The following is a 56,946-nucleotide window of genomic DNA, read 5'->3' on the forward strand; positions in this document are numbered from 1 at the left end:
CGTCTCGTCCAACCCCCGCGGTTCGCCCTTGCGCGGCGCCTACCGGAGTTGCGTCGAATTCGACGCAACCGTACGATCGACCCCGTTGCCCAGATGCGTCGAATTCGACGCACTTCGCGTCGCGCCGTCGACGCGCCCACCTGACGAAAGGGCCGCTCATGAAGATCAGCATCATCGGCAAGGGGAACGTCGGCTCCGCGCTGGAGCGCCGTCTCACCGCGGCCGGGCACACCGTCACCACGGCGAACTCCTCCACCGCCCCGGACCGGGTCGCGGCGCAGGTCGCCGAGGCCGACGCCACCGCGCTGGCCGTGCCGTTCCCCGCCGTCGCGCAGTTCGACGCCGAGATCAAGACCGCCCTGCGGAACAGGGTCGTCATCGACGCCACCAACCCGCTGGCCGCCGACTTCATGTCGCTGACCATCGGGCACACCACCTCGGGGGGCGAGCAGGTCGCCGCCGCACTTCCCGGCGCACGGGTGGTCAAGGCCTTCAACACCGTGCTCGCCGCCACGCTGGAGGTTCCCGGCCTGTTCTTGCCGGTGGCCTCCGACGATAAGACCGCCAAGAAGACCGTGCTGGAGCTGGGCACGCAGCTCGGCTTCGACGCCGTGGACATCGGCCCGCTGGCCAACGCCCGCTACATGGAGCCGGCCGTGGAACTGTTGGTCCAGCTCGCGTACGGGCAAGGGATGGGCGAAGGCATCGGCTTCACCCTGGCACGGGCATGACGATCCCCAGGTGGACGGCGGGATTCCGCCCGGCGGTCGTCAGGCCGCACGGGCGGATCCCGTCCCATGCCTTCGGCGTGCAGGCCTCCGGGCCGAGGTTTGAAGCGCAGACCATTCGCGCGACCGGCACCGGAAGGAGCGGGAAATGACCGATCAGGATCTGTCCGGCAGGGTGGCCCTGCTCACCGGGGCGTCAGGGGGCATCGGCCTGGCGCTGGGCCGGCTCCTCATCGCCTCCGGCGTGAAGACCGCCTTCGTCTACGGGTCGCACTCCGGCCCCGCTCACGAGTTGGTCGCCCAGGCCCAGAACGCGGGGATCGGCGCGGTCGCGCTCGCCGGCGACCTCGCCGACCCTCATGTCCCGGCCAGGCTGCTGGACGACGCCGCCGACGCGCTCGGCGGCCCCGTGGACATCCTGATCCCCAACGCGGGCCACGCGCTCCAGCAGGACTACACCACGCTCGACCTCCAGGCGTGGGACCGCACGCTCGCGGTCAACCTGCGCGCCCCCTTCCTGCTGGCCCAGCACGCCCTGCCGGGCATGGCCGCACGCGGCTACGGGCGCGTGCTGTTCATGTCCTCGGCCGCCGCCTTCACCGGCGGCGTCATCGGCGCGGACTACGCCGCGTCCAAGGCCGGACTGCACGGCCTGACCCACTTCCTGGCCGCCCGCGTCGCCTCCAGCGGCGTGACGGTCAACGCCCTGGCGCCCGCTCTGATCGCCGACACGCGCATGCTGCCCGGCAACGCCGATCCCCGCGCCCTGCCCGTCGGCCGGTTCGGCCGGCCCGAGGAGGTCGCCGACCTGGCGATGGCCGTCCTGCGCAACGGATACCTCACCAACCAGGTGCTGAGCCTGGACGGCGGCGCCTACCCGCGCTGACCCCTCCCCCTTCGCTGACAGGAGCCCCCCATGCCCGTGGCCCTGCTCGCCCTCGCGATCAGCGCGTTCGGCATCGGAACCACCGAATTCATCATCAACGGCCTGCTGCCCGACCTGGCCGCCGACCTCGGCGTCGGCATCCCGGCCGCCGGGCTGCTGGTCTCGGGATACGCGGCCGGCGTGGTCATCGGCGCGCCGCTTCTCACCATGGCGGGGGCGCGCCTGCCCCGCAAGGCCATGCTGCTCGCCCTGATGACCCTCTTCCTTGCAGGGAACCTGCTTTCAGCGCTGGCCCCCTCCTACGGGGTGCTGATGGCCGGACGGATCGTCGCGGCCTTCTCCCACGGCGCCTTCTTCGGCGTCGGCGCCGTCGTCGCGGCGGACCTGGTGCGACCGGCCAAGCGCGCCAGCGCGCTGTCGGTGATGTTCTCCGGACTGAGCCTGGCGAACGTCCTCGGCGTGCCCGCCGGCACCGCGATCGGGCAGGCGCTCGGCTGGCGCGCCGCCTTCTGGGCCGTCGTCGCCGTCGCGGTGGTCGGCCTCGCCGGGGTGGCGGCGCTGGTCCCCTCCCGCCCGCGCCCCCGAGAGCAGAGCCTCGTGCGCGAGCTGAGCGTCTTCCGGCAGGGCGGCGTGTGGCTGGCACTGGCCATGACCGTGTTCGGATTCGCACCCGTGTTCACCGTGATCACCTTCATCGCGCCGATGATGACCGAGATGGGCGACTTCTCCCCCGGTGCGGTACCCGTGGTCATGGGGCTGCTGGGGATCGGCCTGGTCGCGGGCAACCTTCTCGGCGGCCGCATGGCCGACCGGGCCGTGCTGCCCGCTGTCTACATCTCCGTCGGCGCCCTCACCGCCCTGTCGGCGATCGTCGCCGTGACGGCGGGCAGCAAGCAGGCCTTCATCGTCGCGATCGTCCTGTTCGGGGTGGCCGCCTTCGCCACGATCCCGCCGCTGCAGACATGGGTGCTGGACAGCGCCTCGCAAGGGCCCGCTTTGGCGTCGGCGGCCAACATCGGCGCGTTCAACCTGGCCAACGCCCTCGGCTCACTGCTCGCAGGACTCACCATCCAGGCCGGGCACGGATACGCGGCACCAGCCTGGATCGGCATGGCCCTGGGGCTGGTCGGCCTGGCGGTGACCGGGCTGGTGAGCCTACGCGTCCGCCGCCAAGCCGTGCAGACGGATGCAGACCGGAAAGTGGCCGCCGAGGATGCGAGCGGTGACGTCCTTGAGATCAGCCAGTGACGCGGGACACCGAATCCTAAGGAATGCCTTCAAAGGCCAGCAGCACGACCATGGACCAGCCCGCGAACACGACCGCGAGATGGGTGACGAGGTCATCGGCGATGAAGTCGCCAGGGCGAGAACCGTTCCTTTGATCAGGGCGTCCGCGACTCCCCGTGACCCCTCTCGGGCGCCCCTAAGATCGTCGCCTCATCCATCGCGGGCCCCGTCACCCGGAAGCCGGTCTCAAGCGGGGGACAGCGGATTACGCTCCCTCCAGCCTTCCGGCTGGTCCGGTTCACGTCCGGCCCCGGACAGGGCCGTCTCACCGGAGCCGCAGTTAGCGGAGCGGGATTTCGATGCCGTATTCGTCCTTGGGCCGGGGGCCGTGGATGCGCCTGTCGGCTTCGGTGATGGCGACGTCGTTGATGCTCGCCTCGCGGCGTCGCATGAGTCCGCGCTCGTCGAACTCCCAGAGTTCGTTGCCGTAACTGCGCCACCACTGGCCTTCCGCATCGTGCCACTCGTACTGAAAGCGGACGGCGATGCGGTTCTCGCGGAATCCCCAGAGGCTCTTGCGGAGGGCGTAGTCCAGTTCGCGTTCCCATTTGCGCGTCAGGAACGCGACGATCTCGTCGCGGCCGCTGATGAAGGTGTCGCGGTTCCGCCACACCGAGTCCGGCGTGTAGGCCGACGCCACGCGTTCGGGATCGCGGGTGTTCCATGCGTCCTCGGCCGCCTGGACCTTCTGCAGGGCCGTCTCCCGGGTGAACGGGGGGTAGGGCGGACGATCTTCTGGCATGGCGGCCTCCTCGCATTGAGAACGGTCGTTCTCTACCGATGGGCGCTACGCTAGAGAACGCTCGTTCTCAATGTCAAGGAGGCGCGGATGCCCGCCCCGATCACCGAGGAGCAGACGCGGTCCGACCGGGAAGCACTGCTCGACGCCGCGGAAGGGCTCTTCTACGCGCGCGGGATCCAGGCCGTCGGGATGGACGACGTCCGCAGGGCCTCCGGCCTGCCGCTCAAGCGGATCTACCGGATCTTCGCCGCCAAGGAGGACCTCGTCGTCGCGATGCTCAGACGGCGCGACGCGCGCTGGCGGAACAGCCTGACCGTCCACGTGGAACGGGTCCCCGATCCCCGCGACCGGGTCCTCGCGGTCTTCGACTGGCTCGCCGAGTGGTTCGCCGAGCCGGGCTTCCGCGGTTGCGCCTGGGTCAACGCCCACGGCGAACTCGGCCCGTCGTCCCCGGCGGTGCTCGCCGAGGTCCGCGCGCACAAGCGGGCGTTCCACGAGCAGATCACCGCATGGGTCCGGGACGCCGGATCATCGGCGGCCGAAGCGGTCTTCCTGCTCGCCGAGGGAGCCATCGTGACCGCCGGCATCACCGGCGACCCCGCCCCCGCCCGCCACGCACGCGCTGCCGCCGCGACCCTGCTCGATACGAACGCGCCGTCCAGCGCTTCCTGACCGACGTGGAGACCGGCGGGTACCGCACCGGCTACACAATCAAGCCCAGCCGACCACTCGAGGACCTGTTGAGTCCCGTCGCCGAGGCAAGGCTGCACGATGCTGCGGCACCGGTCACGCAGGGCTGCGTTGCGATTTCGCGAAAGAGAACGCCCCCGTCGTGTGACGGGGGCGTGGGCGGGTGAGGGCGCTGTGCAGGGGTCACCGCTTGAGCGCCTTGGCGAGGCGGGCGCGGCGGGCGTTGCGCGCCTCGGCCTGCCGCTCGCGTACGCGGTCGGCGATGATGACCCGGCTGATGTCCGTGCTGTACATGCCCTGCTCCTTGTCTCCGCCGGGCCCTCTTGGCCCGACATGTACAAGGTTCGTCCTAAGGCCCCAGGGCCCACATCGGGACAACGCCCTATTCGCGCGCCTCAGGACGCCTTAGGACGCCTTAGGCCCCGCGGCCTGCGGACCTGCCACGACGAGAGCGCCGCCGGCATCGCCGCTCAGCCCGCCGGCCTCCGACGCACCGCCGGCCTGCGCTGGTTCCTTGGTGTCGGTGTATCGCGGGCGTATCGAAAATCCCATACGTCACCGCAACGGTCTTCCGTCTTCAGTGGGGCCCGGGCATTCGTCGATCAGGAAAGGTCCGTGATCATGGACTCGAATTCCGTACGTGGGATCAACCGGCGGCGGCTGCTCGGGTGGAGCGGGTTGACGGCCGCCGGGGCGGTGGCGGCCAGCGCGCCGCTGATGGGCTTTCGATCCGAGGACGCCGCGGCCGCGGGACGGCGACTTCCGATCCGAACCGGCCCCGGCATCCCGCCGGCCACCCGCCCCGGCGGCGCCTACGACCGCTATGTGGCGAAGCTGGCCGCCGAGGGGAAGTTCTCCGGCGTGGTGCTGTTGTCGCACAAGGGCCGGACGGTTCTGTCGCGCAGCTATGGCATGGCCGACAAGGAGAAAAGGATCCGCAATCACGAGGGCACCGCGTTCAGCCTCAGCTCGGCGGGCAAGCCGTTCCACGCGGTGGCCGTCTTGCAGCTGGCGCAGCAGGGGAAGCTGAAGCTGTCGGACACGGTGGGCACCCACCTGAAGGGCTTCGCCAAGAACATCGCCGAGCAGGTGACCGTCCACCACCTGTTGTCCGGCACGTCCGGGCTCGAAAGTCCGGATGAGAACGTGCAGCGCGTCTTCCAGAGCCGCGAAGAGGTACACGAGTATTACGAGCAGCGGGCCCGGCAGGCGAAACTCGTGGGCGTCCCGGGCGTGCCCGACACCTCCCACGCGGAGGCGGAGGTCACCATTTCCGCGCTGATCGTGGAAGCCGTCGCCGGCACGACGTACTGGGACTACGTCCAGGAACACATCTTCCGGCGCTGCGGCATGACCGGCTCGGCGTTCTACACCCGGCCGCAATGGCTCACCGACGAGCACATCGCGCACCCTTATATGACGCTGGCCGACGGCAGCCAGGTGGACGCCGTGCGCAACCTGGACAAGAGCAGCTCGGACCCGAACGTACCCGGCAAGAATCCGGGCCGCGCCTTCATCGATGCCCCCGGGGACGGCGGCTTCGCGACTGCGCCGGATCTGGTCCGGTTCGCGCACGGGCTGGGCGACGGCACGCTGCTCGACCGGCCGTGGGCCGACGTGCTCACCGGGGCCAAGATCCCCCACGGACCGGCGTCGTTCGGGGCGTACGGGATCCCGATCTCCATCGTCAACGGCCAGTGGATGTACCAGCGCGCCGGCGGCAACCCCGGCGTCGGCGCCAACTGGGACATCTACCCGTACACCGGCTGGGTCGGCGTCATCCTCGGCAACTGCGACGGCATGCCGCTGCAGGAGATGATCGGCCAGGAGATGCAGGCGATCACCGGAGCCTCGCCCGGCGACGGGGCCGGCGGCTGAAACAGCGCCTATCACTTACCCGGCAGCGCCAGATTCGGCTTCAAAATGAGGGCCTCGCGTCCCTGGAGGGAAACCACAGGAAGCCATCGGCGAACGGGACCAGGGAAGGCATCGGAACGCCGAGCTGAACGGTTTCGGCGACGACCAGGCCGTACAACGTTCCCGCCTGGAGCCGGTCGGCGTATTCCCGCTGGAGCTCGACCGGATCGACGAGCCACTCCGGATCCCAGCCGACCTTGGCGAGCTGGTATCCGCGGAGCTCGGCCAGAAGCCCGTACAGGCCGGCGCCCAGCTCGTCCAGTTCCTCGGGCGTCAGCCGCACCCGGGAGTGCCGGTCGATCGCCACATTGTGGCCGACACCGACCGGGATGATCGACATCTCGAGAAAGGGCCGGTCGGCGGCATCGAGCACGGTGTCGACCAATGGCTCGTGCAGCGCCACCCGGTGCGGGCCGGCGGGCAGCGGAGGATGCGCGGCGACGATACGGCGCGCCTCCTCGATGGCCGCATGGTTCTGCCCGTAGTTCAGCACGAGTTCGAACACGATCGCCATATTCACTCCAGACGTGACGGTCCCAGGTTCCATCCGTGCCGCCCTTGCGGCATTCCCTGCGATATCGGGTCGCGTGAGTTGGACGCCCGCTGGCACGCTGCCTCCATGGATAATGCAAAAGTACTGCTCATCGGAGGACGAGCCGGTGCCGGCAAGACGACGGTGGGGTGGGAGGTTTCGGCGCTGCTGCGCTCCGAGGGCGTCGCTCACGCGATCATCGATGGCGACTTCATGGGGCAGGTGCATCCGGCACCAGCGGGAGACCCTCACCGCGCGGGAATCACCGAGAGCAACCTGACCGCCGTGTGGGCGAACTTCGCCCAGCGCGGCTACCGATGCCTGGTCTATACGAACACCGCCAGCGTGCTGCCAGAGGCGACGGGCATGTTCGAGCGTGCCATGGGGGCCGGAGTGGGGATCACCCGGGTCCTGCTCACCGCCTCCGATGCCACCGCCCGCGAGCGGCTGGTGGGCCGGGAGCTCGGCTCGGAGCTGGAGCAGGAGTTGGAAGGAAGTGTCCGCAAGGCACGGCTCCTGGACCAGCGGGCCCCCGCAGAGACCGTGCGCGTGGCGACGGACGGACGGCTCGTTGTGGACATCGCGCGGGAGGTGGTCGCCGCCACCGGTTGGGCCGGGCCTCACTTCGCCGCCCCCAGATCGTGATCGTGTTGATGGGCTGGTCCGGGAACCGGCACGGCTCCCGGTGACCGGGAAGCACCCTGTCACCGCCTGAGGGTGGGCGGCTGTGATGGCCGTCACCGAAAAGGGTGACCCTGTGGACGGGAGTGCGCATGATCAAGCTGGGGATGATGGCACCGTTCGCCGACGGCCTGATCACCTCGGGCGGGTTCCTGCGGGACTACGCGGGCACGCTCGAGGAGTGCGGCGTCGAGTCGGTGTGGACGGTGGAACACGTGGTCGTCGCCGCGGAGTACGAACCGCTGTACCCCTACTCCGAAAGCGGCCGGATCCCCGGCCCACCGCAAGGCGTGCCGATGCCCGACCCGCTGGACACCATCGCCTACATGGTCGGCGGGTCCGACGCCCTGCGGTTCGGCACCGCCATGGTGGTCGCGCCGCTGCACAGCCCGGTCGTCCTGGCCAAACGCGCCGCGACCATCGATCTCCTGTCCGGCGGACGGCTGATGCTCGGCCTGGGGATCGGCTGGCAGAAGGAGGAGTACGCCGCGGTCGGCGTGCCCTACCAGCGGCGCGGCGCCCGTCTCGACGAGTGCATCGACGCGATGCGGGCACTGTGGTCGCAGTCCCCTGCTAGCTATCGGGGCGACTTCGTCGCGTTCGACCGCGTGCACTGCCTGCCGCGCCCCGCGTCCGGCGCGGTGCCCATCGTGCTGGGCGGCAACAGCGAACCCGCCGTCCGGCGAGCGGGCCGCGTCGCCGACGGCTGGTTCCCCTACACGATCGCGCCTGATGAGTTCGCGCAGCGGGCCGACCTGTTGCGCGCCACCTCCGCCGGCCGCACCGTCGAAGTCACCGCATGGCCCGGGAGTTGCGATCCGGGACGTGAAGGAGATCCGGACTTCGTCCGCCGGTACGTCGAGGCGGGCGCCACCCGCATCGTGATCGCGCCTCGCCTCGGAGGCCCCCTCCCGGACAGTCTGCTCGGGCCGCGCGGGCTGGACGCCCTGCGCGACCAGATCGACCGTTACCGCGACACCGTGCTGGACAAGCTGTGACCGGGGTGCTCGACACCGTCGTCCTGCCTGAGCCGACGGTCGAAATGTGGCTGCGCCGCTGGCGCGGCGAGTACCTGCCGGGCGCCCGGGAGCGCGGGCTACGGTTCGAGCGGATGTGGCGCTGCTACACCGGCCCCGAGCAGGTCACCGTCTACCTGTTGTGGTCCCTGCAAACGGCCTACGACTTCTACGCGATGCGCGCGGCGGCTGCGGCCGATCCGTCCGTGACGGAATTCTGGGCCGCCACCGACGCGCTTGCCCACGACCGCGAAAGGCGCGTGCTGGAGGAGGTTCCATGTCCCGCTGGGTGATCCTCACTCCTCCGGAGACGATGGTGCCCGGCGCCGACGGCGGCCCCGATCTGCCGGGCAGCGTCGGCGGTCGCGGCGCGCACTGGGACCTGACCGGCGACGCCGCCCCCGACATACAGGGAGCCGAAGCCGTCGAGCTGTCGCAGATCGCCAGCGCGCATGTCGAATTGACCGGACGGCGCATCAAACGCACTCTGCTGCTGACCGTCCGCCCCGGGACCCCGCCCGACACGATCGCGTCTTTCGAGGCCGACCTCATGGCGATGCCCCGCCATATCCCCGCCATCCGCTCGTGGGCGCTGAGCCGGGCAACCGGCCGCTGGACGCACGCGTGGGAACAAGAGTTCGCCGACGAAGACGGGCTCAACGGGCAGTACCTGCTCCACCCCTACCACTGGACATACGTGGACCGCTGGTTCGACACCGAACTGCCAACGGCGATAGTCGCCCCGCGCCTGGCCCACCTGTACCGCACGGCGTCCGGCCCCGTCCTCACCGCATCCCACTGCGGAGAGGCAGAGCACCCAGGAGCGATTGGACGATCCAAGGGCGAGCGTCCCGACCACTCGCGATGGAGTTTGGTCAGGGCGCCGCGGGCCGAGGGGTGATAATCTTATATCCCCTACCGTCCGGAATATCATGGTTCGGGGCGAACGGATCGGCAGGCATCCGGTCGGCTCTGCGGGTTCGTGTCCCAGAGCGCGAATGGCGGGCTCAATTCGATGTACAGGGCAGAACCAGCCCGAAGGTGCGCGCCTCACGTTGGCCGACGATGAGCAGAGGCGCGAGTTCTACCGGCTACGGCGCCGCGAGAACAACGAAACGGACTTCGCCTATCCCCTGCTGACGTACACCGTTAGCGAAAGCGACCTGATGCCGCCCGTCTGATCCGTGGCTAACCGAGTGCCGGTGCGTGCTCGGCTGGGCGGCGTCCCCAGGCGGAGATCAGCGGCGCGAGTGTCAGGTCGAGTTCGCCCGCGTGGATAGCGGCCAGATGGGCGTCGATCTCGGCGTCGTCGGCCAGGCCGGCGGCGAGCAGCTCGCCGCGCACGTGCCGCATGGTCGCCGCCTCCAGCCGATCGCAGGCCAGCCCGCCGACCGGGAAGAAGCCCGCCGCGGCGACATCCACCAAGCCGGCCTCGCGCAATGCCCGCGGCAACGTCCGGCCGTAGCGCAGGTCCGCGCCGCGGCGCGTCAGCAGTTCCCGGACCGCGTCGCGCAACCGGTTGGCCCGCCGCTGCGCAGGGCCGCTGTCGTCCAAGCAGGCCAGTGGCTGCAGAGCGGTATCGGCGTCCTCGACCAGCAGCCAGCCGCCGGGCCGTAGTGCCGCAGCCATCGTGGCCAGCGCCCGGGCCCGGTCGGGTACATGCACCAGCACGAGCCGGGCGTGCACCAGATCGAACGTCCCCGGCTCCGGGGGCGGATCGGCGGCGACGTCGTGCCGGCGCACCTCGTACCCGCCGCCTGCCTTCAGCCACGACGGGTCGATGTCCGTGGCCAGCACGTACCCGCTCGGACCGACAGCCGCCGCGAGCGCCTCCGGGATACTGCGGCCACCGGCCCCCACCTCCCAGCAGCGCGAGCCTGCCCTGACGCCCAGTCGTTCGAAGTGCCCCCGCGTCACACCGTCGAACAGCTCGGCCAGCCAAACGAATCTCTCACCCGCCTCGGCGCGCGCGTTGTCGAGCAGGTACCCGCGGGCGGAAGCCGCTTCTCCAGTCATCGCTATATGGTCACCTCCCCAAACCACGAGCGCCACGATTTCGAACCGACGGTCGCGGGTTCGGAGCCCTGGCGGGTGCGTACCGGAGCCCTGGCGGGTGCGTGCCGGACCTGCACAAGGGCATCCTCGAGATGCCCCGCGCGTCAGTTCGTCGTCGTGGCCGGTCAGGTGTGGTCCTTGCCGGGTCCGGGCGTCGGCCGGTCGCGGTGGCCGCCGGAGACCTGGGTGTAGCCGGCCACGATGGCCTCGAGTTCGGCGGGGGTGATCACGTCCTCGATGCGGTCGAAGCCTTGCGGGGCTCGGCGTTCGACCTCGTCGATGACCTGTTCCGGGCCGCCGAGCCGGTTGCGGAGGACGATCTGGGTGGTGGCTGGGAGGCGGTCGCGCTCGTAGGCGAGCAGGGCTTCGGCGGGGTCGGTCTCGGTCGCGAGGTGGGCGCTCAGGTTCACCGCGTCGAGGATGGCCTGGCCGGCGCCGTTGGAGCCCATCGGGTACATGGGATGGGCGGCGTCGCCCAGCAGGGTGACCCGGCCGTGCGTCCAGCGGGGCAGGGGGTCGCGGTCGCACATGGGGAACTCGAACCGGTCCCGGGTGGACGCGATCATGGCGGCGTGGTCGAACAGGTCGCAGGTGAAGCGCTTGACGTGCGCGGCCAGGACCGCCGGGTCGGCTGGACGCGTCCAGTCCTGCTCGTCGGGCGGCGGGTCCCCGGGACGGCCCGTCAGGACGCCCATGGCCCAGTTGGTCAGCCTGGTGCCCGGCGCGCCGCCCGCCGCTATCGGGTAGACGACCAGTTTGGCGGCGTTGCCACCGGCGATCACCATGGTGCGGCCGGTGCCGAACTCGGGCCAGTCGGTGGCGCCGCGCCAGGTCATCATGCCGCTCCAGCGCGGTGGGCCCTCATCGGGGAACAGGGTCGAACGGGTGGTCGAGTGGATGCCGTCGGCGCCCACGAGGATGTCCGCGCGCGCGTGCGAGCCGTCGGCGAACCGGGCGGTCACTCCCTCGGCGTCCTGCTCGAAACCGACCAGGCGGTGACCGGTGCGCACCGCGTCCGCGCCCAGCCGTTCGATCACCGCGCGGTGGAGCAGGCCCTGCAGCCGGCCGCGATGCACGCTGATCTGCGGGTGCGCGAATCCGGCGGCCAGACCGCAGGGCCTGCGCATGATCTCCTGCCCCAGCCGGTGGGCGTAGATCAGCTCACCGGTGCGCACCCCGATGCCGTCGAGCCGGTCCAGCAGCCCCACCGCACCCAGTTCCCGGACCGCGAACGGCAGCGCGTTGATCCCCACGCCGAGCTCCCGGATCCGCTCACCGCGCTCATAGACCACGCAGCCGATGCCCTCGGCGTGCAGGCGCAACGCGGTGAACAACCCGCCGATCCCGGCTCCCACGATCATCACCTTCACGGCATCTCCTTGTCCTCACCGAGACTGTCGCGGCCGCCGCTCGGCGTTCCATCGGCTGGGCGGTCCGCGCTTCTCGAGCGAAGCGAACCGGTCATGATCAACCGTGCGGTGATGCGGACGATGGCCAGAGCGACCACGCCGACCAGGCCGAAAAGCACGAGGCGCAGGGTGGGCGTCCACGGCCAGCTGGAACCGGACGTGCCGAGATCGGCGGCGGGATACTCCAGGATCTTGCGAGTCCACCGGGCCGTGGGCCTGTCGAACGTGCGGGCCATGGAACTCAGCACCGGGTCGAACGCGAAGCCCGGCCGCCTGTGCGGATATTCCAGCGGGACGCCGGCGCGGCGGGCGGCGGCTGCGATGGCGGGGTCGGGGCTCGCCGCGGCGGTGGTGCCCGGGACCATCAGCCGGTCGACGTCGTCTCCGACGTCGGCGAGACGTCTCCGCGGAACGAAGGTCAGCCCGTGCCGTGACCGCACGGTGGCCGTGGACGCGATCGCGACCGTCCGGGCGGCCTTGACCTCGGCGTACGGGCTGAAGATCGAGGCGAGTTCCAGTTCCCCGACGCCGCCGGTGAGCACCACCCCCAGCGTGCTGTTGTTCGAGCGGAATCCGAGGTTGAGCAGGTGCACGATCGCGTTGGACGGGGACAGCCGCGATTCCGGCATGCGCGCGGGCGCGCCCGGAGAGTAGTGGCGCCAGCCGACGGTCCGGGCGGCCGCGGCGGCGGTGTCCGTGCCGGCCAGCCGCTCGATCACCCGCAGCGTCCCGTCCACCGAGGACAGCAGCCCACCCGTGGTGATCACGTTTCCGTCGTCGATGTAGCGGACGCCGCGCCGCCAGTGCACCGCGGGATGCGCGTCCTGCAGGCCGGAGAGCCGGTACCAGTGCGTGGTGGCCTCGCGGCCGTCGAGGAGACCGGCGTCGGCGGCCAGCCGCGCCCCGGTGCACACGCTCAGCACCAGCCCGCGGCTCGCGGTGCTCCGCAGCCATCCGATGACGCGGCGATCGCTGTCCTCGTCGGACGGCATCTCCGGCACCACGGTGACGTCCGGCGCTCTGCCGCCCAGCCGCGTGCTCAGTTGCGCGAAGTCCAGGTCCGGGACCAGGTCCAGCCCTCCGAGCAGCGGCACGGGCCGGCGTTCGGGTGCGACCGTGTAGACGTTGAACCTCCCCGTGCTCGCCAGAACGTCGTACGGGACGAGGGTGTCGGCCACGTTGGAACCCGCATTGCCGACCACGACGGCCACGGTGGGCTTGCCCGGAGCATGCGCAGGCGGAGCCACTGCGGGGAGTTGCCTGGCCGGCGGCGGCGCGTACCTGTAGGAGGCAAAGCCTCGGGAGCTGATGAGGAACTCCACGCCCGGGACGAGGAACAAGGCCACAAGGACTACCAGCCCACGGCCGAGGATCCGCAAGACCCGCGCGCCCTGTTTCTTTCTCACCGCGGACAGCCGGGTGGCCTCAGGACCGGGACCTGCACCACATGCATGTGATCGACCAAACCCTCGGCGAGGAACTCGCGCACCACCGACGGCCCGCCGCCCAGGCGCACGTCCTGGCCACCGGCCGCCTCGCGGGCCCGCTCGAGCGCCTCGGCGGGCGAGGCGTCCAGGAAATGGAACGCGGTGCCGCCCTTCATCCCGATCGACGGCCGCGGCCGGCGGGTGAGCACGAAGACCGGGGTGCGGAACGGCGGGTCGGGGGCCTGGCCGGCGCCGGTGGCGAAGCCGCCGAGCGAGATCGAGAAGTTGTGCCCGCGAACATCGGACATACGGTGCTCCTTCGGTGATCAAAGCCCCGGCCGGCATCCGCGAATGACCGATGTCTTTCCGGGTGTGACCTCACCCTCGAAGACCGATTCGCGAGCGGCAACGAATCGTGGCGGCAATGTCCGAAAACTTGGTACTCCTGTCGCGGCGGCATAGGGTCCTGAGAGTGGACGAACGGCTGATGGTGGTCGTCGGATACGACCGGGCGCAGTTGCTCGACATCGCCTGCGTGACATCGACGTTGAACGAGGCGAACTGGGGCGCCACCCCGCCCTACGAGGTGCTCCTCGCGACCCCGGGCGGCCGGGCGATCACCTGCACCGACGGGATGACGCTGCACGGGCAGGAAGCGCTCGAACGGCTCAAAGGCCCGCTGGACACGCTGATCGTGTCGGGCGGGCTGGGCTACCGCGAGGCCGCCGCCGACCCCCGTTTCGTCGGACACGTGCGCCGGCTGGCCAAGGAGAGCCGGCGGGTCGCGTCCGTGTGCACCGGCTCCGCCGTGCTGGCCGCGGCCGGCCTGCTCGACGGCAGGCGCGCCGCCACGCACTGGATGTGGGCCGATGAGATCGCCGCACGGTACCCCAAGGTCGTCTTCGACCCCGGCCCGATCTACATCCGCGAAGGCAACATCACCACGTCGGCCGGCGTCACCAGCGCGCTCGACCTGACGCTCTCCTTCATCCAGGACGACCACGGGCCGGAACTGGCACGCGGCGTGGCGCAACTGGTCGTGACCTACCTGCAGCGGCCGGGCGACCAAGCGCAGATGAGCATGTTCGTCGCCGCCGCACCGCAGCCCGAGCACAGCCTCGTCCAGCAGATCACCGACCACGTCGCCGGCAACCTCGACGGCGATCTGAGCACCGCCGCCCTGGCCCGGCTGGCGGGGGTGAGCGAGCGCCATCTCACCCGGTTGTTCCTCCAGCACCTCGCCCACACCCCGGGCCGCTACGTACGCCAGGCCCGCACCGAAGCGGCCGCGCACCTGCTGGCGACGACGACGCACCCGATCGCGAGCGTGGCCCGGCGCTGCGGATTCGGGACGGCCGAGACGCTCCGCCAAGCCTTCATCGACCAGTACGGAACCGCGCCCTCGCGCTACCGCGCGAACCATTCGACGCGGCAGACGGCAGGGAACCGAGCCAGAACACCTTGATCCCTCAGCCCCACCCGTCGGACGGCACACGAAATCGCTCAGCCTCGCGGACCCTTACCAGTAGCCTTTCTCGAAGAGGCTGGAGGGAGCCAGATGGGCGCGCTGCTCTACTACCCGTTCGTGGTCCCGCCCCCAGAGATCATTTACCAGTCGCTGCTGTACTGGGACGGCTTTGCGTCCGTCGTACCGCAGGAAAAGCGCTTTTACGACCGCGCCGTTCCCGCGCCGCTGAAAGAACTCGGCGACCGGGGTCTCTACCGGCCGCTCACCGTACGCGCACCCCTTTACGGAGCAGACTGGCGCTCGACCTGGGCGAAGGCGCTCAGCTCCCAGTTGCGGCGGATGGCCGTCCAGCCGGGTGTCCGCACGGAGCCCGCGTTCCACGTGTGGCCCACCAAGCTCCCCAACCGGATCGAACGGGAACTCCTCCGGCTCCGCCTCGCCACCTGGCCTGACGACAGCGGCCCGCTCGTGGTGCCGAGACCGGTCGGGGAACTGATCATCGCGACGCTCGCGCGGGAGATCGCCGTCGATCTCGAAGAGCGAGCGGACGGCGCCCTCTACCCGTACACCGATAGCCCGACCGCACGTCGGCAGACCATGCACATGACGGTGCGCGGCGATCGCGAGGCGGCTTGGGAGGTGGAACTCGGACGCGTCCTGCCGACGCCGGCGCCCACCACCTCGCTTTCCGACGTCCTGGCCTTCCGCGAACGCCATGCGGACGAGCGCGCACGCCTGATGCGGGCCGTGCATCGGCTCCTCGGAGACCTGCGCCGGGACTACGAGCACCCTTCCGACGTCATCACCGAACTCCGCAGGGAGCTTGACGAAGCGGCCGAGGAGCACCGGTCCGCGGGCCGGGCCGCCGGAATCGCCTGGGCGAGCCGGTCCGTCGCGGCCACCGTGGGCGTCGCCGCAGCCGCCCTTGGAGCCCTGGTGGTTCCCGATGCCGCCTGGTTGATGGGAGCGGTGAGCGGTTACGCCATCAATATCGCGACCCGGGAGATCCGCCCGATGCTCGCCTACCGGCCGGGACGGGACGATTTCAGCTACCTCCACAAGGTCCGGAAAGAGCTGCGATAGGCCGGCCGGCTGAGGCGATGTTCTAGGCGACCTTGACGATCTTGCATTCGATGCCCGCGGGTCCGATCGGAGCTTGCGCCGGGGTGGTTCCCGCGAAGGCCTTCGTGCCCCGGACGTCGAAGGTCTGCAGGCCGATCCGCTGGCGAGAGGCCGCGTCCAGAACCTCGACGGTGACCGCGTACCGCGTCGCGTTACCCGTGATCGTGCCGCTGATCGTCACCGTGCCCTGCGATCCGGTCGAGTTCACCTGGCATTCGACGTGCGTGCTGTAGTTCTTCGGGCCGAGGGACTGGGTGCTCGCTCCTCGCGCGCCGGTCAGGTAGAGCACGGCGAGCACTCCCGCGAGCCCCGCCACGGCCAAGGCGACGATCAAGAAGGTCTTCCGCCGGGGACGCGGGCGCGAGCCGTAGTCGTCATCGGCCATGGTCCACTCGTGAGTCGGCATCGCTGTCCCGTCACCCTGATCGATCCTGCTCCGCGAAATCTGCGCAGGTCAGCATATAGCCGAACACGTGTGGGTTGATCTTGTCGGTCCGGTCCCGGGGGCCCCGCCGCCTGCGGCGCGGTCCTAGCCAAGAGGCCCGGTCAGGCGCGCATAGAGCCTCGCCAGGCCGGGCGGGGTGTAGGGCGGGGGTGTGGAGTGGCGCTCTCCGGCGGCCGGCGGCGCGAACACTCCAACCGGATAGAAGAAGACCCGGCGTTCGGCGTCGTCCGTGCGCAGGTACACCTCCCAGTAGCGCAGCGACGCGTGCAGGGAGATCTCGGTGACGTCGTCCCAGGCGTAGCGCCAGCGGCGCAGCGCGCCCACGATCGTGACGCCCTGGTCGTCGACGATGGCGCGGCTGCGCAGCGCGGCGACGGCCGTCACGAGGGCCGCGGCGAGGACGGCCAGAAGGATGATCGCGCCGAGCGTCTCCAGGTACGCCAAGCCCCGGAGCAGTGCCCGCGTCAGCAGGCCGGCGCTGACGGCCAGGAACACCACCAGCGCCGCCATGATCAACAGATAGCGGTGACAGCGCACGGTTCGTCGTTCCATGCGGCAGATGTCTAGCAGCTTCGGGGACGAGCACACGGCCCCGCCCGTGTGGAAGGGTGCGTTCCAGATCACCAGTGGGTGCGGGAGGACGTGCGGGTGTCCAGCGAGAAACCGAAGCCGCGGTCGCGGCGCTCGGCGCGGGCCTGGCCGAAGGGCTGATGGCGATCCACGTGCTGCTCGCGCAGGACGGGCCCCGCATCATCGAGCCCGGCGACGGCGGAAACGCACCGGCCGTCCCCTGGACGCCCATGAGCGTCCGGCCGGCAACCTGATTCGTGACGGCCGGTGGCCGCGGGTCGCCGCGTGGTCGGGGCCGCTCTGGAATCTCGCAGGCACCGGGATGGTTGATGCCGGTGTGAAGAAGATCGGTTTTCTCTCGTTCGGACACTGGAGCGACGGCGCGGGCTCGCGGACGCGGTCGGCGGCGGACGCACTGCTGCAGTCGGTCGATCTCGCCGTGGCCGCGGAGGAACTCGGCGCCGACGGCGCCTACTTCCGGGTACACCATTTCGCCAGGCAGCTGGCCTCTCCCTTCCCGCTGCTGTCCGCGATCGGCGCGAAGACGTCCCGCATCGAGATCGGCACCGGCGTGATCGACATGCGGTACGAGAACCCGATGTACTTCGCCGAGGACGCCGGCGCCGCCGACCTGATCTCCGGCGGGCGGCTGCAGCTCGGCATCAGCCGGGGATCGCCGGAGCAGGTCATCGACGGATGGCGGTACTTCGGGTACGAGCCGCCCGAGGGCGACACCGACGCCGACATGGCGCGCAAGCACACCGAGGTCCTGCTCACGGTGCTGCAGGGCCGGGGCTTCGCCCAGCCGAACCCGCGCCCCATGTTCCCCAACCCGCCCGGGCTGCTGCGCATCGAGCCGCATTCCGCAGGGCTGCGCGACCGCATCTGGTGGGGCTCGAGCTCCAACGCCACCGGCGTGTGGGCGGCCGAGCTGGGCATGAACCTGCAAAGCTCCACGCTCAAGAACGATGAGACCGGCGAGCCGCTGCACGTCCAGCAGCGCAAGCAGATCGAGGCCTACCGGCAGGCGTGGAAGGACGCCGGGCACCAGCGCGAGCCGCGTGTCTCGGTCAGCCGCAGCATCTTCGCGCTGACCAGCGATCTGGACCGCGCCTACTTCGGCCGGAACGCCGACTCGGGCGACCACATCGGAATGATCGACGAGAACACCAGGGCGGTCTTCGGACGCTCGTACGCGGCCGAACCCGACGTGCTGGTCAAGCAGCTCGCCGACGACGAGGCCATTCAGGCCGCGGACACGCTGCTGCTCACGGTCCCCAACCAGCTCGGTGTGGACTACAACGCGCACGTCCTGGAGAACATCCTGACCCACGTGGCACCCGAACTCGGCTGGCGCTGAGGCCGCACCCGACCCCTCCGGCCACGGCACGAACGCCCGGCCGGATCTGCGGCCGGTGCGGCGCGCCTGCGGTCATCCGGCCAAGAGGATCACGATCACGAGCGCCAGCATCACGAGGGGCACGAGAGCGAGGATCGCGAGTTGGAGCAGGCAGCCGCGCTGCTTCACGGTGCCGGGGGCTCCGATGGTGCCCGCCAGGTACAGGGCCGCAGGGCCGCGGTACTCCAGCTCAGCCGGCTGCTCAGGGGTGAGGACCGTGGCGGCGACCCCGGCCTGGCCGCCTCCCTGTGACACGCTGACGTGCACCGGCCTGTCCGCCGGGATCTCGAAGGCCGCACTCCCCCAACCCTGGTGGTAGTGGGCGCCGTCGACACCGACGGTGAGGCCCGCCTTGGCGACCACCCCGCGACGCGTGTGGAGGCGCAGGACCCGCGTGGGCCCGTTGTGGTCGCCGACGTACGGGATAGGCGTCTCGCTCATGCCCGCCATCGTTACCACGAGGCCCCGCTGCCGGACCACCCCCGCGCGCCACCGTCAGCACGCCCCGCCCCGATGCCGAACCGGAGTCGCGCAGTTGGGACGCGGACGTCCGGCGTCCCGAAAAGATCCCCGGCAGAATTCTCGGGAGGCGGTGTCGGATCGGGGCATCGGCGTTCGTAGCAAGGGTGAGGCACCGACCATGGCGCCCCGGCGGAGCCGGAACCACAATGGTGAGGACGGGAACGATGACCGATTCAACGGCGAACGGCGGAACCAAGCCCTTCAGGTTCGGGGTCGTCGCCCCGCTCAGAACGGACCTGCCGACATGGCGAGACCGGCTGCACCGCATCGCGGACAGCGGATACTCCACGCTGCTGATGCCCGACGTCCCGCAATGGCAGCCGGCGCCGGCCCCCACGCTGGCCGTCGCGGCCACCCTCACCGGCCTGCGGGTCGGCAGCTGGGTGTACGCCTCCCCGCTGCGCCCGGCTTGGAGCACCGCGTGGGAGGCGCACTCGCTGTCGGTGCTCACCGAGGGTCGCTTCGAGATGGGCATCGGCACCGGCCGGCCCGGCATCGAAGACGAACTCCGCGACCTGGGACTGCCCGCCGTCCCGCCGAGCGAGCGGTTGACGCAGGTGCGTGAGACCGTGACGGCGCTGCGGGATCTCGACGGTCCCGACCTGCACACGCCGGTGGTGATGGCCGTGCGCGGGCCGAAGGCGCAGGCACTGGCGGCCGACCTCGCGGACACCGTCGCCGTCGCGCTGATGCCGGGAGACGAGCGGGACGAGATCACCCGAATGGTCCGCGACTTCCGCGCCCGCGTCACCCGGGACGTCGAACTCGCGCAGCACGTGGCGGTGATCGGCGACGCCGTCGCGCCGTTCATGGCGCCCCCCGACACCGACACTGCCGCGCTTCACGCCGCGGATTCGCTGGCGGTACTTCCGGAGGACCCTGCGGCGGCCGCCGAGGAGATCCAGCGGCGGCGCGAGGAGCTCGGCTTCTCCTACTTCGTCTTCGGCGCCGACTTCGCCGACACGCTCGCCCCGGTCGTAGCCGACCTGGCCGGACACTAGCCCCGGGACTCCGGCCGGCTGATCGCGGTCCACCACATGCGCTGGGAGCCGCACTTCCGGGCCGTCCCGGACATGGTGCCGGCTTGTGAGGGCCAGCTGCCACAGGCACCTCGCCGACGGCCGGCGGGCAGGTCGAGGCGAATACTGAGAGCCGGACAGGTCGGGAGGGCACATGCTGGTCGAGGAACTTCAGACGCCGGCGCTGCTGGTCGAGCGGGCGGTGCTCCGGCACAACCTCGACACGATGAGCGCGGCGCTGCCGGGGCTGCGGCTCCGGCCGCACGTCAAGGCGCACAAGTGTACGAGTCTGGCCCGGCTCCAGCACGCCAACGGGCATCGGGGCTTCACGTGCGCGACGATCCGCGAGGTCGAGGCGATGGCCGCGGCCGGCCTCGGCGAGGACCTCCTGCTGGCCAACGAGGTGCTCGACACCCGCCGCCTGGGACGCCTCGTCCAGGACGGGCACCGGGTGACGGTCGCCGTGGACTCGGCCGAGACGATCGAAGCGGCCGCCGCCGGCGGGGTACGCGAGGTCGTCATCGACGTCAACGTCGGGCTGCCGCGATGCGGCTGCGCGCCCGCCGCCGCCGGCTCCCTCGCCGACCTCGCCCGCAAGACTGGGCTGTCTGTACGCGGTGTCATGGGCTACGAGGGGCACCTCATGCTCGTGCAGTCGCAGGACGAGCGCCGGGAACAGACCGGACAGGCGATGGAGCAGTTGCTCGCCGCGAGCGCCGACGTCGGCGGTGACCTGATCAGCGCCGGCGGGACCGGCACCTACGCCGTCAACACCTGGGCCACCGAGATCCAGGCCGGCTCCTACGCCCTCATGGACACCGCCTACCAGAAGCTCGGGCAGCCGTTCCAGCAGGCCCTATCCGTCCTGGGACGGGTCATCTCGGTGTCGCCCGAATGGGCCGTCGTCGATGTCGGGCTGAAGTCGCTCAGCCTCGACCACGGGCTCCCCAGCATCGAAGGCGCGAAGGTCTGGTTCTGCTCTGACGAGCACACCACGTTCAGCACCGAAGACGGCACACGGCCCGCGGTGGGCGACCTCATCCGCGTACTGCCCGCCCACGTCGACCCGACCGTGGCCCTCCACGACACCCTCTACCTGGTCGACGGCGAACAGGTGCTTGAGCGATGGCCGGTCGACATGCGCGGCTGGCAATGATCGCCGCTCTGCCGCCGGGCGAGGATCAAAGGGCGGTGAGCCCGATCTCGACGTAGGACTGATTTGTTCACTCTGGGTAGTCAATTCCATGGTCTGTTCGGGTCGGCTACCGGCCGCGGCCAGCGGGGCCGCACGAACAGGCACGCCACGTATGTGACAAGGAGTGAACATGACCGATCTGCCGCCGCCGATCACCCCTTTCCTCGAGCCCGCCGCCAAGGCGCTGACCGAGGCGACCGATCCGCACCCCCGGATCTATGAGGTCCCGCCGGAGAAGGGCCGGGAGATCCTGCTCGGCCTGCAGAGCGACACCAGCGTGCCCCGTCCGGACGTCGACGAGGAGTGGGGCGAGGTCGACACCGGCCAGTGGGGCACGGTCCGCACCCGCATCATCCGCCCCAAGGGGGCGAGCGGGCCGCTGCCGGTGATGTTCTACATCCACGGCGCCGGCTGGGTCTTCGGCGACGAGAAGACCCACGACCGCCTCTTCCGCGAACTGGCCGTCGGCGCGGGCGCCGCGGGCGTCTTCCCCGTCTACGACCGGGCGCCGGAGGCCAGGTATCCCACCCAGGTCGAGCAGAACTACGCGGTGGGCCAGTGGGTGATGGAGCACGGCGCCGAGCACGGCCTGGACACCACGCGCGTCGCCGTCGCCGGCGAGTCGGTCGGCGGCTGCATGTCGGCGGTGTTCGCACTGATGAACAAGCAGCGCGGCGGGATCGACCTCAAGGCGCAGGTCCTGCTCTACCCGGTGACCAACGCCGACTTCGACACCCCGTCCTACCTGCAGTTCGCCGAGGGCTACTACCTGACCCGCGACGGCATGAAGTGGTTCTGGGACGCCTACGCCCCCGACCCGTCACGGCGCACCGAGGTGTACGCCTCCCCGCTCCAGGCCTCCCTGGACGAACTGAGGGGACTGCCCACCACCCTGCTCATCACCGACGAGGCCGACGTACTGCGCGACGAAGGCGAGCAATACGCCAACAAGCTGCGCGAGGCAGGAGTGGACGTCACCGCGGTCCGGGTCGCCGGCATGGTCCACGACTTCCTCCTGCTGGACAGCCTGCGCGACACCCGAGCCACCAACGTCGCCCGCAAACTCGCCGTGGACGCTCTCAGAACGGCACTGCACGGCGACTGAGCCGGCCGCGTGGCCGCACCGATGACGCACGCGCACGAACCGGGTCCGCCGGCGCCCCATGCCGCCGGGCCCGGCCTGCTCTCGCGCCGGAAGACCCGCCGCGGCGCGTTCCTCCACCGCCGAACTCCGCCGCCCCGAGCGCTATTTTAGAACTAGATATTAGAAAAACGTTCCAATACTCTGGGTTCATGGGCCGCACGGAGGGACGAGCGTGAGCTGTCCCGCGCACGTCGACACCGACCGTCCCCACCTCACCGCCGTTCCCTCCCGCAACGCCTGGTGGACGCTGTCGGTGGTGACCATGGCCAGCGTATTGATGGGCTTGGGCGGCAACTCGCTCAACGTCGCGCTGCCCGCGGTGGTCCGCCATTTCCGTGCCGGATCGGTGCAGGCGAGCTGGATCCTGCTGTCCTTCATGCTGGCCAACACGGTGCTGATCATCGTCTTCGGCCGCTTCGCCGACATGTTCGGGCGACGGGCCATGTACCTGGCCGGGCTCGCCGCCTACACGCTGGGGAGCCTCCTGCTCGGCTTCGCGCCGACGGCCTGGACCGTGGTGGGGCTGCGGGTGCTGCAGGCCGCCGGGGCCGCGATGCTGCTGGCCAACAGCGCGGCCATCCTCACCGACGTCTTCCCGCGCGAGCACCTCGGCCGCGCCATGGGCGTGTACACCGCGGGCTTCTCCATCGCCCAACTCGCCGGCCCCACCCTCGGCGGCTTCCTGGTCGACGACTTCGGCTGGCGCTGGGTGTTCTGGTACAACGTCCCGTTCGGCCTGGTGTGCCTGGCCTGGGGCGCGGCCGTACTGCGGCCGGCCGAACCCGCCCGCGGCGAACGGGGCGTCGACGTGCCGGGCAACATCCTGATCCTGGCCGGTCTCGGCGGCCTGCTCTTCGGCCTGTCGCAGGCCGGCGACCTCGGCTGGACCAGCCCGCTCGTGCTGGGCGGTGTCGGCGTGTTCGCGGTCCTGCTGCCGGTCTTCATCACCGTCGAGCGGCGCAGCCCGCACCCGGTCGTCGACACCGTCCTCTTCCGCGACCGGCCGTTCGCCCTCGGCATCCTCGCCACGTTCCTGGACGCGACCGCCCGGATAGGCGCCGTCCTGCTGATGGCCCTGTTCTTCCAGGCCGTCCAAGGAGACGACGCCGTCACCGCCGGGCTGAAGGTCCTCGCGATGCCGGCGATCGCGGTCGTCGCCTCCACCGGATCGGGCTTCCTGCAGCGCGGCATGGACGCCCGCACCATGGCCGCGCTCGCCTCCGCACTGACGACCCTCGGCCTGGTCGTCCTGCTGGTCGCGGTGTCACCTCACACCGGCTACTGGCCGATCATGCTGGGCCTGATGCTCATGGGCGCCGGATCGGGCGCCTTCCTCCCCGCGAACGCCACCGCGCTGCTGCGCGCCCTGCCGTCCCACCGCCTCGGCATCGTCAACGCGATGCGCCTGATGATCATGAACATCGGGATCGTCGTCAGCACCGCGCTGGCCTTCCCCATCATCACCGCCCCCGTGGCGGCGCCCCTGCGCGACCACGTCTTCGCCGGGACTTTGTCGCAGGTCTCCGCGTCGGGCGTGGCCCAGCTCGTCACCGGCTACCGGTACGCCCTCGGTCTGATGGCGAGCCTCTCGGCCCTGGCCATGCTCTCCTGCTACGCCGCACGCCGCTCCGGCAGGACGACGTCATATCACGCTCGCAGTCCGCGCCGCGGTCCATGCGCTCTTCGCCGCGTCACCGGTGGTGTCGCAGGCGCCGGCCGCCTCCCCGAGCGGAAAAGCTGACCAGGGGTCTGGTCGGCGGACAGGCGTGCGCGTTTGTGTGACACTCGCTTCGGGCCCGGGCCGTCCCCGTGCGCCGGTGGCTTCGTGCTCCGTGAGGGAGGGTGTCGTGCCGCGGTGGGAGAAGGTCACGATCGCCACGGTTCTTCCCCTGGCCGCCGGGGCTCTGGCCTGGTGGGTGTGCGCGATGGTCGGTGTCGACCCGAACGCGGCCGGGATCGTGGTGAGTCTGGTCGTGCTGGTGCCCGGGACGCCTCTGGTCATCTGGGCTGGTCAGACGGAGGATCCTCCCGTCCGGCGGCCCCGCCCGGTGCCCGCCGCCATCGGTGACGTCCCGCGCGAGCCCAGGGCGTTCCAGCCGCGTGCCGATCTCCTGGCGGGGATCGAGGAGGTGTTCCGCGACGGCGGAGCGGCGGCGGTCTGCGCTCTGGTCGGGGCGAGGGGCGTCGGGAAGACCCAGATCGCCGCGGCGTACGCCAGGGACCGCGCCGACCGGGGAGTGCCGGTCGCCTGGCTGCATGCCGAGACCGCGGGGCAGTTGACCGCGTCGCTGCACCTGATGGGGGCCGAGCTCGGGCTCCGGGGCGCGGCCGACGACTCCTCGGCGGTCGTCCGGAAGCTCAGGGCCTGGCTGGAGGACCGGCGTGAGCCCTACCTCGTGGTGCTGGACAACGCCGACGACCCCGACGCGCTGGCCCCCTTCCTGCCCGCCCGGGGCGCCGCCCGGGTGCTGATCACGACGAACGACCTCGCCTTCGAGCGGATCGCGGCCCCGCTGCCGGTCGCCCGGTTCACCGCCGGCGAGGCCCGGCGGTACCTGCGCGACCGGGTCGGCGCGGCCGGCGACGCGGAGCCGGTCGGTGAGCTCATCGACGAGCTGGACCGGCTCCCGCTGGCGCTGTCGATCGCCGCGGCCGCGCTCGTCGGCCCGCCGCGCGTGGGCTACGCCGCCTACCTGGCGCGGGTCCGTTCCACCCCGGTGGACGTCCTGCTGGACCGGCCGAGAGGCGAACCGTATCCGCGCGGGGTCGGGCAGGCGATCGCGCTGGCGCTGGACGGGGTCGGCGCGCAGGCCCGCGGGCTCCTCGGCGAGCTGGCGGTGTTCTCGCCGTCGGGCGTGAGGGCGGACATGCTGGGCCCCGAGGCCGCCGGCGCGCTGGCCGAGCTGGGCGCGGTGTCGCTGGTGGCCTTCTCCCAGGACGGATCGACGGTGCTGGTGCACCGGCTGGTACGCCGGGTGGTCCGGGACGAAGCCGCCCGCGACGGCACCCTGGCGTCGCTGATCGAGGCCGCCGCCCTCCGGCTGGTGTTCGTCGAGCGGATCGCCGACGAGGACACCGGGCGGGAGCTCCCCACGATCCTCGCGGTGGACGAGCACGCCGCCGCTCTGTGGGAGTCGTTGGAGCCGCTTCTGGACGAGGACGCCGCGCGCGCTCGCGCCGCCGCCGAAACGCTGTTCAAGATCCGGCATGTGACCGCGGAGCATCTCCTCTACCTCAATGACGGGACTCGCGCCGTCCCGGTCGCGCGGGCCGTCGTCGAAGGGCGCCGGCGGGTCCTGGGCCCGGACCGCCCCGAGACCCTGGACGCCGTCTACACGCTGGCGCACGCTTACGAGTTCGCAGGTCAGGCGGTCGCGGCCGTGGACCTGTTCGGGGATCTCGCCGCCCGGTGGTCCCGGATCCGGGGCGAGGACGCGCCCGAGGCGTTGCGCGCCCGGGCGGGGCTGGCTTCGGCGCTCACCACGGCCGGCCGCGCGGACGAGGCGGTCCGGCTTCTGGAGACCGTCGTCGCCGCCCAGTCGCGGACGCTGAGCACCGACCATCCCCACCTGCTCGCCTCGCGGTTCTTCCTCGCGTTCGCGCTGGTGGAGGCGGGGCGGCCAGACCGGGCGGCGGAGCTGTTCGAGGCGCTCGTCGCCGACAGGGCGCGGCTGCTGGGCGCCGACCACCCTGAGGCGCTCGTCGACGAGGGACGGCTGGCCTGGGCCTACCACCACGCGGGACGGTTCGAGGAGGCGATCGCCGTGTACGAGCACGTGCTGCCGCGCCAGGAACGGGTCATCGGGGCCGACCACCCCGACACCCTGATAACTGTGCACGGTCTGGCGTCCGCCTACGAAGCCGTCGGGCGGACGGCAGAGGCGCTCACCCGCTACGAGCACGCCGTGCTGGGGCTGGAGGCCGTGCTCGGACCCGACCAGCCTCTGACGCTCAGCGCCGCCCGCGATCTGGAGCGAGCCCGCCGGCTCACCGCCCCCAGCTGACCGACCGTCCCCTCTAACGAGGCAGAAAGTGCGGGACCTGCAATTCGGGCGAGTACGGGGTTGAGCCGGCCCGGCCCAGTTCACTCCGCAGCGCGGCGAGTGACACGGCCCCAACGAGCACGGTCCCGTCCGGGAATCTGAAGACCGGCACTTGCGGTCCGGATGCTCGGACGGACGGCGCGGGTTCGGCGCGGGGCGGCCGCTCGCCGTCGTTCTCGCCGTTCCAGCGGACGCCGATGGCGGACGCCAGGTCCCGCAGCACGTCCGTGTCGGCGACGTCCAGACCGTCGGTGAAATGGGCGCGGTACAGGAGGGCTGCCATGTCCTCGGCGGCGCCGCGCGCGGCCGCCAGCGCGATGAGCCGGTGGGCGCGGGCGGTGTGGGCGGGCACGATCCGGTCGAGGTTCAGCATCAGGCCGTCGGCCGCCGCCGCCCGCGCGATCTGCTCGGGCCACGCGGCGGCGCCGCGCCGGAGATGGCCGCCGCCCGGCGGCGTTCCCGGTGAGGAGACCGCGGGCTGGTACGGCCTGAAGACGACCTCCAGTTCGCCGCCACCCGCCCGGTGCTCCTCGGCGGCCCGCTGGAAGCGGGCGTAGCCGAGCGCCGACCACACGCAGGCGATGTCGTGGGTGAACTCAACTTTCATGGGGCTCGTCCCTCACTGGCGGCACGGACCGTTCCGTGCCGCCTCAGCATGCACGCCGCCGCCCACCCAGTCAATACGGAACGTTCCGTGCCGCCTGAGGGCTATGCTGTCCGCATGTCACCGAGACGTCCCGAGCGCCGCAGCGAAGAGGCCGCCAACGCCGTCATCAAGGCCGCCATGGACCTGTGCCAGGAGGTCGGGTACCGGAAGGTCAGCATCGAGGGCATCGCCGCGCGCGCGGGCGTCGGCAAGAACACGATCTACCGCTGGTGGCCGTCCAAGGCCGCCGTGCTGCTGGACGGCCTGCTGTCCACCTGGAAGATGGACGCGTCGTTCCCGGACACCGGTGATTTCGTCGCCGATATCAAGGCGCAGATGGCGGCGGCCTCGCGCATCCTCGGCGACCCCGCCGTCTTTCCGCATTACCGCGCCCTGATCGGCGAAGCCCAGCACGACCCCGACCTGCACCGGGCCTTGTGGGACACCTTCATCGGTCACCTCGCGGGCGCTGCCGCCGAACGCATCAAGAGCGCGCAGCGCCAAGGCCAGGTCCGTTCCGACGCCGACCCCGTCCTTGTCACCGAACTGCTCTACGGCGCCGCCTACTACCGCCGGCTGCTCACCCCGCGCATCGCCGACACCGAACACATCAACGCCATCGTCGACCTCGCATTCACCGGCCTCGCCCCCAAGGCGGAGTGACAGGACCACGGCCGCGGACGGCCAGATCGGCGTCTGTGGCAGGGGCGGAGCAAGCTCTTCTCGCTTCCGGACATGATCTATGCCGGCGGTGTCACCTCGGCGCCGTACTCCCATGGCGAACGGATTTCGTTGATCTTCAGGCGCGCCGACCTGATCTCTGACCTTCGCCGACCTGCGCTTTCGCCGAATTGACCGATGTCGTTCGGCGCTTTCTGACCGATCGCGGTCTGCCCGGCCGCCGGTAGTCGCCGCTCCGCCGCAACCGCCGCACACGTGAGCCGGCGTTCTACCGCTGCCGGCGTCCGGTAACGGATCGGCGCATGGCGGCGTTTTGCGGCACAATGATCGGGCTTGATGCGGACGGAATGACACAGGCTGGCACCGAATGCACCGCTCCCATACACCTCTTCATCCGCAGGGTGTCGAACCGTGAGATCGGCCCTTTCCCCACGGCGCCATCGGGGTGAACACGAAAACTGGCGCTGTGCTGCAGAAAGACTCCATCGAGTCGGAGAGCTGGCTCCATGATCTTGTTCGCAGTAGTGCGCCTCCCGGACCGGACCCGAGCGCGACCCGGCGCGGTGCTCGCGACGCCGCCGGCCGGGCGAGCCGACCGAGCGGGGGCGACCGGATGAGCGAGCCGGCCGAGATCTCGGTGCTCGTCGTGGACGACGACTTCCGGGTGGCGGAGGTGCACTCGCAGCTCGTCCGGGCCGTGCCCGGGTTCCGGGTGGCCGGACGGGCCGGGTCCGCCGCCGAGGCGCGCGCCATGGCGGCCGAGTTACGGCCCGACCTCGTGTTACTGGACGTCTACCTGCCGGACGAGTCGGGGCTGAACCTGCTGGGCCAGCTGGAGGCCGACGTCATCCTGGCCACCGCGGCGGCCGACGCCGAGTCGGTGCGCACCGCGCTGTCGGGCGGCGTCTACCACTACCTGATCAAGCCGTTCACCGGGGCGCACCTGGCCGAGCGGCTCACCGCCTACCTGCGGTTCCGCAAGCAGATCGGGGTCAGCGGGCACTTGAGCCAGGCCGACATCGACGAGGCGCTGCGCACGCTGTACGGCGCGCCGGGGACCCCGCGGCCCGCGAAGAGGGGCCACGCGCAGATCACCAGCCAGCTGGTGATGGAGGCGCTGGAACGCTCGGACGGCCCGCGGTCCGCCGCCGAGATCGGCACGGAGATCGGCATCTCCCGCACCACCGCCCAGCGCTACCTGGCGTCCCTCGCGCAGGCGGGCAAGGTCCGGGTCACCCTCCGTTATGGAAGCACGGGACGGCCCGAGCACGAGTACGCCTGGCGGCCCGATCAAGCGCGCTGACCGGAGACCGCGCTGACCCGAGACCCGCGCTGACCCGAGACCGCGAGTCCAGCCAAAGTCCTACAGACCCCCTGGTCAGCGCGAGGGAGCGGGAGCGCCCCGGGCCGGTGGCCGCAGCGACCGGAAGCCGGTCCTGATCCGGAGCCAGGCGTCCGCGGCCGCCTCGATTCCCGACCGTTCGGCCAGGGCGGCGAGGTGGCAGTCGATCGCGTCCACCGCCCAGGCCGAGTGGCCGGTCGCCACGTTGTCGATGGTGTTGTGGACGTCGGCGTAGCGGCTGCTGAACCCGTGGGTGCGAAGCGCGGCCCGGTCGCGGCGGTAGGTCCCGCCGACCCCGGACAGCTCCATCGCCAGGTTCAGCCCGAGCGTCTCCGGCAAGAAGGTGCGGGGGAACCGGCTGAGCGCCAGCCAGTAGACCGGCAGCTCGAACGACTCGTCGCGGAAGCCCGGCCATTCGGCGAACTCGCGCGACGCGGTCGACGGCAGGTCGAAGCCCATCTCGCGCATGAGGTCGCGATAGATGAGCGGGTGGTTGAGCGGCAGCTCGCCGTTGCCCAGCTCGTCCCAGTACGTGGCGAACAGGACGCGGCCCAGGTCGCCGACCGCGTGCCGGTGGTCGGTGAAGCCGCCGAGCCAGCCGCCGTCGATCAGGTTGAGCGGCGCGAGCTGGAGGAAGGTGTCGATGACGCTCTCGCGGGGCGGGACCGCCAGGCTCTCCCCTGCCCGGAACTGCTCGTCGTGCCGGTCGTGCTGGTCGCGCAGCCAGCGGCGCAGCGTGCCGGGCTCCCATCGCCGGGGCGGGCTCTTCATCCGTTCGATGCCCGCCCGCGAGCGTTCCAGCCATCCGCGCGCGTAGTCGAGCGCGTAGCCGCGGACGGCGGGCGAGTCGTCCCGCTGGAGCAGCCTTCGGTACGCCTCCCGCACCGTCGCGGGAGCGGCCTCGGAAGCGTCTTCGGGAGCGGCCTCGCGTGCCACTGCGCGCTCCGGCGCACTGGGGGCGACGGACAGCGCGGCAGGTGCCGGGGCGGCGGCTTCCGGTGCCGCCGCTTCGCCGAGGGAGGCGATCCAGCGCCCGATGACGGCCAGGTCCTCGGGTGAGAAGACTCGGAACATCGGACCGCCCGCGCCGATCAGGTCGCGCAGCAGCGGGCTGGCGTCCGGACGGCCCGGCCGGACGAGCCTGCTGCGTCCCAGCGCCCCGAGCATCTGGTCGGCGCCGGCGCCGAACCACTCGGCGAGCGTCCTGCCCTCCAACCGGTAGTCGTGGTGGTACGCGCTCGCTTCGCGTGCTCGGTGCCGCAGCAGTTCCGCCATCTCGAAAGCGGGATCGAGCGCCCGGCCGCTCAGGTCGTACAGCTCGTCGCTCCACGCCCGCAGTTCGTCGAGCGTCCAGCGGACGGCCCTCCACGGCCGGTCGTCGCCGGGGTTCTCCCGCAGGTACGTCCGGACCGCCGCCAGCGACCGGTCGGCCGACGCGCCGAGGTCAAGCGCCGACCACGTCCGCGCCGTGGCGGCGGACCGGTCCAGGCCGTCCCGGACGGCGTGCAGCGGCGGCGGCACGCCGACCCAGCGCAGGCACAGGTCGGCTCCGAGGAGTTCGGGGGCGAAGGCGGCCGGGTAGCGGCTCGCCGCCAGCAGCAGTGCCGCGAGGCGAAAGCTCCGGTCGGCGATCTGCGGGTCGGCGGCGAGACGGTCCTCCGGCACGATCCGCCCGGCGAGGCCCGCGCCCTCCATCAGCCGCCGGTAGCGCGCCGCGCGGTCCTCGCCCGGCCTTCCTACGCCGACGTCTTCGGCGTACAGCGCGAGGACGTCCATGCTCAGTTGCCGATCGGCATCACCCGCACCGACGAGCCATTGCAGCCATGCTCCGGCCTTCAACGCGAGCGGAGCGCAGTTCAGCACGATCCGGCGGACCGCGGGCAAGCCGGTGCGTGCCCGGAAGCGAGACGTCTGCGCGCGGGCCCATTCGGTGATCTCGTGCCGGAGTCCGTCCGGGTCGAGACGGCCCGGACCCGGAGCGATCAGCTCGCGCACCTGGTTCTGGACCGGGCCGGGCCAGAACTCGCGCTCCGGGTCGTCCGCCCACAGGTACAGCGCGCGGAAGGCGGCGGGGTCGGCGCCGCCGAGGTCCGGGGGGTTCACAGCAGCTCCGTGTTCGCCATCGGCCGCTCGCTGGTGCGGCCGCGCGTGTCGAAGAGGAAACGTGCGTGCTCGCCCAGCAGGGAGGCGGTGTACACGCTGTGGTCGGTGACCAGGAGGGTCAGGTCGGCGGTCCGCAACGCGTCCGGCAGGTCCGTGACGCGGGACAGCCGCAGGTCACCGACCTGCCATGTCTCGACGTACGGGTCGTGGTAGGACAGCTGCGCGCCGTGCCGGGCCAGCTGCTCCGCGATCCGCCGCGCGGGGGATTCTCGCTGGTCGGCGACGTCGGCCTTGTAGGTGACGCCCAGCAGCAGGACCCGGGCACCGCGCAGCGCCATGCCCCGGTTGTTGAGCAGTTGCTGCGCACGCTGCACCACGTACCGCGGCATCCCGGTGTTGATCTCCTGCGCCAGCTCCACGAACCGGAACGAGTACCCCAGCGTCCGGACCTTGTAGGAGAGGTAGTTGGGGTCGATCGGGATGCAGTGCCCGCCGACGCCCGGGCCGGGGAAGAACGACTGGAACCCGAAGGGCTTGGTCCCGGCGCAGGAGATCGCGTCCCACAGGTCGATGCCGAGTTCGTTGCAGAACACGCTCATCTCGTTGACCAGCGCGATGTTGACGTGCCGGTAGGTGTTCTCCAGCAGCTTCGCCATCTCGGCCTCGCGCGTGCCCTTGGCGAGGACGACCGTCTCGACGAACTTGCCGTAGAAGGCCTCGGCCGCGGCGGCGCACGCGGGCGTGTACCCGCCCACGATCTTGGGCGTGTTGGCGACGCCGTACCGGCCGTTGCCCGGATCGATGCGCTCCGGCGAGAAGGCCAGGTGGAAGTCCTCCCCCGCGGTCAGCCCGGACTCCTCCAGGATCGGCCGGACGACCTCCTCGGTCGTTCCGGGGTAGGTCGTGGACTCCAGGACGACCAGGGTCCCGCGGCGCAGATGGGCGGACACCCGCCGTGCCGCGCCGCGCACCGCCGTGAGGTCCGGGCCGCCCTCGGGGGCCAGCGGCGTCGGCACGCAGATGACGATCGTCTGCGCCGCGCCCAGCACCGCGGGATCGCCGGTGGCCGTGAAGCCCGCCCCGAGCATCGCGGCCACGTCGGCGTCCGTCACGTCGTCCACGTGGGAACGGCCCGCCGCCAGGCCGGCGACGACGGCGGCGTCCCGGTCGAGTCCGCCGGCGGTGAGCCCGGCGCGGCACGCCTCGCGCGCCAGCGGCAGGCCGACATAGCCGAGACCCACGACGACCAGGTCCATGGGCGAGGCTCCTTCCACGGGTTCCCCCGATCGCACGGCGGTCACACGATGACCCGGCTGGACGGCGACTCGCGCATGTCGCGCGACGTCCGCAGGTCCCGGGTGACCAGCGTCTTCTTCAGCCAGCGGTCCGTCCCGTCGAAGCGCGCGCTGAACGCCGCGCGGCCGTGCACGGCGAGGTAGTTGTCGACGATCAGCAGCGTCCCCGGGTCGATCTCGAGGCGCTGCTGCACCCGGTTCAGCTCGTCGATCAGGCGCCGCAGCGCCGCCTCGGCGGCCGGGCCGCCGTCCGCGCAGCGCATGAAGTACGGGTCGATCCGCAGGTACGGCGAGTCCTGCGCGCCGAACAGCACCGGGACGGCCTCGGGCTCCTCGCGCATCTTGCGGGCGCGCAGCAGGCTCGGATGACCGGGATGGATCTCGGCCATCTGCCTCAGGTGCTCGTTGTCCGGCATGATGTGGAACAGCGGGCGGCGGAGGATCTCCATGTCCGCCTCGTCCAGCCGGACGTCCCGGATCGAGGAGACCAGGGTCGGCACCCGGTCGTGGTTGCGCATGCCGAACAGCAGCAGGTAGTCGCAGCGGTAGGGGTGGAAGCCGTCCTCGGTGTGCCACTCCAGGAGCACCTGGCCGTGGCCGCTCTGCTCGGACTCGTCGCCCTGGATCGGGACGACGTTGTGGATGAGCCGGCCGCCCTGCAGGGTGGACCAGCTGAAGGCGTCACCGGTCAGGCACATCGCGAACAGCGCGAGGACGAACTCCTCGCGGCGTCCGCGCGCCTGCTCGGCGGCCTGCGACCAGTTCGCGGGGGTCGGCCCGATCGCCCGGTCGCTGACGGGCCAGCCGCGCACCATGCCGAAGGCGGCCCGTTCGTGCAGGCAGAACTCGGCCAGGAACCGGCGCACCCCGTGCGGGACCATCGCGGTCAGTTCCCACGCCTGGTCGAAGAACCGCGGGGCGGCGGGGTCGATGTCCAGCGCATCGATCTTGTCGATCAGTGCTTCGAGCTCGCCGATGTCGGCCAGGGACATCGAGTACGAGACGGGTTCGTCCATCGTCGTCCTTCTCCTTCGCTGCGTCACTGGAGGGGGGTGCCGAGCCGTCGCAGTTCGGCGGCGATCCTGCGGGCGGTGTCCCCGGCGGACACGTGCGGCACGGGATCGCCGAAGCGGTCCCGCAGCAGCGCCGTGACGAGGGCGGGGCCGTACCGGGAGCCCGCCCACGCGGGGACCTCGGCCGTCAGGTCGGCGGCCGTGCCGGCGCCCGGCAGGGAGCCGAGCAGGTCGAGCACGGCGTGCTGCAGGGGGGTGCGGGGAGCGGCGGACGCGCCGCCGCGCGCGGGAGGCCGCGGCGGGGGCAGGGCCGCGCGGTTCAGCTTCCCGTTGCGGGTGCGCGGCAGGTGCGGGAGGCGGATCCACACGCCCGGGACCATGTGGGCGGGCAGCCGGCTCCCCGCGAACGCGGTCAGCTCCGCGTCGGCGAGGGACGGGTCGGCGGTGGCGACGTAGGCGACCAGCCGCATGTGGTCGCCCACCCGGGCGGGCACGACCGCCGCCTCCCGGACGCGCGGATGGCGCTGCAGCGCGGCCTCGACCTCGCCGGGCTCCACCCGGTAGCCGCGGATCTTCACCTGCTGGTCGATCCGGCCGAGGAAGTCGACGGTCCCGTCGGGACGCCAGCGGACCATGTCGCCGGTGCGGTACAGCAGGCCGTCGCCGAACGGGTTCGGCACGAAGCGCTCGGCGGACGCCTCGGGCCGGCCGAGGTAGCCGCGGACGGCCACCCCCGCCCCGCCGACGCACAGCTCCCCCGGGACGCCGATCGGCAGCGGGTTCAGGCCGTCGTCCAGGACGAACGCCAGCGCGCCCGCGACCGGCCTGCCGATCGGCACCCGCCGCCCGGCCGCTCCGGACGGGCGCTCGCAGGTGTGGCACAGCGCCCAGACGGTGGCCTCGGTCGGCCCGTACTCGTTGATGAGCACCGCGTCGCCGGTGACGTCGAAGTGGCGGGCCGGCAGCCCGGGCGGGCAGGCCTCGCCCGCGACGACGGCGCAGCGGATCCCGGCGAGGACGTCGGGCGCGGCGTCGAGCACGGCCGCGTACTGGGCGGGCACCCCGTCGAAGTGCGTCACCCGTTCCCGGTCGGCGAGCTTGGCCAGCGACCAGGGGTCGGTCACCTCGTCGTCGGTCGGCAACACCAGCGTCCCGCCGCGGCTGAGCGTCAAGTAGATCCCGGCGCCCAGGGCGTCGAACGCGGGTCCGGCGAGGGCGAGGTAGGAGTCGTAGGGGCCGGGGAAGACGGGGTACCGGGCCGCCGTGGAGTTCACGATCTGCCGGTGCTCCACCTGGACGCCCTTCGGCGCGCCGGTGGAGCCGGAGGTGTAGATGACGTACGCGAGGTCCGCCTCGTCCACGGGGACCGGCTCGTCGAGGCCCGGCGCGCCGGCGGCGTCGAGCCGGGCGATCAGCTCGCCGGTGACGATCGTGCGGGCCTTCGCGTCCGCCCGCATGAACTCCAGCCGGTCGGGCGGGTAGCCGGGGTCGAGGGGCAGGTAGGCGGCGCCCGCCTTGAGCACGCCGAGGAAGCCGGTGACCAGGTCCGCGGACCGGCCGATGCCGACCCCGACGACCTCCTGGCGGCGTACTCCGGCGTCCAGCAGGTACCGGGCGAGCCGGTCGGAGCGGCGGTCCAGGTCCCGGTAGGTCAGCCGGTCGTCGCCGCAGACCACGGCGGTCGCGTCCGGCGGGCCGTCGACGATCTCGTGCAGCGCGCGGCCGTCGCCCGCGGCGGGGGCGGTGGCGCTGAAACCGGTGAGGACGGTCGTCCGTTCGGCGGGTTCCATGAGCGGCAGCGCGCCCAGAGGGGTGTCCGGCGCCGCACCCATGACCATGCGCATCTGCGCCAGGATCCGTGCGACGGTGCCCGCCGAGAGCCGGCGCGCGTCGTAGGCGGCATGGCCGGGGCCGACGGCGAGCGTGGACCCGACCGGCCCGTGCGGCGGGACGTGCGGCGTCAGCGTCAGTCCGTCCACGTGGACGGGCGCGTCCCGCACCGCGTCCATCAGCCGCAGGCTCGGCATGAGGCGAACGCCGGTCTCCTCCATGGCCCGTTCGAGCGTCCCGGCGTGCCGTGCCGCCGCGGCCCTGGCCTCGCGCGCCCGCCGGGTCAGCTCGCCGAGCGGGACCCCGGCGTCCACCTCCAGCCGGACCAGGCCCTCGGGCACCCCGATGGCCAGATCGGTCAGCCTGGTCCAGCGCCAGGCGACGACCGCGAGCGCGGCGAGCAGCAGGCCGTCGTCCGCGCCGGCCGGCGCTTCGCCGAGGGCGAGCACTCCGGCGGGATCGGCGTCCCCGGTGGCGTCGCCGTCCTCGGGCAGCCGGGGGTCGATGGCGTCGGCGAGCTTCTCGGCCCAATGGTCCAGGTCGGCGGGCGTCGCGTCGCGGTCGCCCGGAGGCGCGCCGGTCGCCAGCGCATGGACGAAGCCGTCCGGTGTGCCCCACATCGCGGGCACGGTGGCGGTGACGACGCCGTCCTTCAGCTCGGCCGACGGCGTGGCCCGGAAGCCGCCCTCCGGCTCGGTGGCGGGACCGGTCGACAGGTCGTGCAGGAGCGCGGTGAGCCGGCCGAGGCGGGCGGGGCCGGCGCCGCCCGTGACGTCCACGGTGAAGGTGATGTCGTGCCAGGGACCGGACGGGTCGAGGACCCGCTGCTCCCACAGCCGTCTGCGCCGGGCGCTCACCGGTTCGCCCCCCGGCTCGCCGTGCCGGTCGCCGCCCCGTTCGCCGCGGCGACGGGCTCCCGGTCCGCGAGCCCGGAAAGGAAACCGGCCATCGCGTCCGCGAGCGCGTCGGCGTAGCCCGCGGACACCGCCTCGCGGCGGCGGCTCACCCGCAGGCGCCCGCCGGGCAGGAGTTCGACGAGAAGGGCGGTGTCGAGCTCGTCGGTGTCGACCCACACGTGCCGGGCGCGGACCCCGGGCACGTCGAGCATCGGTTCGGGGTTGTCCTGAACCGAGACGACCGTGTCGTAGGGAGGCCGCAGCTTGGCCAGGCGCGCTATCTCGTGCACCGGGACGTCCGGACGGCGCAACGCCTCGACGAGCGCCTCGCGCGCCGCGTCCAGCGCCGGCGCGCGCAGCCGGACGCAGGTCATCTCTATCATGCAGGCGACCGCGCGCTCCGCCGCCGCGTCGCCGCGCCGCGCGACCGGCAGGCCGACGACGACGTCCGTGCGGCCGGTGAGGTCGGCGACCGCGTGCGCGTAGGCGGCGAGCGCTGCGACCGTCGCGGTGGTCCCCCGAGACCGGACCGCCGCCGTGAGGGCCGCCTCGTCGAACCGCCGGACGGTCGCGGCGAGACCCCCGGACGGTCCCGTCCCAGGCGGCGGCTCCACCACGGTCGCCCCGCTGAGCGCGGTGCGCCAGTAGGCGCGCTGCTCCGCGAGATCGTCCGGCGCTGGCGGACGGTACCCGGACGCCAGCTCCGCGAGGCCCGGCGCGGGACCGCCGAACCGCGGCTCCCGCCCTTCCGCCCGCGCCCGGTAGGCGGCGGACAGGTCGCGGGCCAGCACGGACGCCGCCCGCGCGTCGAACGCGATGTGGTGGACGACGATCCCGAACCGGCCCGGCGCGAGCGCGGCCCGCCACACCCGGCCGTCCTGGATGTCCAGCGGGGCGATGAGCGCGGGGAGGACGTCCCCGGGACGTGCCACGGTGATCAGCTCGACCTGCGGCGGCCGGCCGGGCGGGCGCACCGCGACCGGCGCGTCCAGCACCGTGTACCGGCTGTGCAGTGCCTCATGGCGCGCGTTCACGTCATCGAGCGCCTGCTGCATCGCCGCGGCGTCGAGGGCGCCGTCGAGGTCCCAGACGATCGGGCAGAGCGCGGTGAGGTCGTCGGGGTCCATCTGCTGCGCGACGAAGAAGCCCAGCTGGGACGGCAGCAGCGGGACGGCGCCGTCCGACGCGTCCCGCCGGTCGTCCTCACCGGACGGGGCGCCACCGGTACGCGGACGCCCGGCGATGAGGGCGGTGAGGCCGGCGGGCGTGGGCGACTCGAAGACGGCCGAGAGCGGCACCGGCGCGCCGAGCGCCGCCGCTAGTCGGCCGCTGAGGCGCCCGGCGGCGAGCGAGTCGCCGCCGAGGGAGAAGAAGTCCGCGTCCGGCGGCACGGTCGGAAGGCCCAGCACGTCCGCGAAGACGGCGGCGACGCGTTCGGCGTCCGTGCCGGCGCCGTCGAGGTCGGGCGCGGGCCGCGCCGCAGGACGAGCCGCGCCGGACCCGGCCGCGGACTCGACCAGCGCGGCGTGGTCCAGCTTGCCGTTGCCCGTCAGCGGGAACCGGCCGACGTGCTCGGCGCGGGCCGGGACGAGGTAGCCGGGGAGCCGGTCCCGCAGGTCGGCGAGCACGTCCGCGCCGTCCCGGTCGCCGGTGAAGAACAGCGCGAGGCCGGTGGCGCGGCCGTCCGGCCCGTCGACCGGCACGACGGCGGCCCGGGTGACGCCGGGGACGCGTTCGGCGGCGTGCTCCACCTCGGCGGGCTCGATCCGGTGGCCGCGGATCTTCACCTGCCGGTCGGTGCGCCCGGCGTAGTGGTAGAGGCCGTCGGGCGTGCGGTGCCCGCGGTCCCCCGTCCGGTAGGCGGGGACGGTGCGGCCGTCGATCGTCAGCTCGGTGAAACGCTCGGACGTGCCGGCCGGATCGCCGAGATAGCCGAGGGCCAGGCCGTCGCCGCTGACGCAGATCTCCCCGTCCACCAGGTGTACGGACGTGCCCGGGACGGGAACGCCGATCGGCACCCGTCCCTCGGCGGAGTCGGCCGCGGTGAAGCGGTGCGTCGTCGTCAGGATCCCGTTCTCGGCCGGTCCGTAGAGGTTGATCAGGGCGATGTCCGGGTGCCGCGCGACGAAGGCGGCGACATGCCGGGGCGAGAGCTGCTCGCCGCCGACGGCGACCTGCCGGAGGCCGGTGAACGCGCCGGCGTCCTCCTCCACGTGCAGGTTGAACACCGAGGTGGCCAGCACCAGCGAGTCGGCGCCGTGCCCGGTCACCAGCTCGCGGAGCCGGCCGGGGGTGAGGTACAGGTCCCGGACGGCGACCAGGGTCCCGCCGGAGCACAGCGTGCTCCACAGCTCCAGCGACATCGCGTCCCACGGGACCGCCGCCGCCAGCGGCATCACCACGGGCGCGGTCAGGTCGAGGTGGCCGGCGCGCGGGACCAGGCGGCCGATCGCCCGGTGCGGGCACAGCACCCCCTTGGGCTCGCCGGTGGATCCCGAGGTGAACAGCACCACCGCCGGGTCGTCCTCCCGCACCGCCGGACGGGCCGGAGCGGCGGCGGCCCGGCCCCGGGCGCGCAGCTCGGGCAGGGTGCGGGCGTCCACCTCGACCGGTGCGCCGAGCAGTTCGGTGATCCGGGCGACGCGCGCGGGGGGCCACGCCACGTCGAGCGGGGAGTACGCGGCGCCGCTCTTGAGGATCCCGAGGGCCCCGATGACGAGGTCGGCGGACCGGGGCAGCCGCAGCGCGACCCGGTCGCCGCGGCCGGTGCCGTACGCGGCCAGCCCGGCGGCGACCTCGTCCGAGGCGGCGTCGAGCTCGGCGTAGGTCAGGGCGCGGCCGCCGTCCAGCACGGCCGGCCGGCCGGGGTGCGCGCGGGCGTGCCGGCCGAACAGCCCGGTCAGGGTGCGGGACACGGGTCAGCCCGCCACGACGGCGGCGAGCCGCCCCAGCACCGGGTTGTCCCGCAGGTCCTGGTAGGAGAAGGACAGGCCGGCATGGCGCGCCTTGCCGATCATGGTGACGCCGAGCAGGCTGTCGCCGCCCAGTTCGAAGAAGTCGTCGTCGGCGGTGACGCCGTCGACCTCCAGGACCTCCTCCCACAGCTCGCTGAGGGTCTGCAGCACCGCCGGGTCGGCCTGGGACACGGACATATCGGACTCCTTGCCTTGTTCGCGGAACACTCCGGCCGCGCGGGAACCACCGCGGGCCTGGCGGGGGGATCGATCGGGTCGGCGGGACGGTCGGCTGGACGGTCGGCTGGACGGAGTGGCCGGGCGGGTCAGGGATGCTGCCTGGTGGAGCGCGGGACGCTGCGTCCGGCCAGGTGGACGAGGTTGAGCATCCGGTTGGTGAGCCGCACCTGCGGGGACGAGCCCGGCACCGGGCGCGCCATGTCCCGGAGCGCGTCGCGCACCGGCAGCGGGCGCGCGTGGTGCCCGGACCCGTACGCGTCCCGCAACGCGCGCAGCAGTCCCTTGCCGTTGCGGTGGACGATCACCATCGAGGGCGCGAAGTGGACCCCGAGGCCGAGCCGGGACAGCCCGCTCACCAGGTCGTTGTCGCTGCCGGGGACGTTGACGGCGGTGCCGCGGGCGGCCAGGAAGTGCTCCCGCCAGACCGCGCTGTTGCCGCCGGCGAAGAAGGTGACCCGCTGCCCGGGCCCGAGGCCCCGGTAGCGCTCCAGGTAGCGGGACTGGCGGGCCTCCGAGAGCAGCCCGGCGTCGAACGGCAGCACCCGCCCGGTGACGGCGCCGCGGTCGGGCGTCAGCTGCGCGGCGATCTCGGTCAGCCAGTCCGCCCGGGGCAGCGCGTCGTCGTCCAGGAACGCCAGGATCGGCGAGCGCGCATGGTCGGCGGCGTGCGCGCGCGCCGGCGTCGCGCCCATCGGCCGGTCGTTGCGCAGCACGCGCACCGGCAGGTCGCCGACCGCGACGGCGTCGGTGATCCGCGGCCGGGAGCCGTCGTCCACGACCAGCACCTCGTGCAGCAGCCCGCCGTCGCACTCGGCCAGCGCGATCAGGCAGCGGCGCAGATCGCGGTACCGGTCCCGGCTGGGAATGATCACGGTGATGGGTGCCACCATTGCCGTCTCCAATCGCGACACAGCCGCGGCCACGAGTCCTCGCGGCCGGCCGGCAGGTAGGTACGTCGGATGTCGTGCGGTGCCGCCGTCCAGGGGCGCGGCGGCGCCTTCACGGTGCCGAAGGCGAGGACGCCGTCCGGGACCGCGCCCGCGGCGGGGCGCAGGCCGTAGGGGTGGGCCAGCGGCGGAGCCGGGTCGCCCAGCCGGTCGCGGACCGCCGCCAGCGAACGGGTGATCTCCGTGCGCTGCTCGTCCGGCCCCAGGGCGGGGAGCTTGCGGTGGGTCACGGTGTGGGAGCCGGCCCGGTGCCCGTCCGCCACGAGGTCCGCCACCTCGTCCCAGGTCATCGACCGGTCGGGGGCGGCGTCGGCGAGCCCGGTGATGACGAAGAACAGGGCCCGCACGCCGAGCCGGTCCAGCACCGGCAGCGCGTGCTCGAGGTTGTCGCGGTGCCCGTCGTCGAAGGTGATCAGGACCCGCGGCCCGGCCGGCGGGTCGAGGTCCGCGCGGACGTCGGCCGGGTCGAGGGCCGGGCCGTACTCGGCGAGCACCGTCTCCAGCCCGCGCTCGAACGCGCCGGGCGTCAGCGAGGTGTAGTGGTCGAGGGTGGGGTGGACGTGGTGGAAGTACAGCACCAGCGGCCAGCCGGGCGCCGCGCCCGCGGCCGCCTGCCGCACCTCGGGCGGCGTCCCCGGCGAGACCGGATCGTCGAGGACCGTCATCGGGCCCAGCCCAGCGCGGACGCGACCGACATCGGCACCGGGACGCCGTCCGCCCGGGCGGCGGCGGTGTTGCGGGCCTCCAGCTGGTCGGGAAAGTGCAGGTCGGGCGGGGCGTCCGGGTAGCCGTCCACCACCGCGTCGTGCAGCACGCCGAGGAGCTTGTCGGTCTGGTCGAGCCCGAACGCGCCGGGCGACATCCCGATGAACAGCTGCCCGCAGTTCATCGGCCGTGCGGGCTGGGCGCGCTGCTTGGCCACCAGCGGGCTGACCGTCTGGCCGCCCAGCATCCCCGCCAGCACCTCGGCGATCAGCGTGACGCACAGGCCCTTGTAGTCGCCGAACACCGGCACCGAGCCGCCGCGTTCCAGGTCACCCGGGTCGAGGGTGGGACGTCCCGCCGCGTCCTGCAGCCAGCCCGCCGGGATCGGCTCGCCGCGCTGCGCGGCCGCCCGGATCTTCCCGATCGCGACGACGCCGGTGGCGAAGTCGACGACGAACGGCTCGTCCTTCTCCGTCGGCGTCACCATGCACACCGCGTTGCTGCCGAGGGTCGGCTTGACCGCGCCCGGCGCCGCCAGGCTCGGCCCGGAGACGTTGAGCAGCAGCCCGACGACGCCGTGCCGCTGGAACGGCCACCGGTAGGCGGCCATCATCCCGACATGGTTGTTGCTGTGCACGCCGACGGCGGCCACGCCGAGCCGGGCCGCCGTCGCGGCGCACCACTCGGCGGCCAGCGCCGCCGCGGGCTGCCCGAAGCCGCCCTGCGCGTCCACGCGGGCGGTCGCGCCCTCCTCGGTGAGGGCCGGCTCGGCGGCGGGGTCGACGCCGCCCGCCGCCACCCGCGCGAGGTAGGTGGGGAGGAGCCCGATGCCGTGCGAGTGGTGCCCGCGGACGTCGGCCTCGACGAGCACGTCGGCGACCAGGTCGGCGGGCCCGTCCGGGCATCCGGCCTCCCGCAGCGCGGCGGCCGCCTTGCGCTTCAGCTCGTCCGGCGCCATCCGCAACTCGGCCGGTGCCAGCGCCGGGGCCGGGGCGGCGCGGTCCCCCCGGTCCGGCCGCTCCGCCCGGTCAGTGCGGGGCTCGGCGATCAGCATGCCCTTGGCCAGCCGCAGGACGACCTCGGCCGGGCGCGGCGCCCCGACGAAGTGCTCGTCGGCCGCGAGCAGCACCGGCGTCTCGCCGCGGGCCCGGCAGGACTCCAGCAGCTCGGCCAGCCGGTCCGGCGGCACCCGGTCGGCGTCGTCGATCACCAGCGCGTGGCCGTCGATCCGGCCGAACCGGGGCCGCAGCTCGCGGCGGAGCACCGCGGCGAGCGTCGACTTGCCCGCGCCCCGCGCACCGCGGATCACGACCGTGTCGCCGTCCGCGACCCGCAGGTCCGCGCCGCGCAGCAGGACCAGCTCGTCGCCCGGCCCGCCGACCGTCACCACCAGGTCGCTGATCGTCAGCATGCCAGCTCCCGGGTGGTGGCCCGGACCCGGTCCAGGGCGCCGGCGAGCAGGCCGGCGATGCTGTCCGGCTCGTACTGGCCGGTGCTGTACTTGATGTGCAGCACGAGCCGGCCGTCGATGACGTCGCCCTCCAGCATCAGCGTGTACGCCTCGGTCTGCCCCTGCGCCCGCCGCCGGCGGATCGGCTGGTCCGCCTCGCCGAGGTAGGCGCCCGGCCTGCTGTTGAGCCGGCCCATGTGCCCGCGGAAGTTGTAGCGGAGCGTGGTGGCGGGCAGGTCGTCCAGCCGGCCGCTGAAGAACCGCAGGGCGTCGAAGCCGAACATGCGGTCGGGGACGGCGCGGACGTCGGCGGGGTCGAAGCGGTCCCGCGCCGTGAAGACGATCGGGAACGTGTTCTGCAGGTACCCGATCGTGTCGATGACGTCGATGCCCATGGGCGTCAGGTGGCGTCCGATGTGGTAGGCGTCGACGGCCACCGCGGGCAGGTCCCAGCGCGCCATCACCGCCTGGGCGGCGGCGTCCAGCAGCACGTCGCTCGGCCGCAGCGCGGCCTTGCGGCAGGCGGCGGTCAGCGCCGCCGTCACGTCGGCCTCCAGCTCGCCGCTGTCGATCCGCATCGTCGGCAGGGTGGCGTCCCCGTCGAGGTCGGTCGGGGGGTTGGCGACGCGGTCCCACGGCCGGTCCAGCCACCGGCCGGCGTCCTGCGCGGCCTCGTCGGACGCGGCCCATTTCTCGACGGCCGCGACGTAGTCGGCGGGCGCGGCGCACAGCGGGCCGGGCTCCCGGTCCCGCAGCGCGCGATCCAGCTCGCCGCCGACCAGCCCCATCGAGAAGCCGTCGAGCGTGAGGTGGTGGACGGTGGCCAGCAGCCGTCCCGGCTCGTCGCCGAACGGGAAGTGGACGACGCGGAACACCTCGCCCTCGTCCGGGCGCAGCGTGCCCTGCAGCCGGGCGATCTCGTCCTCCATCGCGCCGGCGCGCCCCTGGTAGCCGGGCAGCTCGGCCTTCCGCACCACGGTCCCGGCGTCGGCCGGCCGTACCTCGGCGGACCAGCCGGCGGCGCCGTGCCGGTAGGCGGTGCGCAGCGCCGGGTTGCGCTCGACGACCCGCTGCACGGCGCGGGCGAGCGTCCCGTCCGAGAGGCCGGCGGGGACCGTGAACAGCGTGCCGAGGTTGAAGTGCCGCCACTCGCCGAAGTCCATGCGGGTCCAGCGGTACTGGGTGGGGAGCAGACGGGTCACCAGGACACCCTCCTTCTCGCGGGCATCGATCTTGCGGGCATCGGGACGGTGCGCGCCGTCATGCGGTCATCTCCGAGAGCGCGCCCTCGGGTGCCCGGTTGCGCGGATGCCGGACGGCCAGCTCGGCGCTGACCAGGCAGCTCCCGGCCACCAGGGCGAGCAGCACCAGCCAGCCCGCCGAGGTCGCCCGGGACAGCAGGAACGTCACCACCACCGGCCCGGCCGCCTTGCCGATGGAGTCGCCGAGCGCGAACACCGCCAGGTAGCGGCCGCGCAGGCGTTCGCGGGCCAGGCCGATCGAGACCGTCCACTCGCTGGCCGAGGCCGACAGCTCGCCGACCGAGTGCAGCACCACCGCCAGCACCAGCAGGACGACCGCCAGGACCGCCCCGACGTACTGGGCGAGCAGGTAGCCCGCGACCGCGATCGTCATGCCGAGCGCGGCGCGCTGGTAGGACGGGCGGACGTCGGCGGGCCCCTCCAGGCCCTTGGTCGCCCGCACCTGGAGCAGGACGATCATGACGGTGTTGACGGTGAACAGGACCCCGACCACCGCCTTGGGCGCGTCGGTGTGCTGGACGACCCACAGCGGGACGCCGACCGTGAAGATCGTCGCTTCGAGCAGGACCAGGACGTTCAGCACCGACAGCAGCGTGTAGCGCCAGTCGGACAGCACCTCCGCGTAGCCGCCGCGCGCCTTGGCCGGCGCGGCGTCCTCGCCGTCCCGCGCGGCGCTCGCGAGCGGCGGCGGGACGATGCCGACCACCAGCACGATCGCGACGAAGAACGACAGCGCGTCCAGCCCGAAGGCCAGCACGTACCAGAAGTGCGAGCCGAGCCCGAGCACCACGGCGGCCAGCAGCCCGCCGACGCCGTACCCGGCGTTGCGCACGGACCGGTTGAACGCCAGCAGCCGGTTGCGCGCCTCGCCGTCGGCGATCTGGGCCATGAAGGAGTGCTTGGCGGGACGTCCCGACGCGTCCGCCATGTTGGCCAGCAGCACCGTCAGCACCAGGACGCCGAAGTTCCGGGCGAACATGTACCCGGTGGTGCCGATCCCCGCCAGCGCGAACGCCGTGATCACCAGCGGTTTCGCGCCGAACCGGTCCACGAACACCCCGCCGAACGGGACGAGCACCGCGCTGCCGATCCCGGCGATGCTCATCGCCAAGCCCACGGTGACGGCCTTCATCCCGATCTGCTGGGTGAAGTAGATGATGACCAGCGGCGTGATCAGCCCGGTGCCGAGCGAGTCGGCGACCGCGACCCACGCCCAGCGCCGCACGGCCGGGACGTCGGGAAGGCCGACCAGGCGGCCCAGCAGCCCGCTCACCCTCACCACTCCGGGCGGGAACCGTCGCGCTGCAGGAACTCCAGCCGGTTGCCCAGGTTGTCGAACGCGTAGAAGCGCCGGTGGCCGGGGAAGTTGTCGTCCCAGGTGACCTCGACGTCGTTGCCGGTCAGCCGCTTGGCCAGCCCGTCCAGGTCCGCCACGCGGATACCGGGGTGCGCCTTGCGCGCCGGGCGGAAGTCCTGCTCGACGCCGAGGTGGATCTCCAGCGTGTCGGCGCGCACCCACAGCCCGCCCCGCGCGGCCAGGACCGGCGGCTTCTGGATCTCGATCATGCCGAGGACGTCCACGTAGAACCGGCGGCACTCGTCCTCGCTGCCGGGCGGGATGGCGATCTGCACGTGGTGCAGCCCGTAGCCGAACGGCGACTCGTGGTCGGGCCCGTATCCCTGCTCCGAGATTTCGTAGTCCGTCATGTCGTCGAGCTCTCCATTTCACACAGGGCCCGCCAGACCCGGGCGGTGCCGGCGGGCAGATGGTCGGTGCCGGGGTCGGGCCGGGTGGCCCGCAGTCCCGTCACGTACGGTCCGAGATCGAGGTCGCAGAAGGCGGAGAGCCGGTCCGTCGCGCGCCCCTCGCAGAGCGCCCGATAGCCGATCACCAGGACGCGGTCCGGGTCCAGGCCGGGGGCGGTCTCCAGCCAGGGGCGGTGCCAGGCCGCCCACTTCGCGCAGGCGTCCTCGACCGTCCGGGGACGCCAGGGCCGGTCGCCGGTCCATTCCAGCTGGGACGCCGCCGCCTCCAGCGGGTTCCGGACGAGCAGGACCAGCCGCGCGTCCGGGACGGCCGACAGCACGGCCGGCAGGTCGAGGAGGTACTCGTTGTACTTGTCGCCCCAGCGCGGCCACGGCGCGTACGCCTTGGCGATGACGTCCGCGACGAGCGCCGCGGCCGGATCGCCGGGCGCGTCAGCCGGGCCGTGCGCGTCGTGGGCTCCTCGGGCGGCCGCTGCCGCAGCTTCCCGGAGCACGTCGTCGACGCCCTTCAGCCAGCGGTCGGCGCCCTCGCCGGCGGGCGGCCGGCGCCGCAGCGCGTACGCGATCTCGTCGGCGCGGAAGTGCCGTCCCGCCAGGTCGGCGGCGGTGGTCCAGCGCGACAGCAGGTACGGCAGCTTCCCGTTCACGGTGAAGATGCCGCCCGCGTCCGCGTACGCCCGGCTCAGCGCGTGGGCCAGCGCGGTGGTGCCCGACCGCTGCGCCCCCAGCAGCAGCAACGCGGTCACCGGTCCACCAGCTCCTTGAGCAGGCGCATGCACTCGACGCTGGCCTCGTGCCCGCCGTCGGTGAAGTCGTCGCCCCACGGGGTGTCGCGCTGCCGCTGGTTCAGGACGCGGCCGATGCGCCAGTGCGTCTCCAGCGAGAGCCATCCGGCGTAGCCGTCGGCGCGCAGCGTGTCGACGATGTCGCCCCACGGCAGGTCGCCGTCGCCGAGCCGCACGTACCCGCTCGTCCCGGCCGGGTCCTTCACGTGCACGTGTTCGATCAGGTCCTTGCCGAGCTCGTACTCGGCCGGGAACGGCGCCGCGTGCATGCCGCTGAACACGCTGTTGCCGGGGTCCCAGAGCACGCCCAGACCCGGCACGTCCACCGCGTCCAGGAACCGCAGGACGAGTTCCATGGTCGGGGTGTTGGTCCGCGTCCCGGTCTCGACGAGCAGCTTCACCCCGTCGAGGTCCACCCCGTCGAGCACCCGCCTCGCGGCCTCGGCCGCCCCGGCGGGATCGGGGTCGCCGTCCCGGTAGAAGGTGAAGATCCGCACGTGCGGCGCGCCGAGCACGCGCGCCTGCGCGACGGCCCGGACGAGCACGGCGCGGGCCTCGGCGACCTCCTCGTCCGTGCGCGGGCGCGGGACCTTCAGCGCGGGCGGGCAGAACCCGGCGACGGCCAGTCCCCTCCCCTCCAGCTCCCGGACGACCTCGCCGAGCCGCTCGTCGGTGAGCTCGTGCGGCGGGACGTTGCCGACCGAGCGGATCTCGAGCCCGGCGAACCCGCACCCGGCGGCCGCGTCGGCGGCCCGGCCGAGGTCCTGGTCGACCTCGTCGTTGATCACGGCTAGGCGCATTCCACGGCCTCCCAGGCGGTCCGGAGGACGCGCAGGTCCTGGTGCGGCGTCCCGGCGCGCGACTCCACGGTGACGTCGACACGGGCGTCGCGGAACGCCGCCAGCCAGCCCAGGTCCCCTTCGGTCAGCGGCCGGTGCGCGCGGTCCGGCTCGAACCCCTTCACCTGCACCGCCGCCGTCAGCGGCGCGAGATCGCCGAGCGCTCCGCGGAAGTCGGCGGCGATGTCGTCCAGGCCGAGGTTGTCCAGGACGAGGCGGCAGCCGTACCGCTCGCAGAGCCTCACCAGCTCGTCCGGCCCGGCTCCGCCCCGATGGGTCTCGACCAGCACCTGCTCCGGCTTCCGGTCGGCGGTGAGCGCGCGCATCTGGCCGGCGGTCGCGTCCGCGTCGAGCGCCCCCGGTGCGGCGAAGACCTTCACGCTCTCGCCCGGGAACCGCTCGGCGGCCTCGCCGTCCCGGCCGGGGCGTCCCAGCGTCACGGATATCCCGACGAACGACACCGGCAGGCCGCACAGCCCGGCGAGGCCCTGCTCCTCCCAGCGATGGCCCTTGCCGGCCCGCAGGTCGGCGACCGTCCCGCCCGCCCGCCGGACCAGGGCGGCGAACTCCGGCGCGTCCAGCCCGGGCGCCGAGCCGGACGACAGGCCGAGGCGCGCGCTCACCGCGCTCCCGCCTTCCGGATCTCGTCCAGGACGACCGTCACCGGCCGCGCCCGTTCCAGCGAGCACAGGTCGGGCCCGTGCGCGAACTCCTCGTAGACCTTGGCGCGCATCGCGCCGGTCGGCTCGGCGGGGAGCGTCCGCGTGCCGTCCTCGTCGCGCAGCTGCACCGCGCCGTCCGCGATCGTCACGGACCGGCCGTCCCCGGCGATCACCAGGTGCTCGGCGCGTGCCGGGACGTCCGCCGCGATGGTGAACGCCAGCGTCGAGCCCGCCGTGAACCGGACGAGCCCGCTGACCCGCACATCGATGCCGGGAGCACATTCCCGATGATCACGCAGATCGACCGATTCGACCTCTCCCAGCAGTTGGCAGGCCAGATCCAGGTAGTGGACGCCGAGATGCGCGGTGATTCCGCCGAGCGCCCGCCCGGAATCGGCTCGCCAACCGGTGTAGTGCGTCGCCGCGTCTCTCGGACGGCTTACGAGCAGCGTTCCGGTCGCATCCTTGAAAGGCCGGTCCAGCAGCTCTCGCGGAAGCCGGAAACGGTGCTGCAACATCACGCCCATTGACCCGGGGAGCCGATCGAGTTCCGCGACCGACATGCACGGCGGCTTCTCCAGCAGCACGGCCTTGCCGGCCGCCGCGGCCGCGGCGGCCAGCTCGGCGCGTCCCCCGGGCGGCAGGCACAGGGCGATGGCGTCGACCTCCGGGTCCGCCAGGACCGCCGGCCATCCGGGCGCCCTGGTGAACGGTTCGACGCCGACGTCGCGATCGGATTCCAGAACCGAGTGCACGGCCACGCCCGGCACCTGCCGGATCGCCTCGGCGTGCTGCCGCCCGGCCTTTCCGAATCCCGCGATCACCACACGCAAAGGGTCCTCCGATCAACGGATTCCTTCGGTCGCGAACCCCAGAAACATAAGGGCACGCTCTCATCGGAGGCAACCCATGAAAGTGACGCAATGCGGACACGCGCCCAATATTCAATTCTCGATCGGTTTTATATGTATTTGGCCCGGCGAAAGCCATCCGACACATCTTTTCGGCACCATCAATTGATCACGCCTGCCGCCTTCCCCGACATCCCCGAGCAGCGATGATCGTGCCATCGTGAACCATAGGATGGCGTTCGGCCGGCCAACAATCTTGTGCGCCTTACTCCAGTTAAACGCCTTTAGCCCCCTTTAGTGCGTTGTGCTCACACCGACGGAACGCTCCCCGCCGCCGCGATCCAGGCTCAGGCCGGCCGGGCCGGGGGGCGGAGGCCGTCCATCAGGAGGTCCAGCAGGCGGCCGGCCCTGGCTTCGTGTTCGGGCCGGGGGGCCACGGTGAAGATGCCGATGAGGGAGGCGGCGATGTCCTCGGCCGCGACGTCGGACCGGAGGTCGCCCGCCGCGCGGCCGGCGTCGAGGATCGCGGTGATGGCCGCCAGCAGCTCGCTCCGGGTCCGCGCGTGGGCGATCTCGCCCGACTCGATCATCGCGAGCAGCGTGTCGAGCATGCCGTTCTTGGCCGCGATCCAGTCCCCGAACAGGTCCATCCAGCGCCGCATCGCCGCGGCCGGGGCCAGCCGGCCGAGCAGGTCGCGGGCGCCGCTCGTCAGCCGCACGACCTGGTCCCGGTAGACCGCGTCGACCAGCGACTCGCGGGTCGGGAAGTGCCGGTAGAGCGTGGCGATGCCGACTCCGGCCTCGCGGGCGATCGCGCGCATCGACGGCTCGCCGTCGGCCGACGCGAACACGCGGGTCGCCACCGCGAGCAACTGGTCGCGGTTCCGGGCGGCGTCCGCCCGCGGCGCGCGCATCTCCGCCTCACTCAAAACGGATCACGCTCCGGTTGTGTTACGGTCGTCCATGGAAACGGAGCATAGTCCGTTTCGACGCGCTCCCTCGTTCCCCAAGGAGACAGGCGTACATGCAGGAACAGAGCGATCAACCGCCGGCGGGCAGGAGCAGGGCGGTCCGGCTCGATTCATTCGGCGGCCCCGACGTGCTCGACGTCCGCGAGGTTCCCGCTCCGCAGGCCGGCCCGGGACAGATCCGCGTGCGGGTCACCGCCGCCGGCCTGAACCCGATGGACTGGATCATGACCGCCGACGCGAACACCGCCGCCCGGTTCGGCCTGAGCCTCCCGGCCGGGTTCGGGACCGACTACGCGGGGCTGGTCGACCAGGTCGGTGACGGGGTGACCGGCTTCGCGCCCGGCGACCGGGTGTTCGGGGGCGCCCTCTCCCGCGCGGTCGCCGACTTCGTGGTGATCGACCCGGCCTCGGAGACCGCGGCGAACGAGGCCCACCACACTCCCGGCGGCGTCGACGACCGCACCGCCGCCACCCTCACGATCGCCGGCCGCACGGCATCCGCCGCCCTCGCGCTCGTCGACCCCGGCCCGGACGACACGGTGCTGATCGGCGGCGCGGCGGGCGGGGTCGGGGTGTTCGCCGTCCAGCTGGCCCGGATCGCGGGAGCGCGCGTCATCGGGACGGGATCGGCGGCATCGTCTGACTTCCTGCGCGACCTCGGGGCCGAGCCGGTCGCCTACGGCGACGGCCTGGCCGACCGGGTCCGATCCCTCGCACCCGGCGGTGTCACCGCCGCCATCGACCTGCACGGGACGGAGACGGTGCACGCCGCAAGGGAACTCGGCGTCGCGGACGGCCGCATCTGCACCATCGCCGCGCAAGTCGACGGCGTCCCGGCGGCCAACGGCGCGAACGCCGCCGCCGGCGCCCTGGAAGAGGTCGCCCGCCTGGTCGCGGCGGGCCGGCTCCGGGTGCCCATCGCGGCGAGCTTCCCGGTCGAGCAGATCCGCCGCGCGGCCGAACTCCAGGCCGGCCGCCACGTCCACGGCAAGGTCGTCATCGACCTCTAGACGCCCGTCGCTGCCGGGGCATGGGCTTCGGGGAACTGCGGGTGTGCCGGTGAATCCATTCTCAAGATCAGCTGGGCGCCCGACCCGCGGCAAGAGAGGCCGTCTGTGCTGCGGCAGCGCCCGAGATGAATCATCCGGTCAAGGAGCGCAGGTAGGCCATAAGGGCCTTGCCGCGGGGAGAGAGGCGGTAGCCGATCTCCAGGCTTTCGGTGAGGCCGAGGGCCTTGAGGCGGCGGACGTCGGCCTTGAAAGGGAGTTTGTCGCGGTCCAGGCGTTCGGCCAGGTCCAGGGCGCGCAGGCCGGGATGTTCCTCGATGAGGCGGAGGACCTCGCGGGTCCAGGGGGCGCGGCGGCTGCGGGCGTCGACGGCGTCCAGGGCGGCTTTGAGATCGGCCAGTTCCTCGCCGGTCAGGTCGGCGTTCGCGGCCAACTCCGATCGGGGATCGGGGCCGCCGAGGTGGAGCATGACGCGGTGGTAGCCGCCCTGTTTGGTGCTCTTGGACAGGGCGGTGAGCAGTGCCGCGCGGTCTTGGAAGCCCGACCGCACGGCGTCCTCCTCGGTGATCTCCTCGGGGGTGACGGCCGTGACGGAGTCGATGACGACGATCCCCGCCCAGGTGCGCTGGGTGCTTCCCGCGCGGACCCGGGGCTCGGCCCACACCCGGAACACCCGGTCGATCCGCCCGCCCGCGATCCCCTCAAGGACCTCCCGCCTGAACAGCATCGTTCCCTCCCGGGTGAAACGCCCTCGTGCTGCCTTCTTCCTAAGTACCTAAGAAAAGCACTCCCACCCGGGCGGGTGACCCAGCGACGTCCAACCGGCCTGATGCCAGCGCACGGGTATCGGCTGGGCTCAGATGAAGTGGGGCTTGTCGCGGCTGGTCAGGTCCAGCGCCACGTTTCCTGGCGTGCAGACCCTGAGCGTGGTGCCTCTGCGGATCCCCGCAGGCACTCGAAGAGTCACTCTCCGCCAGCTTCGTCTCCCGAGCCCGCTGGCTCGGCAGCGGCGGCAACGCTCGCGGGCCGCCCACGTGCTGCCCTGGCAGCGTCGGCACGCCGAGCCATCACCTACCCCCTGCACTCGACGCCGATTTTATTTTTGGAAAGACTGATAAAGACCGTATGGCTCTGGAGCGACGTGTTCGACGGCCGCCGGACTCGACCGCGTCCTGGCAGAGCGGGCGCCTCGGGCACCTTCGGGGTTTGTCGGCCGATAGCCTGCACGTGTGCAGAAACCGGTGTCCGGGAGCGACCAGGATGGCTGACGCCGAAGACGTTCGCCGGCTGGCGCTCGCGCTACCCCACGTGGTCGAGATCGACAGCGACGGCTTCGATTTCCGGGTCGGCGGCAAAGGGTTCGTCTGGTCCTACCCCGAGCGCAGGCCGGGGAAGCCGCGCGTCATCCGGACCGACATCGCCGTCCTGTACGTCGGGGACGAGGCCGAGAAGCAGGCGTTGCTGCTCGGTGAGCCGGAACGCTTCTTCACCACACCCGCCTACGACGGGATGCCGCTGGTCATGCTGTGGCTGGGCGAAGTGGACGTCGACCGCCTGGAAGAGCTCGTCACCGACGCCTGGCGCATGCGCGCACCGGACGCGCTCGCCGGCGACCTCGACGACGCAGCCGAGTAACCCAGCACACGTTCCTCGGCGGCGGTAGAGGGCACCCGCCGAGTCTGGCGGACATATGATCAAGAGTCCTTTATGTAATTACTTGTCGTATTTATCGAACAACGGAACAGGTCCCGCGCCGGCGAGGGGCGTTGGCGCGGGCCTGCACGAAACAAGCGGCTCGGCGGTCACGGCGACGTGACCGCACGTCAGGGCATGGTCTCCGTCCGGATCAGGCCGAACCATTGCCCGGGGCGAGGCTCTCGTGTGAAGGTTGCTTGACCGTTGACTTCACTTTCATGATTTTTCAGCTTGACCGCGATTCCCGACCAATGACCGGTCACCGCCTTCTGCCGCAAGAATGCTGAATCGTGTCGGGGAGTCGCACATATAGCCTCGGGGGCTTTCTGGTGGCCGATATCGACGCGCTGCTGAAGAAGTACTTCGTCCAGCCCGAAGACACCGTTCCGCCTTCGCAGCCGCTCCCCGCGACGTTCAAGGGCTGCGAGGTCACCCCGCTGATCGACGGCACCACCTACTTCGACGAGCTGAAGAAGCAGCTCGCCAAGCTGGGCGTGGGGTCGCCGGCCGAGAACGCCCAGCAGTTCATCTACATCGCCGGCTGGGACCTCCACCTGATGGGCGGCAAGATCCTCCCGGCGCCCGGCTCGTCCGGCACCTACACGCCGCTGGTCGAGCTGGCGAAACCCTTCTCGCTCGACGGGCCCGCGCTCCCGGACCAGCTGAACGACCTGCTCAAGGCCAAGGCGAGGGCCGGAGTCGACGTCCGGATCCTGGGCTGGGCCTCGTTCGCGATCATGGCCGACAACTACGTCCAGAGCAAAGGGGTGGAGCACGGGCTGGCGAACATCCGCAACGTCAACCTCGCCACCCTGACCGCCGTCATGGACCTGCGCACCGAACCCAAGCTCGCCGAGAAGGCCTGGGTGAACATCCTGACCCACTCCGCGGGCTCCGCCCATACCAAATTGGTGGTCCTCGGCAGCAGCACCAGCGCCATGGGCTTCACGGGCGGGATCGACTTCGTGGGCGACCGCCACGGCTCCCAGCCGCACCCCGCCAAGCAGTGGCACGACGTGCAGGCGAAGGTCGAGGGCCCGGCGGTGCAGGCGATGTTCGACTTCTTCCGCGCCATGTGGAACGAGGTCAGGGGCCGGAAGGTGAAGCCCTTCCGCGTCGGCTTCGCCGGTCTCGACAGCCACACGCCCGGCTCCCCGGAGCTGGCGCCGCGCACCCTGGTGACCCCGTCGCAGGCCAAGCACCACGTCCAGTCCCTGCGCACCCTGCCGCAGTTCAACTACAAGAGCAGCAACCGGCTGCCCGAGAACGACAAGATCTCGTTCGCGCCGTCCGGCGTGTTCGAGGTCCGCACCGCCTGGCTCAAGGCGATCAAGGCCGCCGACCGCTACATCTACATCGAGGACCAGGGGTTCTGGTCGATCGAGCTGATGAGCAGGCTGCACGACGCCGTCCAGGCCAAGCCCGACCTCAAGGTGATCCTGGTGGTCGGGGTCGCCGACCCGAACGACCCGGTCTTCCCGCCGTACGGTCTGGTCGCGCTGACCCAGGGCCTGCTGAAGGGGCTGACACCCGCGCAGCGCGGCCAGGTGGCGATGTTCACCCGCAACGTGATCGTCCATACCAAGTCCACCATCGTGGACGACCACTGGGCGATCATCGGGTCGGCCAACGCCTTCCGGCGCAGCCTCTACACCGACATCGAGCACTCGGTGGCCGTCCTCGACGAGGAGGACTCGCTGGTGCAGGTGTACCGGGTGGAGCTCTGGAGCGACTCGTTCGAGCTCCCCTTTGCCGACCAGCCGCTGATCGTCAATATCGACAAGGCGCTCAACGTCTGGAACCCCGCCTGGGGGACCCCCGGCAGCGGGGTCACCCTGCCCGCCGGCATCAAACCCGTGGTCCTGCCCACCGCGGAGAAGACGCTCACCGCGAACGAGCAGGAGAGATACGACATGTTCGCGGACGTCGACTCGCGCGACGAGTGGGGAGCGTGCTCGACATGACGATGTTCATCACCCTCAAGGACTACCTCGGCGAGAAGTGGCCGCCGTTCCTGCCCAAGCCTCCCGACCCCGCCGTCCTCTCCCACATCTGGATCGAGCCGCCGCAGTCGACGGAGGAGCCCGGCAAGGTCAACCTGCTGACCCGCCTGCTCCTGGAGCAGGACCTCGTCCTGGCGCTGCCCGGGATCGACGCGGTGAGCGTGGTGCTGCAGCGCGACACGAGCGGCTCCCCCGACTCCGAGGGCATCGGGCTGGAGCTCGACTTCGTCCCGAACACGGTGCTGCGCGTGACCGACGCGCCCGTGGCGCTGCGGTTCGCCCCGGCGCTGCTGCGCCCCATGCGCAAGGTGAGCACCGGCGGCGACGCCCGCTACGAGCCCGACCCCGGACGCCCGTTCGTCGAGTTCGCGGTGCCGAAGCTCAGCGGGACGGCCAGCAAGGACGGCCTCCAGTCCGACACGCCGCTCAACCTCGCGCTCCCCTACCCGGTGCAGATCGCCGGCACCGGAGTGGTGATCGACAGCGCGACGGTCGGCTTCCACCAGGCGGGCGGCAAGGTGTGCCTGGTGCTGCAGTGGAAGGAGGGCGCGCTCAGCAGGCTGCTCGGCCAGTTCGTCCCCAACCTGGGCGACCGCAGCCCGGCGGGCGAGCAGGACGTGACGCTGCGCCTGATCATCGGCTCCGGCGGCCTCGAAGAGGCGCGCCTGGACTGGCAGGCCGCCGCGTCCGGCGCCTCGTTCGCGCTCCCCGGACTCAGCGTGGGCGTCCCGGCGTCCAGCCGCTTCTCGCTGCTGCTGATGCGCCAGGGCGCGGGCCTCGGCCGCGCGGCCTTCGTCGTCACCCTGCCCGGAACCGACCCGGTGACGGCGGGCAGCACGTTCGCGTGGGGCCGCGACGGCGACCGCGAGCTGCACAACGACGAGCCGCCCCAGCCGCCCGACAAGCCCCTGTTCGCCGTCTCCCTCAAACCGGCGGACGGCCCGCGCAGCCTGGTGCTGCTTGACGTCGCGCTCGGCACGCCGAAGCTGCCCGGCTTCTTCCAGCAGCTCACCACGCCGATCCCGCCGCTCGACCTCAACGACCCCGCGTCCCTGTGCAAGCCGGTGGTCTTCGACCCGGCCGACCTCGGGACGGGCTGGACCGCGCAGCTGAGCGTCAACCTCGACGCGGGCGGCGGGTTCACCCTGCCCTTCCTCAAGCAGGGCCAGGGCGGCGACTCGCAGTTCCTGCAGCTCTACACCACCACGCCGCTCACCAAGCTGCCGATCACGCTGCCGCAGGGCGAGGTGAGCTTCGACATCGGCGTGCGGGTGCGCGTCTTCAGCATCGGCTTCGACCTGCTGTGCCGGCTGACGTTCGACCTGGCCACCTTCGCCCTCAAGGTCGACCACGACCAGGGCATCCAGCTGCGCTCGACGGAGGCGGAGCGCCAGTTCCCCGACCTGTTCGGGATGCGCTGGCGGTTCCGGGGCAAGGACCTGGGCGACAAGACCTTCCACTACTTCACCCTCGCCACCAAGGACTACCACTACCAGCTCCAGCAGCCGGACGGCGCGGTGCTGGAGCTGGACTTCACCCGTGCCAGCGAGGAGCCGATCACCTTCAGCGTGCGGGACTTCGCCCTCACGCCCAAGGGCGTCAACCTCGCCGCCACCGTCACCGACCGTCCGGCCCGACTGAACGGCCTGCGCACGCGGTTCCGCTTCACCGACAGCGGCTTCGTCATCCGCGAGAACCGGATCGCCGACTTCTCCCTCGCCGGCTCCGGTCCGCTGCCGCCCGACCTTGTGGGCGACGCGACCGCCGACATCGCCCTGCAGTTCGCCCAGCGCGACGGCGGCAACCTGACCCTCGTGCAGGGCGCCGCGAACCTGCGCGGCGTCAAGCTGCTGGATTGCAAGGGCACGCGCTTCCAGTTCTCGGTGGACGCGCTCGGCCTGCGGTTCGTCGACGACGGCGCCTTCCACCTGTACTTCACCATCACCGGGTCCGCCCAGTTCGTGCTGGCGCCGGGCGATGACGCCGACGGGCCGCTGGGCCTGCTCGGCAAGATACGCATCGACCTCGTGCAGTGCCCGCTCACCGGCGACGCAAAGGTGATCGCCGAGCATGTGAAGTTCCTGGTCGAGCTGCCCAAGCCGGTCACGTTCAGCTTCCTCGGCTGCTTCGAGATGGAGCTGCGCGCGATCGGCTTCGTCCCGCAGTGCGAGTTCTTCGACGGCGACGGGGCCATGCAGGTGACCGGCCAGCTGAAGTTCGCGCAGGGCCCCGGCGACACGCCGGACTCGCGGCCCGACTACCACGAGCTGTTCATCGGCCTCCCGGCGCCGGGCGAGCTCGTCCCGCGCATCCACTTCACGCGCCTGCCGGTGAACCTCGCCATCGGCGCGGCGTTCCGGCTCAGCGGCGTGGTCGACTTCGTGGACGAGCCCGACCAGACGGGGCTGGTCGGCGAGGGCGTGGTGCAGATCCACGGCCTGCCCACCATCGCGGCCAGCTTCGGGTTCCTGCGCGTGCGCCGCGGCCCCGGCTCGCCCTGGCTGCGGGCCTGGTTCCTCTACCTGGAGATCCGCCAGGTCAGCTTCATGATCCCGGTCGTCCAGATCTACCTGCGCGAGATCGGGATGGGCTTCGGCTACCGCTTCACCATCGCGTCGATCAAGGCCGCCGACGCCGAGAACGACGTGAAGAAGCTGCTGAAGACCCTGGAGGGCCTCTCGCGCACCCAGGGGGACCTGTCCAAG

The 56,946-nt window shown here is 72.0% G+C and carries 51 protein-coding genes and 1 pseudogene (1 of these 52 only partly in view); 24 read left to right on the plus strand and 28 right to left on the minus strand.

Annotated features, from left to right (window positions below):
- Positions 1–158 precede the first annotated feature (158 nt).
- From F9B16_RS01650 to F9B16_RS01660, 3 genes are all read left to right on the plus strand, one after another.
- Positions 159–731: an NADPH-dependent F420 reductase gene (locus tag F9B16_RS01650; RefSeq protein WP_151538001.1), complete on the plus strand. Its 573-nt coding sequence runs from the start codon at positions 159–161 to the stop codon at positions 729–731.
- A gap of 145 nt (positions 732–876) precedes the next feature.
- Positions 877–1,614 (plus strand): SDR family NAD(P)-dependent oxidoreductase, encoded by a 738-nt coding sequence (locus F9B16_RS01655; RefSeq protein ID WP_151538002.1) that lies wholly within the window; start codon positions 877–879, stop codon positions 1,612–1,614.
- A gap of 30 nt (positions 1,615–1,644) precedes the next feature.
- Complete coding sequence (locus tag F9B16_RS01660; RefSeq protein ID WP_151538003.1) at positions 1,645–2,862, plus strand: MFS transporter; 1,218 nt, start codon at positions 1,645–1,647, stop codon at positions 2,860–2,862.
- Positions 2,863–3,181: 319 nt separating this feature from the next.
- Here F9B16_RS01660 and F9B16_RS01665 read toward each other — a convergent pair whose 3' ends face one another.
- Complete coding sequence (locus tag F9B16_RS01665) at positions 3,182–3,643, minus strand: nuclear transport factor 2 family protein (protein WP_151538004.1); 462 nt, start codon at positions 3,641–3,643, stop codon at positions 3,182–3,184.
- A gap of 87 nt (positions 3,644–3,730) precedes the next feature.
- On the opposite strand from F9B16_RS01665, the gene F9B16_RS01670 reads away from it, so the two are divergent.
- Together F9B16_RS01670 and F9B16_RS01675 are read left to right on the plus strand one after the other, a co-directional pair.
- Positions 3,731–4,315 carry a TetR/AcrR family transcriptional regulator gene (locus F9B16_RS01670; protein WP_151538005.1) on the plus strand — a complete coding sequence of 195 codons (585 nt, stop codon included), beginning with the start codon at positions 3,731–3,733 and terminating at the stop codon, positions 4,313–4,315.
- Positions 4,316–4,954: 639 nt separating this feature from the next.
- The gene (locus tag F9B16_RS01675; RefSeq protein ID WP_151538006.1) at positions 4,955–6,211 is read left to right on the plus strand and encodes a serine hydrolase domain-containing protein; all 1,257 of its coding nucleotides are present in this window, start codon (positions 4,955–4,957) and stop codon (positions 6,209–6,211) included.
- A gap of 40 nt (positions 6,212–6,251) precedes the next feature.
- Here F9B16_RS01675 and F9B16_RS01680 read toward each other — a convergent pair whose 3' ends face one another.
- Positions 6,252–6,764, minus strand: coding sequence for a cytochrome P450 family protein (locus tag F9B16_RS01680; RefSeq protein ID WP_151538007.1), 513 nt, complete (start codon positions 6,762–6,764; stop codon positions 6,252–6,254).
- Positions 6,765–6,869: 105 nt separating this feature from the next.
- Here F9B16_RS01680 and F9B16_RS01685 point away from each other — a divergent pair, with 105 nt between their 5' ends.
- From F9B16_RS01685 to F9B16_RS53490, 5 genes are all read left to right on the plus strand, one after another.
- Positions 6,870–7,427 (plus strand): nucleoside/nucleotide kinase family protein, encoded by a 558-nt coding sequence (locus F9B16_RS01685; protein WP_151538008.1) that lies wholly within the window; start codon positions 6,870–6,872, stop codon positions 7,425–7,427.
- Between the two features lie 128 nt (positions 7,428–7,555).
- A complete protein-coding gene (locus tag F9B16_RS01690; RefSeq protein WP_151538009.1) occupies positions 7,556–8,461 on the plus strand; it encodes an LLM class F420-dependent oxidoreductase in 906 nt (301 codons plus the stop codon).
- The gene (locus F9B16_RS01695) at positions 8,458–8,772 is read left to right on the plus strand and encodes a hypothetical protein (protein WP_151538010.1); all 315 of its coding nucleotides are present in this window, start codon (positions 8,458–8,460) and stop codon (positions 8,770–8,772) included. Before F9B16_RS01690 ends, F9B16_RS01695 begins: the two co-directional genes overlap by 4 nt.
- The gene (locus F9B16_RS01700) at positions 8,757–9,380 is read left to right on the plus strand and encodes a Dabb family protein (protein ID WP_151538011.1); all 624 of its coding nucleotides are present in this window, start codon (positions 8,757–8,759) and stop codon (positions 9,378–9,380) included. The genes F9B16_RS01695 and F9B16_RS01700 overlap by 16 nt, the downstream gene beginning before the upstream one ends.
- A gap of 154 nt (positions 9,381–9,534) precedes the next feature.
- Positions 9,535–9,660 (plus strand): hypothetical protein, encoded by a 126-nt coding sequence (locus tag F9B16_RS53490; protein WP_264159664.1) that lies wholly within the window; start codon positions 9,535–9,537, stop codon positions 9,658–9,660.
- A gap of 7 nt (positions 9,661–9,667) precedes the next feature.
- Here the strand turns inward: F9B16_RS53490 and F9B16_RS01710 are convergent, their stop codons facing one another.
- From F9B16_RS01710 to F9B16_RS52295, 4 genes and pseudogenes are all read right to left on the minus strand, one after another.
- On the minus strand, positions 9,668–10,495 hold the full coding sequence (locus tag F9B16_RS01710) for a methyltransferase domain-containing protein (RefSeq protein ID WP_151538013.1): 828 nt from the start codon (positions 10,493–10,495) through the stop codon (positions 9,668–9,670).
- A 164-nt stretch (positions 10,496–10,659) separates the two neighbouring features.
- Positions 10,660–11,895 (minus strand): flavin-dependent oxidoreductase, encoded by a 1,236-nt coding sequence (locus F9B16_RS01715; RefSeq protein ID WP_225991261.1) that lies wholly within the window; start codon positions 11,893–11,895, stop codon positions 10,660–10,662.
- Positions 11,896–11,900: 5 nt separating this feature from the next.
- Positions 11,901–13,145 carry a DJ-1/PfpI family protein gene (locus F9B16_RS01720; RefSeq protein ID WP_192808558.1) on the minus strand — a complete coding sequence of 415 codons (1,245 nt, stop codon included), beginning with the start codon at positions 13,143–13,145 and terminating at the stop codon, positions 11,901–11,903.
- Positions 13,146–13,372: 227 nt separating this feature from the next.
- Positions 13,373–13,606, minus strand: a pseudogene (locus F9B16_RS52295) (dihydrofolate reductase family protein); the annotation flags it as partial.
- 236 nt (positions 13,607–13,842) lie between these two features.
- On the opposite strand from F9B16_RS52295, the gene F9B16_RS01725 reads away from it, so the two are divergent.
- Both F9B16_RS01725 and F9B16_RS01730 read left to right on the plus strand, forming a co-directional pair.
- On the plus strand, positions 13,843–14,835 hold the full coding sequence (locus tag F9B16_RS01725) for a GlxA family transcriptional regulator (RefSeq protein ID WP_225991250.1): 993 nt from the start codon (positions 13,843–13,845) through the stop codon (positions 14,833–14,835).
- Positions 14,836–14,928: 93 nt separating this feature from the next.
- Positions 14,929–15,921, plus strand: coding sequence for a hypothetical protein (locus F9B16_RS01730; protein WP_151538016.1), 993 nt, complete (start codon positions 14,929–14,931; stop codon positions 15,919–15,921).
- Positions 15,922–15,943: 22 nt separating this feature from the next.
- Here the strand turns inward: F9B16_RS01730 and F9B16_RS01735 are convergent, their stop codons facing one another.
- Both F9B16_RS01735 and F9B16_RS01740 read right to left on the minus strand, forming a co-directional pair.
- On the minus strand, positions 15,944–16,345 hold the full coding sequence (locus F9B16_RS01735) for a hypothetical protein (protein ID WP_151538017.1): 402 nt from the start codon (positions 16,343–16,345) through the stop codon (positions 15,944–15,946).
- A gap of 144 nt (positions 16,346–16,489) precedes the next feature.
- Positions 16,490–16,915, minus strand: coding sequence for a PH domain-containing protein (locus F9B16_RS01740; RefSeq protein ID WP_192808560.1), 426 nt, complete (start codon positions 16,913–16,915; stop codon positions 16,490–16,492).
- 397 nt (positions 16,916–17,312) lie between these two features.
- On the opposite strand from F9B16_RS01740, the gene F9B16_RS01745 reads away from it, so the two are divergent.
- Positions 17,313–18,335, plus strand: coding sequence for an LLM class flavin-dependent oxidoreductase (locus F9B16_RS01745; protein WP_151538019.1), 1,023 nt, complete (start codon positions 17,313–17,315; stop codon positions 18,333–18,335).
- A 72-nt stretch (positions 18,336–18,407) separates the two neighbouring features.
- Here F9B16_RS01745 and F9B16_RS01750 read toward each other — a convergent pair whose 3' ends face one another.
- Entirely contained in the window at positions 18,408–18,815 is a 408-nt protein-coding gene (locus F9B16_RS01750; protein ID WP_151538020.1) for a hypothetical protein, read from the minus strand.
- Between the two features lie 245 nt (positions 18,816–19,060).
- Between F9B16_RS01750 and F9B16_RS01755 the strand changes: the two genes are divergently transcribed.
- The 5 genes from F9B16_RS01755 (at position 19,061) to F9B16_RS01775 (ending at position 26,258) form a co-directional block, all read left to right on the plus strand.
- The gene (locus F9B16_RS01755; protein WP_151538021.1) at positions 19,061–19,897 is read left to right on the plus strand and encodes an LLM class flavin-dependent oxidoreductase; all 837 of its coding nucleotides are present in this window, start codon (positions 19,061–19,063) and stop codon (positions 19,895–19,897) included.
- A 172-nt stretch (positions 19,898–20,069) separates the two neighbouring features.
- A complete protein-coding gene (locus F9B16_RS01760) occupies positions 20,070–21,071 on the plus strand; it encodes an alanine racemase (protein WP_151538022.1) in 1,002 nt (333 codons plus the stop codon).
- 169 nt (positions 21,072–21,240) lie between these two features.
- A complete protein-coding gene (locus F9B16_RS01765; protein WP_151538023.1) occupies positions 21,241–22,215 on the plus strand; it encodes an alpha/beta hydrolase in 975 nt (324 codons plus the stop codon).
- Between the two features lie 211 nt (positions 22,216–22,426).
- Complete coding sequence (locus tag F9B16_RS01770; RefSeq protein WP_225991251.1) at positions 22,427–23,995, plus strand: MFS transporter; 1,569 nt, start codon at positions 22,427–22,429, stop codon at positions 23,993–23,995.
- A gap of 106 nt (positions 23,996–24,101) precedes the next feature.
- Positions 24,102–26,258 carry a tetratricopeptide repeat protein gene (locus F9B16_RS01775; RefSeq protein WP_151538024.1) on the plus strand — a complete coding sequence of 719 codons (2,157 nt, stop codon included), beginning with the start codon at positions 24,102–24,104 and terminating at the stop codon, positions 26,256–26,258.
- A gap of 13 nt (positions 26,259–26,271) precedes the next feature.
- Here the strand turns inward: F9B16_RS01775 and F9B16_RS01780 are convergent, their stop codons facing one another.
- The gene (locus F9B16_RS01780) at positions 26,272–26,904 is read right to left on the minus strand and encodes a DsbA family oxidoreductase (RefSeq protein WP_151538025.1); all 633 of its coding nucleotides are present in this window, start codon (positions 26,902–26,904) and stop codon (positions 26,272–26,274) included.
- Between the two features lie 114 nt (positions 26,905–27,018).
- Between F9B16_RS01780 and F9B16_RS01785 the strand changes: the two genes are divergently transcribed.
- Both F9B16_RS01785 and F9B16_RS01790 read left to right on the plus strand, forming a co-directional pair.
- Positions 27,019–27,606, plus strand: a complete 588-nt coding sequence (locus F9B16_RS01785) for a TetR/AcrR family transcriptional regulator (RefSeq protein ID WP_151538026.1) — start codon at positions 27,019–27,021, stop codon at positions 27,604–27,606.
- A gap of 631 nt (positions 27,607–28,237) precedes the next feature.
- A complete protein-coding gene (locus F9B16_RS01790; RefSeq protein ID WP_151538027.1) occupies positions 28,238–28,927 on the plus strand; it encodes a response regulator in 690 nt (229 codons plus the stop codon).
- 75 nt (positions 28,928–29,002) lie between these two features.
- Here F9B16_RS01790 and F9B16_RS01795 read toward each other — a convergent pair whose 3' ends face one another.
- From F9B16_RS01795 to F9B16_RS01870, 17 genes are all read right to left on the minus strand, one after another.
- A complete protein-coding gene (locus F9B16_RS01795; protein ID WP_151538028.1) occupies positions 29,003–31,069 on the minus strand; it encodes an iron-containing redox enzyme family protein in 2,067 nt (688 codons plus the stop codon).
- Positions 31,066–32,325, minus strand: a complete 1,260-nt coding sequence (locus tag F9B16_RS01800; protein ID WP_192808561.1) for a nucleotide sugar dehydrogenase — start codon at positions 32,323–32,325, stop codon at positions 31,066–31,068. Before F9B16_RS01800 ends, F9B16_RS01795 begins: the two co-directional genes overlap by 4 nt.
- Positions 32,326–32,366: 41 nt before the next feature.
- A complete protein-coding gene (gntD, locus tag F9B16_RS01805; RefSeq protein ID WP_151538030.1) occupies positions 32,367–33,380 on the minus strand; it encodes a guanitoxin biosynthesis L-enduracididine beta-hydroxylase GntD in 1,014 nt (337 codons plus the stop codon).
- 23 nt (positions 33,381–33,403) lie between these two features.
- Positions 33,404–36,064 (minus strand): amino acid adenylation domain-containing protein, encoded by a 2,661-nt coding sequence (locus F9B16_RS01810; protein ID WP_151538031.1) that lies wholly within the window; start codon positions 36,062–36,064, stop codon positions 33,404–33,406.
- Complete coding sequence (locus tag F9B16_RS01815) at positions 36,061–39,018, minus strand: AMP-binding protein (protein ID WP_151538032.1); 2,958 nt, start codon at positions 39,016–39,018, stop codon at positions 36,061–36,063. Before F9B16_RS01815 ends, F9B16_RS01810 begins: the two co-directional genes overlap by 4 nt.
- Before the next feature lie 3 nt (positions 39,019–39,021).
- A complete protein-coding gene (locus F9B16_RS01820; protein WP_151538033.1) occupies positions 39,022–39,255 on the minus strand; it encodes a phosphopantetheine-binding protein in 234 nt (77 codons plus the stop codon).
- Positions 39,256–39,383: 128 nt separating this feature from the next.
- Positions 39,384–40,187 carry a glycosyltransferase family 2 protein gene (locus F9B16_RS01825; protein ID WP_151538034.1) on the minus strand — a complete coding sequence of 268 codons (804 nt, stop codon included), beginning with the start codon at positions 40,185–40,187 and terminating at the stop codon, positions 39,384–39,386.
- Positions 40,166–40,909: a polysaccharide deacetylase family protein gene (locus F9B16_RS01830; RefSeq protein WP_151538035.1), complete on the minus strand. Its 744-nt coding sequence runs from the start codon at positions 40,907–40,909 to the stop codon at positions 40,166–40,168. The genes F9B16_RS01825 and F9B16_RS01830 overlap by 22 nt, the downstream gene beginning before the upstream one ends.
- On the minus strand, positions 40,906–42,360 hold the full coding sequence (locus tag F9B16_RS01835) for an Ldh family oxidoreductase (protein ID WP_151538036.1): 1,455 nt from the start codon (positions 42,358–42,360) through the stop codon (positions 40,906–40,908). Before F9B16_RS01835 ends, F9B16_RS01830 begins: the two co-directional genes overlap by 4 nt.
- Positions 42,354–43,601, minus strand: coding sequence for a condensation domain-containing protein (locus tag F9B16_RS01840; protein ID WP_151538037.1), 1,248 nt, complete (start codon positions 43,599–43,601; stop codon positions 42,354–42,356). Before F9B16_RS01840 ends, F9B16_RS01835 begins: the two co-directional genes overlap by 7 nt.
- A gap of 58 nt (positions 43,602–43,659) precedes the next feature.
- Entirely contained in the window at positions 43,660–44,934 is a 1,275-nt protein-coding gene (locus F9B16_RS01845) for an MFS transporter (protein ID WP_192808562.1), read from the minus strand.
- Positions 44,935–44,936: 2 nt separating this feature from the next.
- Entirely contained in the window at positions 44,937–45,368 is a 432-nt protein-coding gene (locus tag F9B16_RS50605) for a VOC family protein (RefSeq protein ID WP_192808563.1), read from the minus strand.
- Complete coding sequence (locus F9B16_RS01850) at positions 45,365–46,174, minus strand: sulfotransferase (RefSeq protein WP_192808564.1); 810 nt, start codon at positions 46,172–46,174, stop codon at positions 45,365–45,367. The genes F9B16_RS50605 and F9B16_RS01850 overlap by 4 nt, the downstream gene beginning before the upstream one ends.
- On the minus strand, positions 46,171–47,013 hold the full coding sequence (locus F9B16_RS01855; protein ID WP_151538040.1) for a sugar phosphate isomerase/epimerase family protein: 843 nt from the start codon (positions 47,011–47,013) through the stop codon (positions 46,171–46,173). The genes F9B16_RS01850 and F9B16_RS01855 overlap by 4 nt, the downstream gene beginning before the upstream one ends.
- On the minus strand, positions 47,004–47,675 hold the full coding sequence (locus tag F9B16_RS01860; RefSeq protein WP_151538041.1) for a hypothetical protein: 672 nt from the start codon (positions 47,673–47,675) through the stop codon (positions 47,004–47,006). The genes F9B16_RS01855 and F9B16_RS01860 overlap by 10 nt, the downstream gene beginning before the upstream one ends.
- The gene (locus F9B16_RS01865) at positions 47,672–48,541 is read right to left on the minus strand and encodes a Gfo/Idh/MocA family oxidoreductase (RefSeq protein ID WP_192808565.1); all 870 of its coding nucleotides are present in this window, start codon (positions 48,539–48,541) and stop codon (positions 47,672–47,674) included. Before F9B16_RS01865 ends, F9B16_RS01860 begins: the two co-directional genes overlap by 4 nt.
- Positions 48,542–48,912: 371 nt before the next feature.
- Complete coding sequence (locus tag F9B16_RS01870) at positions 48,913–49,479, minus strand: TetR/AcrR family transcriptional regulator (RefSeq protein WP_225991252.1); 567 nt, start codon at positions 49,477–49,479, stop codon at positions 48,913–48,915.
- Between the two features lie 110 nt (positions 49,480–49,589).
- Between F9B16_RS01870 and F9B16_RS01875 the strand changes: the two genes are divergently transcribed.
- Positions 49,590–50,546 (plus strand): NADP-dependent oxidoreductase, encoded by a 957-nt coding sequence (locus F9B16_RS01875; protein ID WP_151538044.1) that lies wholly within the window; start codon positions 49,590–49,592, stop codon positions 50,544–50,546.
- Between the two features lie 130 nt (positions 50,547–50,676).
- Here F9B16_RS01875 and F9B16_RS01880 read toward each other — a convergent pair whose 3' ends face one another.
- Entirely contained in the window at positions 50,677–51,270 is a 594-nt protein-coding gene (locus F9B16_RS01880) for an ASCH domain-containing protein (RefSeq protein ID WP_151538045.1), read from the minus strand.
- A 533-nt stretch (positions 51,271–51,803) separates the two neighbouring features.
- Here F9B16_RS01880 and F9B16_RS01885 point away from each other — a divergent pair.
- The 3 genes from F9B16_RS01885 to F9B16_RS01895 all read left to right on the plus strand — a co-directional run.
- A complete protein-coding gene (locus F9B16_RS01885; RefSeq protein WP_151538046.1) occupies positions 51,804–52,178 on the plus strand; it encodes an MmcQ/YjbR family DNA-binding protein in 375 nt (124 codons plus the stop codon).
- Positions 52,179–52,567: 389 nt separating this feature from the next.
- Positions 52,568–54,202, plus strand: a complete 1,635-nt coding sequence (locus tag F9B16_RS01890; protein WP_151538047.1) for a phospholipase D family protein — start codon at positions 52,568–52,570, stop codon at positions 54,200–54,202.
- On the plus strand, positions 54,199–56,946 hold the beginning of the coding sequence (locus tag F9B16_RS01895; RefSeq protein ID WP_151538048.1) for a hypothetical protein. The gene runs 7,224 nt beyond the window's last position; only the first 2,748 of its 9,972 coding nucleotides appear in the window; the start codon lies at positions 54,199–54,201; its stop codon lies off the right edge, out of view. The genes F9B16_RS01890 and F9B16_RS01895 overlap by 4 nt, the downstream gene beginning before the upstream one ends.

Source organism: Actinomadura montaniterrae, assembly GCF_008923365.1.
Taxonomy (GTDB): Bacteria; Actinomycetota; Actinomycetes; order Streptosporangiales; family Streptosporangiaceae; genus Spirillospora; species Spirillospora montaniterrae.

Excerpts from the sequence above, each read along its gene's own strand:
- F9B16_RS01830 (WP_151538035.1), bottom strand. The coding sequence starts at position 40,909 with ATGACGGTCCTCGACGATCCGGTCTCGCCGGGGACGCCGCCCGAGGTG.
- F9B16_RS01690 (WP_151538009.1), top strand. The coding sequence starts at position 7,556 with ATGATCAAGCTGGGGATGATGGCACCGTTCGCCGACGGCCTGATCACC.
- F9B16_RS01750 (WP_151538020.1), bottom strand. The coding sequence starts at position 18,815 with ATGAGCGAGACGCCTATCCCGTACGTCGGCGACCACAACGGGCCCACG.
- F9B16_RS01825 (WP_151538034.1), bottom strand. The coding sequence starts at position 40,187 with ATGGTGGCACCCATCACCGTGATCATTCCCAGCCGGGACCGGTACCGC.
- F9B16_RS01715 (WP_225991261.1), bottom strand. The coding sequence starts at position 11,895 with ATGATCGTGGGAGCCGGGATCGGCGGGTTGTTCACCGCGTTGCGCCTG.
- F9B16_RS01800 (WP_192808561.1), bottom strand. The coding sequence starts at position 32,325 with ATGGACCTGGTCGTCGTGGGTCTCGGCTATGTCGGCCTGCCGCTGGCG.
- F9B16_RS01650 (WP_151538001.1), top strand. The coding sequence starts at position 159 with ATGAAGATCAGCATCATCGGCAAGGGGAACGTCGGCTCCGCGCTGGAG.
- F9B16_RS01835 (WP_151538036.1), bottom strand. The coding sequence starts at position 42,360 with ATGCTGACGATCAGCGACCTGGTGGTGACGGTCGGCGGGCCGGGCGAC.
- F9B16_RS01780 (WP_151538025.1), bottom strand. The coding sequence starts at position 26,904 with ATGAAAGTTGAGTTCACCCACGACATCGCCTGCGTGTGGTCGGCGCTC.
- F9B16_RS01735 (WP_151538017.1), bottom strand. The coding sequence starts at position 16,345 with ATGGCCGATGACGACTACGGCTCGCGCCCGCGTCCCCGGCGGAAGACC.
- F9B16_RS01785 (WP_151538026.1), top strand. The coding sequence starts at position 27,019 with ATGTCACCGAGACGTCCCGAGCGCCGCAGCGAAGAGGCCGCCAACGCC.
- F9B16_RS01820 (WP_151538033.1), bottom strand. The coding sequence starts at position 39,255 with ATGTCCGTGTCCCAGGCCGACCCGGCGGTGCTGCAGACCCTCAGCGAG.
- F9B16_RS01765 (WP_151538023.1), top strand. The coding sequence starts at position 21,241 with ATGACCGATCTGCCGCCGCCGATCACCCCTTTCCTCGAGCCCGCCGCC.
- F9B16_RS01680 (WP_151538007.1), bottom strand. The coding sequence starts at position 6,764 with ATGGCGATCGTGTTCGAACTCGTGCTGAACTACGGGCAGAACCATGCG.
- F9B16_RS01875 (WP_151538044.1), top strand. The coding sequence starts at position 49,590 with ATGCAGGAACAGAGCGATCAACCGCCGGCGGGCAGGAGCAGGGCGGTC.
- F9B16_RS01855 (WP_151538040.1), bottom strand. The coding sequence starts at position 47,013 with ATGCGCCTAGCCGTGATCAACGACGAGGTCGACCAGGACCTCGGCCGG.
- F9B16_RS01710 (WP_151538013.1), bottom strand. The coding sequence starts at position 10,495 with ATGACTGGAGAAGCGGCTTCCGCCCGCGGGTACCTGCTCGACAACGCG.
- F9B16_RS01740 (WP_192808560.1), bottom strand. The coding sequence starts at position 16,915 with ATGGCGGCGCTGGTGGTGTTCCTGGCCGTCAGCGCCGGCCTGCTGACG.
- F9B16_RS01755 (WP_151538021.1), top strand. The coding sequence starts at position 19,061 with ATGACCGATTCAACGGCGAACGGCGGAACCAAGCCCTTCAGGTTCGGG.
- F9B16_RS01870 (WP_225991252.1), bottom strand. The coding sequence starts at position 49,479 with ATGCGCGCGCCGCGGGCGGACGCCGCCCGGAACCGCGACCAGTTGCTC.
- F9B16_RS01790 (WP_151538027.1), top strand. The coding sequence starts at position 28,238 with ATGAGCGAGCCGGCCGAGATCTCGGTGCTCGTCGTGGACGACGACTTC.
- F9B16_RS50605 (WP_192808563.1), bottom strand. The coding sequence starts at position 45,368 with ATGACGGACTACGAAATCTCGGAGCAGGGATACGGGCCCGACCACGAG.
- F9B16_RS01760 (WP_151538022.1), top strand. The coding sequence starts at position 20,070 with ATGCTGGTCGAGGAACTTCAGACGCCGGCGCTGCTGGTCGAGCGGGCG.
- F9B16_RS01670 (WP_151538005.1), top strand. The coding sequence starts at position 3,731 with ATGCCCGCCCCGATCACCGAGGAGCAGACGCGGTCCGACCGGGAAGCA.
- F9B16_RS01685 (WP_151538008.1), top strand. The coding sequence starts at position 6,870 with ATGGATAATGCAAAAGTACTGCTCATCGGAGGACGAGCCGGTGCCGGC.
- F9B16_RS01700 (WP_151538011.1), top strand. The coding sequence starts at position 8,757 with ATGTCCCGCTGGGTGATCCTCACTCCTCCGGAGACGATGGTGCCCGGC.
- gntD (WP_151538030.1), bottom strand. The coding sequence starts at position 33,380 with ATGGACGAACCCGTCTCGTACTCGATGTCCCTGGCCGACATCGGCGAG.
- F9B16_RS01730 (WP_151538016.1), top strand. The coding sequence starts at position 14,929 with ATGGGCGCGCTGCTCTACTACCCGTTCGTGGTCCCGCCCCCAGAGATC.
- F9B16_RS01675 (WP_151538006.1), top strand. The coding sequence starts at position 4,955 with ATGGACTCGAATTCCGTACGTGGGATCAACCGGCGGCGGCTGCTCGGG.
- F9B16_RS01885 (WP_151538046.1), top strand. The coding sequence starts at position 51,804 with ATGGCTGACGCCGAAGACGTTCGCCGGCTGGCGCTCGCGCTACCCCAC.
- F9B16_RS01660 (WP_151538003.1), top strand. The coding sequence starts at position 1,645 with ATGCCCGTGGCCCTGCTCGCCCTCGCGATCAGCGCGTTCGGCATCGGA.
- F9B16_RS01655 (WP_151538002.1), top strand. The coding sequence starts at position 877 with ATGACCGATCAGGATCTGTCCGGCAGGGTGGCCCTGCTCACCGGGGCG.
- F9B16_RS01880 (WP_151538045.1), bottom strand. The coding sequence starts at position 51,270 with ATGCTGTTCAGGCGGGAGGTCCTTGAGGGGATCGCGGGCGGGCGGATC.
- F9B16_RS01665 (WP_151538004.1), bottom strand. The coding sequence starts at position 3,643 with ATGCCAGAAGATCGTCCGCCCTACCCCCCGTTCACCCGGGAGACGGCC.